This is a genomic window from Ferdinandcohnia sp. SAFN-114, from assembly GCF_059415045.1.
Genome location: NZ_JBPFDQ010000009.1, coordinates 1 through 57,671 on the forward strand (window position 1 = coordinate 1; position 57,671 = coordinate 57,671).

A 57,671-nucleotide genomic window follows, 5' to 3' on the forward strand; every position below is an offset into this window, starting at 1 on the left:
TTTTTAATCTATTGTACATAAAAAGACCCTGTGCAGCAGACTTTTTTTAATGTGTCTACTACACAGGGTACAGTTTACTATCTGGGACCGTTTTTTTTATAGTACTTTTTGTGTATTTGAACATGTCTTTACATATTAATCAGAACAGAGCATAGGTTTTAATGAATAAAAAAAGAAAAGAAAGACACTCAATATGGCAAAAGTCAGTGTGACTTCCATCGTGTTGCTCTGAAAAATGAGTCTTTTGCCCTATTTATTAAAAGAGGGTTTTTACCAATTTTCTAGAAAAAGTTATTATAAGAGTTTAGACAGTCAACAAATCAGAAACGAAAAGGTCTAGGAACTCACGCTATAGGTACGGAGCGTACACTTTAAATACGTGAAGAACGGAGAGACCAGATGATGACAGGATTCAAAGTTTTTCATTTGATGGCTTTTTGAATTGCCTCTATAACCAGTCAATGAGAGGGTATGAAAGATGGAGATAGGAAGCAGAATACGTTTCTTTAGAATTCAAAACAATATGACACAAGAAGAATTGGCACATGAGATTATCTCAATTTCTTATCTTTCAAAAATTGAAAATAACCAAACCTCTGCAAGCATAGAGGTACTTGAATTATTATGTGATCGATTAGGAATCAAGCTAATTGAAAGTGAAGAATATGCCCAGCTAAAGGAGCTTTATGATTGGTACCACCTAATGGTTTCTCGAAAAAGGGAGCAGGCGGTTTCATTTTATGATGCTTATGAATGTAAGAATACAAATGATTCACGGGTTGCCATTTTCTTTGTTCTTTTTGAACTAAGGTATCTAATATTTACAAACCAATTAGAAAAAGCTGAACAACATATCAAGAAAATTGAATTATATAAAGATATTTTTGAAATTCGAATGAATTACTTCTACGAAAAATTTGTTGGTCAGTTTTATTATTTGAAAAGCCAGTTTTCCGTTGCAATGGATCACTTTAAGGTAGCAGAGGAGATTTTAACGAGCAGTGTACACTTTGAGAGCTGGGAAACGGCTGATTTATATTATTATAAAGGTCTAAATAATAACCGGATGGGGAAATTAGCCTTAAGTATCGTGTATATACAGAAGGCATTGGCAATCTATCAATCTCTTTACGATTTAAAAAGGAGTGCTGAGTGTCAAATATTATTGGGAATTTGTTATGAAAAAATAAACGAATTCGAAATGGCTGAAGAGAATTACTTGCTTGCAACAAAGGTAGCAGAAGGGATAAAAGACCCGTCATTACTAGGTTTAATTTATCATAATCAAGGTGTCCTCTATTCAAAATTAGGTGAATCCAATAAAGCCATTAAGCAATTTGTAAATAGCCTTGAACATAAAGAAGAACACATGGTAATTGGGCGTTTACGGTCGATTCACGGTTTAATTGAAGAAAATTATAAAATAGGAGACCATGAAGGATGCAAAAAATGGCTTGAGGAAGGGTTTACCATAGTTGAGAATCACCAGGGGTATCCTGAATTCAAGATTCATTTTATCTATTATGATTATTTGTTGAATAAGTCTGATAACTTGATGAGATTTATTGAAAAGGATGCATTGCCATATTTTGAAGGCATTGAACATCACCTTTACGTAGCCTATTATGCAGAGGAACTTGGAAAAATCTATCAAGAAAATCATAAATATAAGCTAGCAAGCTATTATTTTTCAAAGGTAATCTCATCTTTGAAAAAACATAGTCATATAAATCAATAAAGGAGATGATCGTAAAATGAAAAAACTAATGCTACTATTCGTGCTTGGGCTTGTGACAATTGCTGGTTATCAATTAAATGAAGGAGTTGCATGGGTGGACAATGACTATCCAGATTCACACGAAGTACAGGTATAATGTAGAAAGCAGCCTGATTGAGGGCTGCTTTCTTTGATTCTATAGAAAATTATGATAATCTGTTTGGTTATTTTTTACTTCATCGATTTGATTTTGAATGCTGCGGGAGTCGGTAGAACGTTTCTTTTTGGAAATAAGGTCTACTACAAAACCAACAAAGAGTAACCCTCCAAAGAAGACTAACATCCAGCCCCATAATGGCATTTTCTCACCCCCATATAGTAACGTATGAAATCGTATTAAATTGATGAGGGATACAGACGAATCGTAATCTGTTTTTAACATAAAAAGAGCAACGTTCATAAACGTTACTCTTTTGGAACAAATGTAAAGATTTCATGTGATTCAAAGCTATCTACTAACCGGTTAAGCCAAAAATAATATTCTAACGCATTGTTTAACTTTGCAATATCATTTTCTGCTTCTACTTTAACCTCTTCGCTAATTTGTTCGTCCTCTATGAGTTCCTTAAGATCAGCTAATGATTTCTGAATGGCACTTACATTCATAGAAATGCCACTCCTCCATTTTATCGTAAAAAAGTCAATAAAAGTTTGATACCAGTCTTCTTCAACCTCATAAAGGTCTTTTCGAATCCCTTTCTTCCATACCTTATCAACCATTTTTAATTCCACCAAGTTACGAACGGAAGTACTCATACTTGTTTTACTCATGCCTAATTCTTGTTTCATATCATCCAGCGTCATCGGCTCATCATGAAAATACATGAGACCCCAAAGTCTTCCAACTGAAGGTGTTACTCCATATAAATTCATATTTTGAGCAATCGCATCAATCACACGTTCTCGGGCTTTTTCTAGCTTGTCTATGCCTTGCAAATAGATTCACATCCTACATCAAAGGTTTGATATATATAGACTACTCATTTGTACAATGAATGTAAAGGGGAGGTGCTGGAAGGATTATGGAGGATACTGAAGGAATTCTATGCATTTAAGATGTAAAGTATGTACAGTTTTTACTTTACAAACTTTACGGTTGCATATCACGTTATATCAACTTTGAGTATTTTGGAAATCATTACTACAATTAAAAGGTCAATGTGACTATTGCTTTCTACATAGGATACAGTAGTTTGTTTGAAAATCATAAAGGGTAGTTTGTATTAGGCAAGTTTTCAGCAAGAAAAAATTGAGGTGACAGAATGGAAAGTGAGAAACAAGCAAAAATAAAGGTTTCTAGTGTAACGAAAATTTTTGGACGATCGTCTAAAAAAGCTATTCAACTTTTAAAAGAAGGAAAAACAAAGCAAGAAATTTTAAAAAGCACTGGATCAACCGTTGGTGTAAATCAAGCAAGCTTTGAGGTATATCCCGGAGAAATCTTTGTCATTATGGGGTTATCCGGAAGTGGGAAATCTACCTTAGTTCGACTTTTAAATAGATTAATAGAACCAACTTCTGGTCAAATTTTTATTGATGGAAAAGACGTCGTATCCATGAATAAAGAAGAAATTCGAGAAGTACGTAGGAAAAAAATGAGCATGGTGTTTCAACGCTTCGCATTATTCCCACATAAAACGGTTCTTCAGAATACGGAATACGGACTAGAAATTCAAGGTGTAGCAAAGCATGAACGTTCACAAAAGGCGTTCGAGGCTCTTAAATTAGTCGGTCTTGAAGGCTATGAAAATCAATATCCTGACCAACTTAGTGGTGGGATGCAGCAGCGAGTTGGGCTTGCAAGAGCGCTCGCAAATGACCCGGATATATTATTAATGGACGAAGCATTTAGTGCTCTAGATCCATTAATTCGTAAGGATATGCAGGATGAATTGATTGAGTTACAAGGCTCTATGGAAAAAACGATCGTCTTTATTACACATGATCTCGACGAAGCGTTACGAATCGGTGACCGTATCGCTTTAATGAAGGACGGAAACATCGTACAAATCGGAACCCCTGAAGAAATACTAATGAATCCATCTAATGAGTATGTAGAAAGATTTGTAGAGGATGTTGATTTATCAAAGGTACTGACTGCAGGCCATATCGTCAAACGAGCGGAAACCGTTCAGGTTGATAAAGGAGCCAGACTTGCTCTTAAAATCATGAAAGATAATGGTTTATCGACTGTCTATGTTGTTGACAAGCAGAATAGACTTGTTGGTGCGGTGAGTGCTGTAGAAGCTTCGAAAGCGGTCGAGCAAAAATTACCATTAGCTGAAGTCATGGAAACAAATCTTAAAACGGTTGATACAAGTACATTACTTGTTGATTTATTCGATGATGTTTCACAAGCTACTATTCCAGTAGCTGTAGTTGATGAACAAAATCGACTTAAGGGAATTGTCATACGAGGTGCCGTGATCGGTGCACTTGCTGGTAATGACACATATATAAATGACTTTGGGGCTGAACAACTCCCTCCAAGTGATGAAAGGGAGGCTTTATAATGGAAGGTTTATTACCAAAGCTGCCAATAGCCGATTGGATCGATACATTTGTAGACTGGTTAGTCTCAAATTTCGAATTTTTATTTGAAGGAATTGCAGTAGGACTTGAAGGATTTGTAGAAGGGATTGTAGCAGGATTAGGATTTATTCCTTCTATTCTACTAACACTTATCTTGGGTGCTGTGGCCTGGAAAATTTGTAATTGGAAAATTGCACTTTTTACATTGATTGGTTTATTTTTAATCGATAACCTTGGTTACTGGGGCAATATGCTTGAAACAATTGCACTTGTGCTAACCTCTGTGGGAATATCGGTTATTCTTGGAATACCGCTAGGAATATGGGCCTCACAAAGTAAAACTGTGGGAAGTATCGTGATTCCAATTCTAGACTTCATGCAAACAATGCCTGCATTTGTTTATTTATTACCGGCAATCTTTTTCTTTAATATCGGAGTTGTACCTGGTGTTGTGGCGTCAGTTATATTTGCAATGCCACCAACAATTCGATTAACGATACTTGGAATTACCCAAGTGCCACAAGATTTAATAGAGGCAACTGAAGCCTTTGGATCTACAACAAAACAAAGATTAGTAAAAGTTCAAATTCCATTGGCTATGCCTACAATTATGGCCGGTATTAACCAAAGCATCATGCTTGCATTATCTATGGTGGTAATTGCCTCCATGGTAGGAGCACCAGGGTTAGGAGCAGATGTATACCGAGCTGTTACACAACTGCAAACAGGAACTGGTTTTGAAGCTGGTCTAGCGATTGTTATTGTTGCAATCATCTTAGATCGGATTACTCAAAATATAGGAAAAACTAAACAAGGGGGAACTGCTTAATGTTAAAAAAAGTAGTCAAAGCATCATTAGCAATTGGATTTACTCTAGGATTAGCTGCATGTGGTGGCAATTCTGATGAGGCAGGAACTACATCTACATCTTCAGCATCTGTAGGAGAAAGTGTAGATTATGAGATTGTTGGAATTGATCCAGGGGCAGGAATCATGAAGGCAACTGCTTCAGCAATTGAAGAATATGGTCTTGAGGATTGGACTGTAGTTGAAGGTTCTGGTGCAGCTATGACAGCAGCACTTAAGAAGGCCTATGATAAAGAAGAACCAATTATCATCACTGGTTGGACACCTCACTGGAAATTCTCAGCTTTCGATCTTAAATATCTTGAAGATCCTAAGGGAGTATATGGTGGGGAAGAAAACATCCATACTATTGCACGAAATGGTTTAGAAGAAGACATGCCAGGTGTTTATAAGTTCTTGGACCAATTCAATTGGACATCAGATGATATGGGAAGTGTAATGGTAGATATTAATGAAGGAACAAAACCGGAAGAGGCCGCTGCGAATTGGATTGAAGAAAATCCAGATAAAGTTGCAGAGTGGACTGATGGTGTAGAGGAAGGAAATGGCGAAGAAGTAAAATTAGCCTACGTTGCATGGGATAGTGAAATCGCAAGTACCAATATTGTAGGTAAGGTTTTAACAGATTTAGGATATAAAGTAAAAATGAGCCAAGTAGAAGCCGGCCCAATGTGGACTGGTGTAGCTGATGGTTCTGTTGATGCACACGTTGCTGGCTGGTTACCTGTAACTCATGCTGATTATGTAGAAAAGTATGATGGTCAGTTTGAAGATTTAGGTTCAAACCTTGAAGGCACAAAAATCGGCTTAGTTGTACCAGCTTACATGGATATTGACTCAATCGAAGACTTAAAAGAATAAGAGTCAATCATGTAAGGATAGGTTAAAAAGAAACTGTACATTCTCTAGAGGGTGTACAGTTTTTTTCTATTTAATGGGTATAATGTCAATGATACTGTACTTTTTGCGAAATGAGGTACTTTTTTTATGAACATAAGCAACTTTTCAATAAAACGACCAATATTTACGTTGGTGACAATGTTTTTAGTGATAATTCTAGGATTCGTTTCCTTAATGAATATCCCGCTTAAATTAATCCCAGAAATCAATCCACCTGTAGGTGTAGTTGTTGCAAATTATTTTGGCGCTAGTCCTAATGAAGTTTCTGAAAAAGTGACAAAACCTCTTGAACAAAGTTTATCAACATTGCCCGGCTTAAAAACAATGTCCTCCACTTCTCAGGAGGGTGCATCACTAATCTTATTACAGTTCTCATGGACAACATCGATTGATGATATTGAAAATGACATTTTAAGTCGGACTAATCAAACACAAATTACCGATGATGCAGAGGCGCCTCGGTTTCTAAAATTTGATCCATCTCAGTTTCCGATTATTCAATTGTCCCTTAGCATGGAAGGGGATGAAAAGGGTCTCCAAGAGCTTGCAGAAAGTCTAACAACTGAACTCAATAAAGTTGAGGGTGTTGCGAACGTTAATCTGTCAGGTATTGTTACAAAAGAAATAAAAGTCGAACTTAATCAAGACCAATTAGAAGAATACGCCTTGACCCAGGCTGATATTGTAAACATTCTCCGTGCAAATTCCGTCTCATTACCTGGAAATACAATTGAATCTGAAGGCAGAGAACTTACTACAAGAGTAATTAGTACATTGGGGTCGGTCCAGGACTTAGAGGAGCTTTCGATAACAATTGACCCACTACTTGGTGAAAAAGTAGTTCTAGGTGACCTTGCTGAAGTTAAAATTGTGCCCGAATTAAAGAAAACCATCACTCGAGCAAATAAGGAACCTGCGATGTTAGTCAGCGTCCTCCAAGAATCAGACGCAAATACAGCGCAAGTATCAAAAGCCTTCCAAACAGAACTAGAAAAGAAGCTCTCTCAGGACAAATATAAAAACGTTCAAGCTGAAGTACTGTTTGATCAAGGGGATTATGTCAAAATCGCCATTGGAAATATTACAAGTACATTGCTGTTAGGCGGACTGTTTGCGATGATTGTACTCTTTTTCTTCCTTAGAAGTGTTAAGAGTCCACTCATTATCGGAATTGCTATTCCCTATTCCGTCATTGTTACCTTTGTGCTCATGTATTTTTCGGATTTCTCGTTAAATATACTTACGTTAGGTGGACTAGCACTTGGTATTGGGATGCTTGTTGATAATTCAATCGTCGTCATCGAAAATATTTATCGTCATTTATCAATGGGGAAAGAACCAAAACAAGCTGCTGCAGATGGGACAAAGGAAATTGGAACGGCGATTATAGCATCTACTTTAACTACGGTAGCGGTCTTTTTGCCAGTTGTGTTTATTTCCGGTCTTATCGGGGAAATGTTTACTGAATTTGCTGTTACGATCGCGTTTAGTTTATTCGCATCCCTTGTTGTGGCACTAACAGTTGTTCCAATGCTAGCCAGTCGATTTTTAAAGAAACCGAATGGAAATCTTGAGAATAAGCGCCAGTCTTCATGGGGCATGCGATTCTTAGAAAATGCCACGAGATGGTCACTTCGACATCGCCTCATGGTCCTTTTGCTCACGATTGTGTTCTTTGCGGCCAGTATATTCATGTTGTTTAGAGTCGGAACGGAATTCATTCCAAGAAGTGATAAAGGATTCTTTACAATCAATTTAAAACTTGAAAATGGAACGCCACTTGATGCAACACAAAAAATAGTGGGAGTAATTGAAGATAAATTAGAAAAAGAGGCTGAAGTAGATGTATTTGTAAGCCTGATAGGCTCTACTCAAGAGAATAGTTTCAGGGGTGGAGGAAGTTCAAATGAAGCAGAAATTTATGTGAAAATGGTTGGTTTCGAGGAACGTGAGCGCTCAACATTTGAGTTTGTTGACGAGACGAAATCGAAAATTGAGTCTCCAGTTCTCGAACTTCATCCAGAGGCAAAAGTAAGATTTAATTTACAATCCTCATCAGGCTCAACTCCAAACACTTTGCAATTTCACGTAAAAGATACAGATAAAAACAGGCTGAATGAGGCTGTTCAAAGGCTTTCAGAAGCGCTGGTTGATTTGAAAGATGTTACTGAGGTTTCTACAGATGTTTCAAAAACAATTGAGGAGCTTCAAATTACGATTGATCAAGAAAAAGCGTTTGAGGAAGGGCTTATGCCTGTACAAATCGCAACAACGGTAAACGATGTTACAAGAGGAACAAGAGCGTTGCAGCTAACTGATGAAGACAATCAAATTTATCCGGTTACTGTAGGCTATGATCGAGACTTTACAAACAATATCGAAGGTCTAGGGAACCTTCTTATTAAAACTCAATCAACAACTTTTGTGCCTTTAAACGAAGTGGCAGAAATTGAAATAGGCGAGGGGCCGCAAACTTTACGAAGAATTGACCAGCAGAATGCCGTACAATTTACAGTCAAATACGTAACGACAACAAATCTTGGTGCAATTTCGAAAAAGGTGGATGAAGTAGTAGCAGACCTTAAACTTTCTGATGAAACAGACATCGTCTACAGTGGTGATAAAGAACTGTTAGAATCCTCAATTGATCAATTGGGTCTTGCCTTTGTGCTTGCACTAACATTGATTTATACCGTAATGGCAGCACAGTTTGAATCATTAAAATATCCGTTTGTTATTATGTTTACGGTTCCGTTAATGGTCATCGGGGTTGCAATTGGCCTTAGTCTCACAAACACTCCAATCGGAATCACAGCTATCATCGGAATTATCGTGCTAGCGGGAATTGTGGTAAACAATGCGATTGTGATTGTTGATTATATTAATAAGAAGAAAGAGGACGGTATGGCTTCTCATGAAGCAATCGTTGTCGCGGTTAAAGATCGAACACGACCAGTGATGATGACGGCCAGCACAACCATTTTAGGGCTATTGCCTCTAGCATTCGGTATCGGTGAAGGCTCCGAAATTAACCAACCGATGGGAATTACCGTCATTGGTGGTTTGATTAGCAGTACCTTGTTAACTTTGTTTATCATTCCAATTGTGTATAGCTTGTTTGATAAGGAGACGAGGAGGAGAGCTAGAGCGGAATAAGGATAGTTGTTGGGAATATTGGAAATGGTGCAGGGAGCTATAGTTGATATCGAAGGGTTTTTTGGTGGCTTTTGAGTGATGGGATCAATCAATGGTAGATAAGGTGTGGGGTTTGGGTAATCTCTGGAAAAGGTGGTTGGATAAGTGTTAGATATGGTAGGGGTATAGGGTAATGGTGGAAAAGGCGGTTGGATAAGTCTTAGATATGGCAGTGTTATTGGGTAATGGTGGAAAAAGTCATAGCATAAGTGCTTGATATGGTAAGAGTATTGGGTGATATTGGAAAAAGTAGCAGCATAAATAGTAGGTATGAATGGCGTTTTGGGTAATGTTGGAAAAGCTGATGGGATAAGTGTTTGATATGGCAAGGGTATTGGGGGATATTGGAAAAAGTAGCAGCATAATGGTAGATATGAATGGATTTTTGGGCAATGTTGGAAAAGGTGATCAGAAAAATGGTTGATATGACAAGACTATTGGATAGTTCTGGGAATTGTCATGGCAAAAGTGGTATTTAAGATAGGGGTTTTGGATAATTAAGGAAAAACAAACGTTAAATAAGCTTGGTGAAGTACATTTTAAGCCAAATTCAGAGCGAAAATGTACTTCATAAGCCCGATGAAGAACATTAAGAGCGAAAATTAGAGCACAAATGTACTTCATAATCCCGATGAAGAACATTTCAAGCCAAAATCAGAGTACAAGTGTACTTCATAATCCCGATGAAGAACATTACGATCGAAAATTAGAGCACAAATGTACTTCATAATCCCGATGAAGAACATCTCAAGCCAAAATCAGAGTACAAGTGTACTTCATAATCCCGATGAAGAACATTTCAAGCCAAAATCAGCGCACAAATGTACTTCATAGGCCCGATGAAGAACATTACGAGCGAAAATCAGCGCACAAAAGTACTTCATAAGCCCGATGAAGAACATTAAGAGCGAAAATTAGAGCACAAATGTACTTCATAATCCCGATGAAGAACATTTCAAGCCAAAATTAGAGCCGAAGTGTTCTTCATCACCAAGTAACCCACATGTACTCTAAATACATCAAGCCCAAAACTCACTTTCCTCAATTCCAACCAATGACCCACGCTCCTAGCTTTGTCTCAAAAACTTCAGCACAGGTTCAAATGGCTGTTTCTCTTTCGCATCAAAATAATGCGTAAAGGGGCAGCCTTTTTCGTTAATTCTATTAATGATTGTTTCCAACGGAAAATCTTCAATTGACAAATCATCCGTTATTTCGTCCCAATATAGTGGGGTGGCAACATAGGCTCCCTCATTCCCGCGAACAGAGTAGGGTGCTACAATGGTTTTACCCTCAGCATGCTGTACGTAATCTACGTACATGCGGTCTCCCCGATTTTTTTTCAATCTTTCAATCGTAAACAGGTCAGGTTCCATGGTTATTAAATAATTGGCGATAAACTCAGTAAATTGTCTCGTATCCTCATACGTAAACTTGTTTTCCGGAAGAGGTATATAAATCTGTAAACCTTTATTTCCCGAAGTCTTTACAAATGATATCAGTTTCAGTCCATCAAATACTTCTTTCAGTATGGATGCGGCTTTTTTAGCAAGTGGAAAAGCCGCGCGCGACGGTGGATCCAAATCAAACACAATCTCAGATGGTCCTTTGGAATGAATCGTTTGAAATGGGATGTGAAACTCGAAACTTAGTTGATTTCCTAACCAAGAAAGGGTTTTTAAATCATTGCACACAATATATTCAATCCCATCAGACATAGAGGTCTGGATAAAGTCAGGTGCATACTCCGGGCAGTTTTTTTGATAAAAGGACTCACCATACATCCCATGTGGATAACGAATCACGGTCAATAAACGCTCTTTTAAAAAAGGAAGCATATAAGGTGAAACTTCAACCAAATATTGAATATAATCGAGTTTTGTTATCGATTTATCCTTCCAAAGTGGCTTGTCAGGATGAGTAATCTCAATTTCTTTAGGTAGAAGTGGGGCATTTTTAATGAGCTTATCCCATGTGCACTCCCGCCATTCCACATCAAACCGAAATTTTGAGAAGCTAGGCTGTCGTAATTGCTCTTTATACAACTCTAGATATAAAAGTTCAACACAGATGCCAGGGTCGACTTTAATAAAACTAGCTGTTTCTTCTGTGGAGTTTGTTTGTATAACACGAAGGAGTGCTTGTCTTTCATCAGGAGAAAGACCGTGAGAAAATAAGCCTGCTTCATAGATTTGTTTATTTCTTATAACCCCGACATGAAAAAAGGCATTCTTTTTATCGTAGCCTAGAATAAAAAAGACACCAACTTGCCAATTTTTTATTTTATACCAGTTAGTGGTGCGCTTTCCTTCCTCCCAAGTGCTATCAATTTTTTTTGCAATAATCCCTTCAGCAATATGTTCTGTAGCATTCTTCCAAATCGCGTCGAGGTCTATTTCGTATTTAATTAATTGGATGAGTTTGTCACTACTTGGATTAATGATGTGAGAGAGATCGGCTTTACTAAAAAGATCATAAAGTTCATCTTTTCTTACCTGAAGTGATTCAGCCTTGAGATTCTGACCACTTAACTCTAACACATCAAACACCAAATAATGAGCAGGTGTTGAAGCAGATGCTTGTTTAATTTTATCGGTGCTCCTTAATCGGCCTCTTTGCTGAATTTTTTCAAAACTAGCTTTATAAGGAGATTCTAAAATACATAGTTCTCCATCTAAAATGAGTGGCAAGTAGGGAATCATTTCATCCAAAAGATCTTCACATTGCTTTATAATCTCTGGAAACTGTTCATTTAAGAGGTTTCCGTTCCTACTGATTAGCTGGATTCGATCTTTTTCCCAATGTAGCATCGCGCGGAAACCATCATATTTAATTTCATATACCCAGTTTTCGCCAGTAGGGGCTTCGAAAATAAGAGTTGGAAGCATAGGCTTCAGCATCATACCACTCCTTTAATTAAGGGGAGAGCTCCTTATTAGGAGCTCTTTTCAGGTACCGACTTTTTTACGGGTAGTTCTCGTTTTTGGTTTGACAGATGTTGTTTTATCTGTTCCTGTTGGCGCTTCAGCTTTTGCTTTTGGTTTTGCAGCTGTTGCCTTTGCTGTACCTTTTGTAGTTGCTGCCTTTTTGGGTGCTGCTGTTTCCTTCGATTTTGTTCGTTCGATACTAGCCTGCAAGGCACTCATTAAATCCACAACATTTGTCCTTGGAGCTTCTTGAGAGGTTGTTCCTTCATTATTATTAATTTTAGATTCGATCAGCTCCATGAGAGCAGTGCGGTATTCATCCTTATACTTATCAGGATTAAATTCTGTTGTTAATTGGTCTATCAGCATGATGGCGGTATCAAGTTCTTTTTCATTAATATCCACATTTTCTGGGACACCTGGGACCTCACCTACATTCCGAACTTCGTCAGGATAGTGAATCGTTTCCATTACTAGGCTGTTTTTATAAACTCGGATAATGGCCATTTGTTGTTTGGAACGGATTGTAATTTCAGCTATCCCGATTTTACCTGATTTTTGAAGAGCCTCACGAAGGAGTGCATAGGCTTTGCTTCCATTTTCACCAGGCCCCATAAAGTAAGAACGGCTAAAATAGATTGGATCAATTTCTTCAAGTTTTACGAAATCAATGATTTCTACACTTTTATCCTCGTGCTCGTCCTTTAGTTCTTTCAGTTCTTCATCGTTTAAAATGACGAATTTCCCTTTTACATATTCGTAGCCTTTAACAATGTCATCATTTCCAATGTCCTTTTCACAATTCGGGCAGATTTTTTCATATTGAATAGGGGTATTGCATTCTTTATGAAGATTTCGAAGCTTGACATCCTTGTCTTCAGTTGCTGAGAAAAGCTTTATTGGAATATTGACAAGACCAAAGCTAATTGAGCCCTTCCACATCGTATGCATATGTTTTCCTACTTTCTTTTTGTGATCTAAGTCTAACTCCAGCGCCTCGCCCTTCATTGTCCCAAAGCGAACTTTCTAAAAGGATAAAATCCTTTCCACCATCTTTTCCTTATGGATGAGCAAGGCGCTTGCGCTTTTATTTTCTATTGTTTCCTTTAAATGGGGAAGGAATGTTGGTAATAATAACCTCAAAATAATTCGTAAAAATATATTTGATAAAAAAGTATTATTTACCCCCTCAAAAATAATACCGAAGACGTAACCTTTAAATGAGTCAAACATTACAAAAATAGAAGCGGATGTAACGGAAAAGAAATATATGTTACAGAGCTTGTCACCATTTCTATATAAGAATAGTCTTTCGTATTAGTTCTTTTGTAATATTTTCAGCTAGAGCATTCCAATGTGAAAAATTGTTATTGAATCTCGCTTCAGACTCTTGCTACTATTAACAGATAGTAAAGAGAATTGAGGTGAAACAGGTGCTTAGCCTTTTATTTAAAATTGGAAAACGAAAAAGCACTCTGGAAGAAACCGTTATAGAGATTCAAAATGGAAATCAACAACTACAAAATAAACTAATTGATGACTATAAGCCCTTTATTGCGAAAAATGTTTCTGCTGTTTGTAAACGATATATAAATGAATCAGACGATGAATTTAGTATCGGCCTTATTGCATTTAATGAGGCAATTGAAAAATACTCGAAGGAAAAAGGGAGCTCCTTTTTATCGTTTAGTGAACTTCTCATTAAACGACGAGTGATTGACTACATTCGTAAAGAAGCACGAGTACGCAATATAAATTTTATCTCTAATGGTGAAACAGATGAGGAAGGAGCTCAATCAAAGCTCGAGGCTCATCTATCTGTTGACGATTATCAAAGGAAAGTGGAGCAAGAACAGAGAAAAGAGGAAATTCTCCATTTTCATCAGGTATTGCAGGAATTTGGTTTGTCATTTCAAGAACTTCTTGAAATTTCGCCAAAACATGCAGATGCTAGACAAAATGCTATTATGGTATCAAAGGCCGTTGTAGAAAATGAAGAGCTGATGGAGACGCTGTTTGAAAAGAAACACCTTCCAATTAAGCAGCTAGAATCAAAGGTTTCAGTTAGTCGTAAAACGATAGAGAGAAATCGAAAATACATTATTGCAATGGCAATCATTTTATCTAGCGACTATGTCTATTTAAAAGATTATCTAAAAGGGGTGCTCGAGAGTTGAAAAAGGGGATCGTTATGGATGTGAACGATGATTATGTTACGATGCTAACCCCTGATGGTGAGTTCGTAAAAGCCAAACATACTAAAAAGAGCTATGAAATTGGCGAAGAAATAGCCTGTTTTCCAATCGACGTGCGGGTAAGGAATGCTTCAAAGCCGCAGTTTTTTCAGGTAAGGAAATGGCGTTATGCGTTAGTAAGTTCTTTAGTTGCAATTTTATTTTTATCTTTATTTATTCCTTTTTCAACGCGTAATGAAGTGTATGCATACATGTCCATCGATATTAATCCAAGCTTTGAAGTTGGATTAGACGAAAACCTACAAGTCATAAGCTTAGAAGCTTTAAATGACGAGGCGAAAAAACTGCTTGAATCCATTCCAGATTGGAAAAATAGCACGTTAGACTCAATCACAGAAGAAATCATTGAACATAGTAAAAATAGTGGCTATCTCAAGGACGGTAAGCAAGTTTTAATTACCACAGTTGTGACGGACTCGCATGATACAAAAATAGACCGTGAACTTGAGCAAGGTATTGAAGAAATAAAAAAAGAATATAAAAAGGAACAAATTGCAGTTACCTCAATAACAAGTACGGTTGAAACAAGGAAAGCTGCACAAGAAAAGGGGATCTCGACGGGGAAACTGCTAATTGAAAAAGATAAAGTTCCTAAACCAGTACAAGAAAAGAAAGTACAGCCTGTTCGCCAAGAGAAAAAGAATCAACAGAAAAAGGCATATGAGCAGAAAGAGATAAACAAATTTAAAAACAATCAAAAACAACAGGCTGAAGAAGTTAAGGAAGAACTAAAAGAGAAAAAAGAACAGATAAAAGAAAAAGTCAAAAACAATATTGAAAACTCCAATATGCCAGCCCACTTAAAAGAAAAAAAATTAGAGAAAATTGAAGAGAAGTGGGAAAAGAAGAAGCAAAAACAAGAAGAAAATTGGGAAAAAAAGTCACGTAAGAAGGAAGAAAAAAAACGGGATAAAGAAGATAGATGGGATAAAAAAGAAAATAACAATCGTGGCAAAGACAGAAAGCATGACGATGATGACGATTAAAAGCCGAGGCAAATTTGCCTCGGCTTCGTCCATTTTATGAAGTTATTATTCTCCGCCTCTTAATTGGTGTTGTGCTTGGGAAACGAGGCGTTTTGTAATTTCGCCGCCTACAGAACCATTTGATCGTGATGCTGTATCTGAACCAAGCTTAACACCGAATTCTTGGGCTATTTCAAACTTTATTTGATCTAAAGCCTGTTCAATTCCAGGAACAAGCAATTTATTACTACTTCTAGCCATTTAACTCACTCCTTTTTAGATATAAACAACGTTTAATTCGTTGTATGTTTAGTATGAGAATATAATTAATTTCAATACTGGAAATGCATACTAATCATCATATCGGAAAAGTATCAAGACAAAAGTCTTTTTAATTGACCGTTCGTTTACACAAAAAAGACTTTTAAAATGGTAAGTAATTCTTTAATATAAAGGAATAGATTTCGCAATTAGGTTAGGGTGACAGAAAAATGTGGAAAAAATTAAATTTGTATTTCAACGATCTCTCTCCAGCTCAATTAATTTTTGCATTCTATCTATTGGCTGTTACGATTTCCGTTATATTACTTAGTCTTCCTTTTGCTATTAAGGAAGGGGTGAAGGTCGACTTCATTGATACGTTGTTCACAGCTGCAAGTGCAGTAAGTGTAACAGGATTAAGTGTAATTTCAGTCAAAGATACATATACCGTTTCTGGTATTTTTATTTTGATTTTCGTTTTACAGGTTGGCGGGATTGGAATTATGACAATGGGTACTTTTATTTGGTTATTATTTCGTCGGAAAATTGGTCTTCGTGAAAGACGATTAATTATGGTTGATCAGAATCAATCACAGTTATCAGGTTTAGTAAATCTTCTTAAACAAATTATTATTATTATGGTTATTATTGAGTTGTTTGGAAGCTTGATTTTAGGTCTTTATTTTATGCAGTTTTTTGATACTTGGCAGGAAGCTTTTATTCAGGGTATTTTTGCCGCAGTTAGTGCGACCACGAATGCAGGGTTTGATATTACAGGGACCTCTTTAGTGCCTTATGCAAACGATTATTTCGTCCAATTTATTACAATTATACTAATCATTTTAGGCGCAATTGGTTTCCCAGTCTTAGTCGAAATCAAGGATTTTCTTTTTCAAAAACAAGGAAGATATCGGTTCTCACTTTTCACGAAGCTTACGACTGTTACATTTTTATCCTTAGTTGTTTTTGGTACGATAATGATTCTACTATTGGAATTTAATCATTTCTTTAAAGGAATGAACTGGCATGAAACCTTCTTCTATGCCTTATTTCAATCGACAACAACTAGAAGTGCTGGTCTTGCAACAATGGATGTAAATCAATTTTCGGAGCCTACATTACTGTTTCTGGGTGCCATGATGTTTATTGGAGCTTCGCCCAGCTCTGTTGGTGGAGGAATTCGTACCACGACATTTGCAATTAATATATTGTTTTTATATCACTTTGCAAGGGGAAACAAGAATATTAAAATCTTCAAACGTGAAATTCATGAAGACGATATTAGAAAATCACTTATAGTCACGATCTTTGCTTTTTTTACTTGCTTTATTTCTGTATTTTTATTAAGTATTACTGAGGACTTTACCTTTACGGAAATATTCTTTGAGGTAGCATCTGCTTTTGGTACATGTGGTTTATCAATGGGGGTTACGCCAGATTTAAGTAATTTCGGAAAAATACTGATTATGTTATTAATGTTTATCGGACGGGTAGGTATCTTAAACTTTATCTTCATTATCGGAAAGAAAGGAAAGGATGTAAATTACCACTACCCGAAAGAGAGACTAATAATTGGATAATAAAAAAGAGCACCGATTTGAACTGCCCCGTAAATGTTAGACACTCTAATCTAACGTTTACGGGGTGTTTTTATGGCTAAATTTACAATAGAAAAGAAATTAGAAGTTGTCCAAAGGTACTTAAATAATGAGGGTGGATATGGGTATCTTAGTAAAATGTTTGGAATATCTAAAAGCACAATAAAAAAATGGGTTTTACAGTATCAATATCATGGTGGAAAAGGGCTAATAAAAAGCTATACAAACTATACTGTTCAGTTTAAACTAGACGTACTACAATATATGAACGAACAAGGGACATCTCTATATGAAACAGCTGCTATTTTCAATATTCCATCTCCCAGTACCATAATTACTTGGAAAGTGAAGCTTGAAACCAAAGGATTGGATGCCCTTAAAGTGAAGAAAAAGGGGCGTCCATCTATGGAAAAAGAATCAAAGAAGCTAGCACCAGTTGAAGGATCAGTTGAAGCACTACAAGCGAAAATTGAACGTTTAGAAATGGAGAACGCCTATTTAAAAAAGTTGAATGCTTTAGTTCAAATGCAAGAAAAGTTACAAACAAAATCAAAGCGCAAGTAATTTTTGAACTAAAGCATAAGTATGAAGTTGTGGATCTTGTTGAAGTCGCTGACATTAAACGTAGTACGTATTATTATTGGGAGAAAAGATTAAACCAACCTGATAAGTATGCGAACGTTAAAGAAAGTATTAAAGAGATATTTCATGAACATAAGGGTCGTTATGGACACCGTCGGATCACGATAGAACTAGAGAAACGAGGGTTTAAACACGATAAAAAAACCATCAATGGTTTAATGAATGATATGGGCTTACTATGCTTAGTCCGAATGAAAAAGTACCGTTCTTATAAAGGAAATGTGGGAAAAGTTGCTCCTAACATCCTAAATCGCGATTTTTCGGCAGAGAAAGTGAATCAAAAATGGGTAACTGATGTGACGGAATTCCACCTATTCGGTGAAAAGCGTTACCTCTCTCCAGTACTTGATTTGTGTAATGGTGAAATCATTGCTTATAATGTCATGAAACGTCCTGTTTATAAATTAGTGGGTGAAATGTTAGACCAAGCAATAGAACGTATTCAACCAGGAGATCAAGTGATTCTTCATTCAGATCAAGGCTGGCAATATCAAATGAGACAATATCAAGTGACATTAGAACAGCACCAAATTACGCAGAGTATGTCCCGAAAGGGAAATTGTTTGGACAATGCGGTCATGGAAAACTTCTTTGGCTTATTAAAGTCCGAACTCCTTTATCTACAGGAATTTGACAGTATAGAACATTTTGAAAAGGAATTAGATGATTATATTCACTATTACAATCACAAACGAATAAAGGCAAAATTAAAAGACTTGAGTCCTGTAGAAAATCGAACTCAAATCTTAAAAGTTGCGTAAAATATGTGTCTAACTTATTTGGGGCAGTTCAATTCGGGTGCTCTTTTTTGGATAGCTTTTTCTATTTAGTCGTTTCCATAGCTAGTGTCTTTTGATGGATGCATGAATGGAACTCCTTTAGGTTGTTTTTTACTTTCAAGTAATTCACGATTCTCGGTTGTATTCCAGCCGATATCGTTTGTTGGATGTACCCACTGGTCTCCGGCCATAATTTCTGGATCCACTTCATCGCTCCAATTATTCAATGGTGAATGGGGGGAGTCATAAAGACTATCGCCTATGACCACTCCATGTTCGTTAACAAATGGTTCCTCCATTTTGATTCCAGTACCTTTAAAGGATGGAGCTGAAATTTGATGGGGCATCGTTTCGTCTAAAATTGGTGATTCAATCTCTTCTGATTGTTTTTTCTTTTTTGTCAATCTTATACACCTCACCTATCTATTTTCTATAGTGTTTGCAACAACCAGAAATTTATAAAATGTAAGGTTTAGAAAGAGGTGTATTTTACCACCTATGTAGATGACATTCACGGTAAAAACTACAGATGAAAAGGGGGTAAAAACGATGAAACGTAAAGTGAAGTTTGATGCAGCAAGAAAGAGTAATTTTACACCAAAAGAAAGTATGCCTGATACAGAATTTTCAGCAGAAGCAGATTATGAAAATCCAATGAAGGGTGCAAATCGTAATTCCAAAAAAGGAAACAGCACTGGCGAGTAGTCCTCAAAAAAGGAAAAAAGAGTCAGCCAGGCTGACTCTTTCTTATGAAACTTTTCGAGAATACACTTTTGCTTGTCTTTCAATCGGATCAAAATAAACGAGTAAATACGTATCTTGTAATTTGATCTCACCTGTTTGTTTATAAGTCTCAAGGTCAAATGGTATTTTTTCAACAACTGTATGCTTGTATAAATCTTTTTCTTGAAGTTCTAGTCTGCTGAATTCCTCACCTAGAGCAGTCGGTTCCTCCACAATCTCCTGATAGAAGTTTGCACGATCTTGCTTACTTACAAGGTCTTCCCACCAAGGTTTACGTGGCTTGTATTTTTGATTTCTTAAATAATCATATTTCATGATAGCTTCTATAACCGGGAGCTGATATTGGTTTGTCGCTTGTAAAAATTCATAGAGCCGCTTGAATAAATCCTCTAACTGGTGACCAATTCGAGACCATCCACGCTCATCCCAATACGTACCAAAGTCTTGGAAGAAATCAAATGGTGTCTCAAAACTATGAGTAACCAAAAACTCCACCGTCTCGTTCATTCGATGGTCATTCCAATATTTTTCAAGTACATCCTCTACCTGCTTAATTCTTGTTATATCCTCAAAACTCAAAACATTATTTCCTAGAATCTCATAAGGTGAGTGATCCATATAGATATAATCGTGCTGTGCTGCAGTGATTCGTACTCCTGTACCACGAAGCATTTTTAAAAAGCCAAGCTGAAGCTCCTCGGGACGCATTTCAAACACATCATTAAATGTTTTTCGGAAGGATTGATAATCTTCCTCAGGTAGACCGGCAATCAAATCTAAATGCTGATCGATTTTTCCGCCTTCTTTGACCATCATTACAGTCCGCTGCAGCTTTGTAAAGTTTTGCTTGCGTTTAACCAATTCATTTGTTAAATCATTTGTTGATTGAACCCCGATTTCAAATCGGAACAGCCCAGCAGGTGCATTCTTATTTAAAAAGTCAATGACTTCAGGTCTCATAATGTCTGCTGTAATTTCAAATTGAAAAACAGTACCTGGACGGTGTTCATCAATTAAAAACTGAAACATTTCCATCGCATAGCTTCTGCTAATATTGAAGGTGCGGTCAACGAATTTTATTGTTTTAGCACCATGGTCCATTAAGAAACGAATGTCATCTTTAATTTTTTCACGATCAAAATAGCGGACACCAACTTCAATGGAGGAAAGGCAAAATTGGCAATTAAATGGACATCCACGACTTGTCTCAATGTAAGTCACTCGTTTTGATAAATGTTCGAGGTCTTCTTCAAACCGAAAAGGTGATGGTAATTCTTTAAGATTGAGCTTATTTCGTTGTGGATTGATTTTCAAACGATCTTCTTTACGGAAAGCGACACCACTGATGTCATCTTTACTTTCATTATCACGAATCGCAGTCAGTAGATCTTTAAAAGTTTCCTCTCCTTCACCCATGACAATGTAATCAACCTCGGGTATGCGCTCAAGCCATTCATGAACATCATAAGTCACCTCAGGGCCGCCAAGGATAATGATTAGCTCCGGATTTATTTTTTTAAGCATTTTGATGACTTTAATCGTTTCTTCGATATTCCAAATGTAACAGCTAAAGCCGATAATATCCGGCTTTTTTCGATACAAGTCAGTAACGATGTTCATTGCAGGGTCCTTAATTGTATATTCCGCGAGTGTAACATCAAATTCAGGTGCTGCAAAAGCCTTTAAATATCGAATCGACAGACTTGTATGGATATACTTTGCATTTAACGTACTTACAACAATATTCATTTTTTTACTCCTTATTTTAAAAACACTATGATTAACTAATATATTCTACCACATGAGGCTACTTGCACCAAATACAAGTGAATATTCCTTAGTTTAATTCTCAGAATTCATTCCAAAGTCCGATAATTTCTACTATAATAAAGAATAGCGAAACAGAGATTTTGTCGAAATATCTAAAATAGAGAAAAGAAGTAAACAAGGGGGTAGGCTCTTGAAGGGGTCAATAAGGGAGAAACGGGAAAAGAACGAACATAGAAAGTTACCAACAAAACTAGCAGCATGGTGGCATAATTTGAAGATTGGTAATAAATATGGAGTGGCATTTACGATTACCATTCTTTTATTTTGTTTATCGGCATTAGTCATTTTTGTACAGCTGCATCAAGTAAATAATGAAATGAAAGAAGTGAAAAAAAGCGGCGAGCAATCCATAATGATTACTGAAATTGCTAGTGTTTTCAACCAGCTAGGAAGCGAGATTAGTATTTACATACAAGATAGTAATGGAAAACACGTTACAGCATTTCAAGATTTAAGTAAACGATATGACAAATTATCTGATGAACTTAAGCCTTCTCTAACAACTATAGAGCTTCAGCATTATAACAAGGTTGGAGAAAATAAGCAAAAGCTCACCACTTTATTTGATGAGAAAGTTTTTCCAGCGGTTGTCTCGGCAAATAAGCTTAGTTCAATAGAAGCTAGTAAGGAAGCTGAACAAATAATTAAAGATACTGTCAGACAATTGGATCAGATGAGAGCGAACATGAAAGTAAAAAGTGAACGTGCCATTACAGTAGCAAATTCGAATGTAACTGGAACGGCTATTGTTTTACTTGTTTCAATAGTCATATCGACGATAATTGCTATTTTAAGCCTAGTGATAATCGGTAGAAATATTGGAAAGCAGCTTAAAAAATTGATTGGAATTTCGAATCGAATTGCAGAGGGTAACCTAAATGTCGATGTCATTCAAGTGAAAGGACATGATGAAATAGGGTTGCTCAGCAAGTCATTGAACGTAATGAATGAAAGCCTTCGGTCGATGATTCGCGAAATTACAACGGTTTCCGAGCAAGTAACTACAAAGAGTTCCGAATTAATGATCTCGTCAAGTGAAGTGAAAGCAGCGAGCCAGCAAATTGCGTCTACCGTCCAAGAGTTATCAACAGGGGCTGAAGAGCAGGCTAACTCCTCTACACAATTAGCTAAAATGATGGATGATTATGCTGAGAAAATTAAGACAGCAAATCAAAGTGGAATCCAAATCAATGAGTCGTCACAAAACGTATTGGATATGACGAAAAAGGGCCATGAATATATGAGTGCCTCAACAGAGCAAATGAATAAAATAAACAACATCATGCAATTTTCCGTCGAAAAGGTAAAAGGACTAGACGAACAAACAAAACAAATATCTACCCTTGTTAAGGTCATCCGAGATATTGCAGATCAAACGAATCTGTTGGCACTTAATGCAGCAATTGAAGCAGCACGAGCAGGAGAACATGGAAGAGGATTTGCAGTTGTTGCAGATGAGGTCCGGAAATTAGCTGAACAAGTATCTCATTCAGTTAAAGACATTACTGAAATTGTAAATAGCATTCAAAAGGAATCAAATTCAGTTGCTCAGGGTTTATTAAATGGATACAGTCAGGTAGATGAAGGGTCCAAACAAATTCAAATAACTGGTCAAACGTTCCAAGATATTTATGATGCTGTTACAGACATGGTTAAGCGTATCCAAACGATCTCAGAAAATCTTGATACAATTACAAGTAATACGGTGGAAATGAATGTATCGATTGATAATATTGCTGCAGTTTCAGAGCAGTCAGCAGCTGGAGTTGAACAAACGTCTGCCTCCGTTCAACAGACCACGAGTACGATGGAAACAATTTCTGACCATTCAGAGCTGTTATCTCATTTAGCAAATAGACTAAACACCATGATTACTAAATTCAAACTATAAGGCGGATAAGCCAGTGCACTAATCAAAGCACTGGCTTTCTATTTAGAAAATATAGGATTTCCAAAATGTTTCAGGGTTTTGTAAAATAAAAGTAGAGAAGGGAGTACTGCGCGATGTATAAATATAGTGAAATGAAAACCGATATATTTGGAACCATTTATATCCTTGCCTATGAAATGGAATTAGTGGACATCTCACTTTCTGAAGAGGACTGGGAGGTGGCTAATAAAAAGTACGATGCTTCCTATGCTCCGGATGATGCTACTATCGTTAAAATTAAAAATCAGCTTGAGGAATATTTTAGCGGGGAACGAAAGATATTCAGCCTCCCAATTAAATTTCGTGGTACAGTGTTTCAAGAACAGGTGTGGAATGAACTTTTAAATATTCCATACGGTGAAACTCGCTGTTACGCGGATATTGCGGATGCCATTGATAATCCAAAAGCCGTTCGTGCGGTTGGACAAGCCAACAGGAAAAATCCAATTCCGATTGTAATTCCATGCCACCGTGTAATTGGAAAAGACAAGTCATTGACGGGATACTCTGGTACACGAACAGATTTAAAAGAAAAATTGTTGGAATTGGAAGGCGTGTTTTAAAGATCTTTCAAATCAAAAATCCAGTGTGCCTTCACACTGGATTTTCTTATAATCTATTATCTTTCAAACACCTGCTGGATTTCCGTTCTTAGCTCACCTTGTAAAATTCCTTTTTCCGTAATAATGGCTGTAATAAGTTCATTTGGTGTAACATCAAACGCTGGATTGTATACTTTTACTTCTTCTGGTGCGACGCGAACACCACCCAAATGAGTCACTTCTTCTGGATTTCGTTCCTCAATCGGAATTTCTTTTCCACTTTCCAATGTCACGTCAAACGTAGAAAGAGGTGCCGCGACATAAAAAGGAATACCAAATGTTTTTGCTAAAACCCCCAAATTGAATGTTCCGATTTTATTGGCAGTATCCCCATTTGCTGTAATTCGATCAGCACCTACAATGATCGCATCAATGCCTTTTTCCAAAATTGTATGGGCGGCCATATTGTCCGTAATGAGTGTTACATCCACTCCTGACTGAAGTAGTTCCCAAGTTGTTAACCGAGCTCCTTGTAATACTGGCCTTGTCTCAGATGCATAGACTGATAGATTAATGCCTTGTTGTGCAGCAAGATGGAATGGTGCTAGTGCAGTTCCATAACGAGCTGTTGCGATTGAACCCGCATTACATATTGTCAACACCTTGAATCCATCTTTGAATAGAGAAAGTGCATATTCACCAATTTGGCGGCAAACCCCTTCATCTTCTGCTTGAATTCGAATCGCCTCATGGACAAGTGTTGTTTTTGCTTCATTCACTGACTTTAAAGCTTCGATACTTGCAACTAGACGGTTTAATGCCCAAATTAGATTTACAGCGGTAGGGCGTGAGCTTGCTAAGTATTCTTTATCTTTTTGGAGTCTTTCCTTGAATTCTTGTATGGATGTTACATCATAGCCTTGAGCAGACAATGCTAAACCAAACGCAGCAGTAATTCCTATTGCTGGAGCTCCACGGACTTTTAATGTGGTAATACTGTCCCAAACATCCTCAATTGAAAAAAGGTCGATAAATACAGTTTCCAACGGAAGCTTTGTTTGATCTAATAGTTTGATATGTGTTTCATTCCACTGAACAGATTGAGGAACTTTTTTTGTGTATGTCATGTTGTCACTCCTTAGCTGTTTTTTCTACATAGTTTCGTAGAGTTCCAAGTTCCTTGATTGACTTGCGTTCTTTTATTAATTCTTTTCCTAAACGTAGTGCATGCTGTTTAGTTGCGATTTTTTGTTCAATGCTTTCAATGCCATCTAAGTCAGCAACATGTGCAAGGCCGATTGTTCGACGTATCACTTCACAGCCAGCAAAACCAATTGCATCTTCAAAAGTTTGCTCAAGAACATATTCCAAATAACCTTCCGTATCACGATAAAGTTCAACCGCTTCATTTTTCCAAAGGTCTGAGAAAGTCCAGGAAAACACTTCCCATGTTCTTTTGATATGTTCGTATAATGGCTCACGGTACTCAGAATCTCTTGAAATTGCATTTAATAATAGATTTGCAATAAATTGCCCGATATCAAAACCGAGTGGGCCAAAATAGGCAAATTCAGGATCAATAACTTTCGTCTCAGTTTCACTAGCGAATATACTTCCTGTGTGTAAATCGCCATGTAATAGAGCATCTGCTTGAGTTAAGAACTTCTGCTTTAACTTTGCAATTTCAAGCTTCAGCGGTTGGTCAGCCCAAATTTGTTCAACATCATTCTGTAATTCCTCTTCGAAACTATTTGTATCGATATCGAAAAATGGATCTGTAAAAACAAGATCCTCCGTAATTTTACAAAGGTCAGGATTTATAAATTTTTGAACCAATATTTTTTTCTTCGATGGCTCTAGTCCAAAGTCTGAAGTGTAAAATAATGTTTTAGCTAAAAATGTTCCAATATGCTCAGATAAAAGCGGGAAGTTTTTACCTTCAATGAGACCTGCTCTTGAGATTTGCAAGTGGGAGAGGTCTTCCATCACAGTAATAGCTAGAATCTCATCAGAATAATAAACCTTTGGTACAAGAGTTGGCACATAATCAGCTGCTGCTAATAATGCATTTGCTTCAATTGTTGCTCGCTTTAAAGATAATGGCCAGCTTTCACCAACCACCTTTGCATATGGTAAAGCTTGCTTAATAATAATGCCATTTCCTTCTTCTTCGGTGATATGGAAAACTAGATTTAAATTTCCATCCCCAATTTCTCTGCATTTTAAAAATGTTCCTTCTTCAAACAAACCTAAACGAATGGCCAATGCCACCGCAGTGCTTTCTGTTAATGGTTCGTAAATCGATTGATATGAAATTGACATATTTATATTCCTCCAGAAGTATTATTTAATAGTGTGGAGGCTTTTCTAAAAACGGAAAAGCCTCTTTCATTGAAAGAGGCTTGAAGACACGGCTTCGCACCTCTTATCTGCCAAGAAGATCAAATGAGCCTTCAGCGAATTTGCGCACAGATTTTTTCGAGCTTGCTCGAAAATTTACCTTTGAAAATCTGTTGCATCCGCCGGAGGCTATAACTTTATTCAGTCTGGTTTTAAGCATGACTGAATAAAGTTATTCACTTCCTGCTGGAATTAGCACCGTGCCTTGTGGGTTTCCCCAGCGCTAAAAAATAGCGCCCCACCTTGCGATGGATTTACGGTCGGTTGCTGGGCTTCATCGGGCCAAGTCCCTCTGCCTACTCTTGATAAGAGATCAAATTAATTGATATTCTATTATATGTTGATACTGAAGAGAATGATATCAACGAATGTACATAATTGTCAATATATTTTTATTTCTATGAATGATAAAAATTAGGACGACGATCCTGGAAGATAGGAATTTGTTTTCTCACCTCTTTTACCTTGCTAAGGTCGATTTCTCCAACTAGAGTTGTGCTTTCAGTACCTGCTTCAGCAATAATGTTTCCCCAAGGGTCGATAACCATCGAATGACCTCCGAATTCATTATTAGGATTACTTCCAACACAATTACATGCAACAACATAGCACTGATTTTCAATCGCTCGACTAAGGAGTAATGTTCGCCAATGCTCAAGGCGAGGAAGTGGCCATTCTGCTACCACGAATAAAACTTCTGCGCCACTTGTTGTATGTGCACGAATCCATTCTGGGAAGCGAATGTCGTAACAAATCACACCAGCTGCTGGTACATTTTCAATTATGAAATCGCCTTTTGCTTCACCGGCCTTTAAATACAAATGTTCATCCATTAGCTTGAATAAATGTAGTTTGCTGTATTCACTTAGCAATTCTCCGTCTCGATTAAAGACAAACATCGTATTTGTCACACCTTGCTCCGTCTTTTTGGCTACAGAGCCTGCTACAATATTTACAGAGTATTGTTTTGCTAAGGTTTTTATAAACGTTTTTGTTTCATCGCCATTTTCATCTGCAATTTCATCTAATCTTGTTAAATCATATCCAGTCGTCCAAAGCTCTGGAAGGATGATAATATCAGGTTTGTCCTGATTCATTGTCTTTTCGATTTCTTTAGAAATTTGGGCAAAATTCTCTTGCGGTTTACCGAATTGAATATCATACTGTATACAAGCAATTTTAAGATTCATTTGGTATCCTCCCAGTGAAAATAATACTTTACAAGTTAACTCTAACAATATATTATTTTTGGTTAGTATTTCAAGTATTTTGAAGAAGGTGTAGATATGAAAAATTTCCAACAATCTGAAACCCTGCAAAAATTACCGAAACAGTTTTTTGCTTCTCTTGTAGCTAAGGTGAACAATGTAGTTGCCCAAGGGCATGATGTAATAAATTTAGGTCAGGGGAATCCTGACCAACCAACACCTCAACATATTGTTGAAGCTCTTAAAAAGGCTGCCGATCAGCCTAAATTTCATAAGTATTCTCCATTTCGTGGCCATACATTCTTAAAGAAGGCAGCGGCAGAATTTTACCAACGTGAATATGGTGTTGAACTTGACCCTGAAACAGAAATCGCGATTTTATTTGGTGGAAAGGCTGGATTGGTAGAGATTCCACAATGTCTATTAAATCCTGGGGATGTTGCATTAGTACCTGACCCTGGTTATCCAGACTATTGGTCAGGTGTTGAGCTTGCAAGAGCTGAAATGGCCTATATGCCTCTGAAAGAAGAGAATTACTTTCTACCAGATTACACAGAAATTGATTCAGAAAAGCTTGAAAAAGCAAAGGTAATGTTCTTAAATTACCCGAATAACCCAACAGGGGCTATTGCAACGAAAGAATTTTTTGAAGATACAATTTCTTTTTCGAAAGAACATAATATTTGTGTGGTACATGATTTTGCATATGGTGCGATTGGATATGAGGGGAAAAAGCCGATCAGCTTTTTGGAAGTTGAAGGTGCCAAAGATATCGGTATTGAAATGTACACACTTTCAAAAACCTATAATATGGCAGGCTGGAGAGTGGGCTTTGCGGTTGGAAACCCAAGTGTAATTGAAGCAATAAATCTAATTCAAGACCATATGTACGTGAGTTTGTTCAGTCCCGTTCAAGTAGCAGCTGCAGCCGCACTGACCGAGTCACAGGACTGTGTAAAAGAATTAGTAGACAAATATGAATCAAGACGGAATGCATTCATTGGTGCCTTAAAAGACATCGGATGGGATGTGAACGCACCTGAAGGCTCATTTTTCGCATGGTTACCTGTACCTAAAGGTTACACATCAGTTAGTTTTGCAGACCTATTACTAGAAAAAGCTCATGTTGCTGTAGCACCAGGAATCGGCTTTGGTGAATATGGCGATCGATATGTACGTGTTGGTCTTTTAACTGACGAAAATAGACTTGTTGAAGCTGCAAATCGAATTAAAAAACTAAACTTGTTTAAATAACCATTAAAATTTAAAAGTTAAAAAATGTTTGACAAGAAAAATAATTCCTGTCATAATCCTAATTAAATTCAATTTCGTAAAAATTAAATTTAGATTGAGCTTACTTAAAACATGGCTCAATATAATAATAGAATCTATTTTCTTATTAAGAGCAGGTGGAGGGACTAGCCCAGTGAAGCCCGGCAACCGACTTACAAATTGTAAGCACGGTGCTAATTCTTGCAGCATTAAGCTGAGAGATAAGAAGATGTTAGTTTGCTAACCTCTTCTTATGAAGAGGTTTTTTTCGTCTTATGGAACATTTTGAAATGAGGGTTGAAAAATGAGTGAAGTGATTGCTACGTATTTGGTGCATGACACCGGGGACAACTTAGTGAAAAAAGCTGAAGGTATCGCACTCGGCTTAACAATCGGCTCTTGGACAAATTTACCAAAAATAGAACAAAACCAACTTAAAAAGCATAAAGGTATAGTAATAAGTGTCGAGCATTTAGATTCAGACAACAGAGCAAGTCAATATTTAGGAAAGCAAGTAAAAAAGGGAATTATTAGAATAGCATACCCAAGCGCTAATTTTAGTGCAGACCTACCGGCTGTTTTAACAACTACCTTTGGTAAGCTTTCCTTGGATGGGGAAGTTAAACTATTAGATTTGGAGTTTTCTAGTGAATTAAAATCCACATTCCCTGGTCCGAAATTTGGAATTGAAGGCATTCGTGCAAAACTTGGAGTATATAATAGACCGCTGGTAATGAGTATTTTTAAAGGGGTCATTGGAAGAGACATAGCCTATCTCAAGGATCAGCTTCGTGAGCAGGCACTCGGTAGTGTGAATATCATCAAGGATGATGAAATACTCTTTGAGAACACGTTAACACCTTTGGAAACAAGAATCACTGAAGGGAAAAAGGTACTTGAAGATGTGTTCAAAGAAACCGGACAACGGGCACTTTACGCTGTAAACTTAACCGGAAGAACATTCGAATTAAGGGAAAAAGCTAGGAAGGCAGTAGAGTTAGGTGCTGACCTACTATTGTTTAATGTTTTTGCTTACGGAATTGATGTACTTCAAAGTTTAGCAGAAGACCCGCAAATTTCAATACCAATTATGGCCCATCCAGCTGTAAGTGGGACACTCACTCCTTCTGAGTTTTACGGATTTTCTAATAAGCTATTACTAGGAAAATTACTTAGATATGCTGGGGCAGATCTTGTCTTGTTCCCTTCACCATATGGTAGTGTTGCGCTTGAAAGAGAACAGACACTAGCAATTGCAGAAGAGTTAACAAAAAATGATGAGGTATTTAAACCAACATTTCCTGTTCCTTCAGCCGGAATCCATCCAGGCCTAGTGCCACTACTAATCAATGATTTTGGAAAAGATAGTGTCATCAATGCCGGTGGCGGTGTTCACGGACATCCTGATGGTGCAATTGGGGGCGGAATGGCCTTTAATGCTGCAGTTGATGCAGTACTAGGTGGAAAGACACTTATTGAATTTGCAAAAAATAGCCCTGAGCTTAAAAAGGCAATTGAATTATGGGGATATAAAGAGGTATAAAAATGAATAAACCAATTATCTTCTGTGATTTTGATGGTACAATCACGAATACTGATAACATTATTGCCATCATGAAAAGATTTGCTCCCCCTGCATGGGAGGAGATCAAGGACCAAGTTCTCTTACAAACAATCCCGATACAGTTGGGAGTGAGTAGAATGTTTGCGCTTTTACCATCAGCATCGCGTAAGGAAATTACAGACTATATACTCAACCATGCAGAAATACGAGAAGGATTTAAGGAATTTGTTGCGTTTACAAAAGAAGAGGAAATTCCCTTATACATTGTCAGCGGTGGGATTGATTTTTTTGTAGAGCCATTGCTTGACGGACTCGTTCCAAAAGAGCAAATTTACTGTAACAGATCCGATTTTACAAATGAAAAAATAAAGATTGTATGGCCATACACTTGTGATGATGAGTGCACAAACGAGTGTGGCTGTTGCAAGCCAACGTTGATTCGTAAGTTTGCAAATCAGGACGATTTTAAGATCGTTATTGGTGATTCCATTACAGATCTTCAAGCGGCTAAACTTGGAGACAAGGTCATTGCTAGAGATTTTCTTGTCCAAAAATGTGAAGAACTTGGAATTAATCATTCTTCATTCCATTCCTTTTTTGATGTAATAGAGATTCTAAAAAAGGAGGTTCTAACAAATGCTTCGAATTAAGCAATGGACAGAGCTTGCAGATATAAAAGATGAACTTGCAGCGCGTGATTGGTTTATGGGGACAAGTGGAAATCTTTCCATAAAAGTATCCGACAATCCTATCACATTTCTTGTTACAGCAAGTGGCAAAGATAAAAAGAAAAGAACTGATGAGGACTTTTTATTAGTGGATGAAGCAGGTTATCCAGTTACTCCTACTCACTTGAAGCCTTCGGCAGAAACACTTCTGCATGTTGAAATCTATAACAAAACAAATGCAGGTTGTAGTCTTCATGTTCATACAGTTGATAATAATGTCATTTCTGAACTATATGCTGACAAAGGAGAAGTTGTATTCAAGGGGCAGGAAATTATTAAAGCGCTTGGTTTATGGGATGTGGATTCAGAAATTAGAATACCAATCATCCAAAATGATGCTGATATCCCTACACTTGCAAGAAATTTTGGCAAGTATGTCACTAGCGACTTTGGCGCCGTACTGATCCGAAACCATGGAATCACTGTCTGGGCTAACAATGCATTTGATGCAAAAAAACATTTAGAAGCATATGAGTTTCTTTTTAGCTATCATTTAAAACTATTAGCATTAGCCCCTTTAAGGGTATAAAAAATTCACGAGGTGAGAAAAATGGCAAATATTAAATTACGTAATACAGGTGAGAGACTAGAGGAACAAGAAGAGGTAGCAGCATTTTTAGAAGAACAAGGTGTCCTTTATGAACATTGGGATACTAACAAAATACCAGAGGAATTAAGAGGAAATTGTAGAATTACGGATGAGCAAAAAGATCAAATCCTATCGATTTACGAAGCAGAAATCAAATCACTTGGTGAGCGTAACGGATATCAAAAATGGGATGTCATCGCATTGTCCGATGCTACTCCTAATCTTGATGAGCTTTTAAAGAAATTTGAACAAGTACATGTTCATACAGAAGATGAAGTACGTGCAATCGTAGCAGGACATGGAATTTTCATTATTAAAGGAAGTGGCGATACTGGCTACTTTGATGTTGAATTAGAGGCAGGGGATGTTATTTCTGTTCCTGTTGACACACCACACTTTTTCACACTAATGGATGATCGTGAGGTCGTAGCAGTTCGATTATTTATTGATCCAACTGGTTGGGTAGCTCATCCATTCCAAGACCCAGAGTTTACAGGTACAAAATAGGAATAGAAGGAGCTTTATGGTATTTTCCATAAAGCTTTTTTATATCAAAATGTTTAGAATATTCTTTACACATTAGTGTAAATATGTTACATTTTTGTTCATTGGAAAAAGAAATATTCTGATGCATATACTATAGGTAGTTGGGAATTCTTTCTACTGTAAGAGGAGTGGAGACTATGAAAATTCGCTATAATTTTGTTGAAAAATCAGATGTAAAATATTGTAACGACGATTTTACCGTCCAACAAGCACTTCAATTTTTAAATGAAACAGGATATCGGTCTGTGCCGGTATTGTCAAAAAATGGTACAACATTTGAAGGTTTAATTTATAAAGTTGACATTTTAGAGTACCTCTATGAAAAGAATGGAGATGCAAATGGAAGTATTCTTACCCTTGTCGAAAGTAAGGATGCATTTGTTTACGATGAGGATTCCTTCTTTAAAACATTTTTAACAATTCGTCGTTTGCCGTTTATTGCGGTGCTTAACTCCGAGAAAGAATTTCTTGGAATTATTACACATTCTAATGTTATGGATGTCCTTGAGGATTCATTTGGTATGCGGACAGGTGGATATACTCTAACAATTGCTACGATTGAACATAAAGGTGCGATAAAAGATCTTGTATCTCTAATCCGTGACGTTAACATAGATGGAATGTTAACTCTGGATAATGGTGAAAAATACCTCCGTCGCATTATCCTAAATCTACCGGGAACTCTTGGAGAGGATAAGATTCAAGCTATCAAAAGGAAGCTCGAAACGAAAGAATTCCGTGTTACACATATCGATCGAATTAAATAAGAAAAATTTTAACCTATGGGTGAATTCCTGTAGGTTTTTCTATTGAAGTTTATGTCGGTTCCTGTATTATTTCGATTGTCGAAAAAGGTTGAATGGCAGCTTGGAAGCGATTTCGTACACAAATTTGTAAATTTTTTTAAGAAAAAAATGTCTATTTTTGCGAATCTATTTACATAAATAGTAGATTTTGTAATAATTCATAGAGTAGCAACTCAGCATGCACCAAAGGTAGTATTGGTTGGCATACGATAGTTGTATGCGGCGTTAGAATTTTCTAACGTGTGAATAAAGGAGTGGAAGTTTTGGAAACTAGACGTATAGATTACAAACAGATACTATTAGAGGATATTAATAGAAAAAGAGAAGAAATGATTGCTATCGCTAATAGTACGGGGTTTACAAGTAATGAAACAATTGAATGTAGTCAAGAACTTGATGAACTTATAAATATCTATCAACGAGCAGAAACAGCAGAACGAAACCATTCACTTTTTCGTCAGTTTTTAAAGAGAGTCATGTTATTTTTCTTACTTCAAAAAGTCAGCTATAAATCACAATCATAAAAAATATAACCTACCAAACAATTCATGAAAATGGATTGTTTATTTTTTTGCGAAGGGAAGAGGAATTTGCAAGGTTATGCCAAGACTCAATAAAAAAGGACGCATACGCGTCCTGAAAATTGTGTTATCCTGCATTATTCCACTCATTAAGCTTATGATCAGTAGGTAATAGGAAGGCCAATAATCCTAACAATGGAAGGAAGCCCATCATAATGATGGTTGGTGTTAACCCGATTGCGTCGATGATAGCACCAATCCCAACGCCGCCTATAGCCCCCATACCGAAGGCGAGGCCAACAATTAATCCTGACATCATTCCGATTTTTCCTGGAACTAATTCTTGAGCATAGACAACAGTAACAGAGAAGCTTGATAGTAGCATAAACCCAATAACTGTAACGAGCACGATTGCCACATGAGGACCAACAAACGGGAGAATCAGTGCTAATGGTGCTGTACCTAATAGAGAAACAATGATGACATTTCGTTTACCGAATTTATCAGCCAATGGTCCCCCAAAGAATGTTCCTAAGGCCCCTGTGGCTAAGAATAAGAAAATAAATATTTGTGCTTGTGAAATGCTGTAACCATATTTTTCAATTACATAAAATGAGTAAAAATTTGTGATGCTTGACATGTACCATGTTCGAGCAAATACAAATAGCACGAGAACAACTAATGCGAATTTGACAGCTTTCATGTTTCGCGGAGCAGCTGAAATGGCCTTTTTTACTTTCTTTTGAAGCTCAACTGTTTTTAGTGTTTTAGAATACCATTTAGCAATATATATAAGTAGTCCGACTGCAAGCGCAGCAACTAATGAAAACCAAATGGCCCCAAATTGTCCTAGTGGTACAAGGATTAAAGCAGTAATGACAGGTGCCAGAGCTTGACCTGAATTCCCCCCAACTTGATAAATCGATTGTGCCAATCCACGTCTGTTACCTGCACTCATGTAGGCAACACGGGACCCTTCGGGGTGGAAAATAGCTGAACCTATTCCAATAAATAGAACTGAAAGAATGATCGTTAAAAAGTTAGGTGCAAATGCGAGGCCAATGACTCCAAAAAAAGTAGAGGTTAATCCAATTGGCAAGGCAAATGGCATTGGTTTTTTGTCTGTATACCAACCGACAACAGGTTGAGCAACTGAAGATACAATTTGTAACGCAAAGGATATTAATCCGAGCTGCGTAAACGTTAATCCCATTGATTGTTCTAAAATTGGGAACATCGCTGGAATAATCGCTTGTATGGAGTCATTGAGCATGTGGACAAATCCAATGATAAATAAAATCCCATAAAGTGTTTTATTCGCGTCATTTTCAGTACTTGTAGCTTGTGTTTTTGCTGCGAGCATTTTATTTATTTCCCCTTTGTTACTTACCGATGAAGTAATTTTAATCAATATAATCCTTTACTCTATAAAAAACCTTTTTTTCAATTTTGTAAAGCGAAAATTCAAAATAAATTTAAGTAAATCAAGACAAAAATCAGCATTTTCTTCATTGAACAATTGCTTTACCTTGTTTGAAATTTCTGATAAATTTAATAGTAAGATAATATTCGCTTGAAGGAGGAGGCATGACATGAAATACAGAAGATTAGGACGTTCTGGTCTTAAAGTTAGTGAAATTAGTTTGGGTAGTTGGCTAACTTTTGGGAAAACAGTTGATGAATCAATGGCAACGAAAACCGTTCATAAAGCATATGAACTTGGAATAAATTTTTTTGATTCGGCAAATGTGTATGAGCGAGGGGAAGCAGAGCGAATCGTAGCAAGTGCATTAAAAGAATATCCGCGAGAGTCATATGTTATCGCAACTAAGGCATATGGTCCGATGGGTGATGGTCCAAACGATAGAGGCTTATCAAGGAAACACGTGATTGAACAGGTGAATGCAAGTTTAAAACGCATGGAACTAGATTATGTGGATGTGTTTTACTGTCACCGCTATGACGAAGATACTCCTCTGGATGAGACACTACGAGCAATTGACGATTTAATTAGGCAAGGAAAAATTCTTTATGTTGGTGTAAGCGAATGGAGTGCAGCTCAAATCCAGGAAGCTGTAGCCATTGCAGATAAGTATTTATTAGATCGAATTATTGTGAATCAGCCTCAATACAATATGCTCCATCGTGACATCGAGGATGAGATAATACCAGTTTGTGAGAAAAATGGAATTTCTCAGGTGGTATATTCACCGCTTGCCCAAGGGGTATTAACCGGTAAGTATAGAGGTGGTACGATTCCAACTGGTAGTAGGGGAGCAAACTCACAGGTAAATACGTGGGTGAAAAATATCATTAATGGAATTGTTTCAACTAAATTAGATCGTCTTGAAGAATTTGCAACAGAACTAGGTGTCACCTTACCGGAATTAGCTCTGTCATGGATATTAAGACAGCACAATATCGCGAGTACACTTGTCGGAGCGACAAATCCGGAACAAATTGAAGCAAATGCCAAGGCCACTGACCTAGTACTTGGATTTGAAGAGATTAAGAGAATCGAATCTATTTTGACTGTCTAGTCCCATAAGCATCAACAAACCCACTTTCGAGAAAGTGGGTTTGTTATTAATTAATCTTCGTGTAAAGGCAAGTGTACTTGAACTATAGTACCTTTACCTTCCACACTATCAATATTAATTGTTCCGTTATACATATTGACAATTCTTTTACAAATCACAAGACCGAGGCCAGTTCCAGTATCCTTATTTGTAAAAAATGGGGTATACACCTTTGAAAGAATATGTTTTGGAATACCGACACCTGTATCAGTGATTGATAATATACAAGATTTTCCCTCTTTTTGAATTGAAATTGACAGTTTGCCACCATCTGCTTGCATCGATTCTATTGCATTTTTGGATAGATTTAAAACAACCTGTTTAATATTATCATTTGAGCACATGATGTACATTGGCTTTTCCGAAAGATGTAAATCAAATTCCACATTATAGAGGTTTGTTTCAGATTGAATAATGGGTTGGACTTCTTTCACAATGTCATTCATATCATAACTTTTACGTTTGTCTGCGGTAGGTTTGCCAAGGATTAAGAACTCATTGACAATATCATTAATCCTTGTAATTTCTTGCTGAATGACCGAAAAATAAAATTGATCGTTCGGATCCTTATGTTTTTCACTTAATAATTGAATGAGTCCTTTAACCCCAGTTAAAGGGTTTTTTATTTCATGTGCGCTACTTGCTGCTAGTGTTCCGACTAATTCTAATTTCTGTAACTCATTTTCCTCTCGCTCACGAATAGTTTGGCGTTTGAGAAGAAGATATTTTCCAAGAAGAAAAAGAATATGAGTAAGGATCAATAAAATACCACTAAAAATCACTGAGTTTAAAATAAATATCTTTTTATTCGATAATGTTGTTCGTGGCCATGCTTCAACTGTCCAATTCACATTAGCTAGCTCCGTACTAATGATATCGCTATCAATCGAATGTGAATCTAAATTAGTGGTAATTAATTCCTGGCCAATCGGGTCGATGACTCTTAAAATTTCATCTGGTGCAAGAACCTTCAGTACGTTTTCTAAATAATCTAGGCGTAAGCTAAAGAGTACAACTCCTTTAACTTTATTCGATTTAATAACGGGTGTGGCGATTGTAACTATAAATCTTCCAGTTATTACTCCTTTATGCCCTGATGAGATGACTGTCCGTTTTGTTTGAAGCGCCTGTTGGAAATATTCGCGATAGGAAATGTTCACTTTATTATCTAAGTCGAGAGTAGACACAAGGATATCACCGTTTGGATTTGCCCAATATAGTCCAGAAAAGCGATCATCCTTTTTATGAATTGAATGTAGCATGTTCTTAATCTCTTCATTACTATTTTTGTTTTCAAAGACAATCCCAAGAGTTTCGGTGCTAGCTAAAGTTTCTCCAATAAACCGATCAATATAGCTAGATTGAAAGTTTACCATCTCTTTTGTTTTGGCTGTTTGGTTAATAATAGCCGTATTATAATGATAATTCGCAAATAAAATACTACCAATTGTGGTAGGTAAAATTACAATAATTAGATATACAAGACTATTTTTTAGAACTTTAGATTCTATTTTCAAACACATTCTCCTTGCCATTTTTCTGTAAAATTATTATATCAAAATGGCAAAGAGAAACATATTAAATTTGACAAAAGTAGTCAATTTCTGTCTAATGGTACATTAATTAGGGGTGAATGGAGAAAGTTTAATGTTAAAAGATTATTATTCTTAACCCCGAAAATTGGTAAAATTATGTATACTAAAATTGACCCTATACAAAAGAGGTAAAAAAATGAAATCGATATCAATTACCATTCTTGAAACGAGTGATGTACACGGCAATATTTTTCCAATTAACTATGGGAACAATGAGCCTGTTGGTCTTGGACTTACAAAGATTGCAACTGTGATTAAAGAAGAGAGAAGTCGTAATAGGAATACTATCGTTATTGATAATGGAGATTTAATTCAAGGAACACCTTTAACTTATTATTATGTAAGATCAGGTCGTCATAAACAAAATCCAATGATTAAAATATTGAATGATTTAAAATATGATGCAGTTGTTGTTGGAAATCATGAATTCAATTATGGGATCGATGTTTTACAGCAGGCGATTAAAGATTCAACTTTTCCATGGCTTTCTGCAAATATAGTAAATGAAGAAGGGGAGCCATTTATTGGAAGGCCATATATCATGGTTGAGCTTGAGGAAGGAATAAAGGTTGCGATTCTGGGTGTAACCACTCATTACATCCCGAATTGGGAGAATCCGGAACATATTAAAGGTTTAACATTTAATGATGCATTTGAAACAACAAAATATTGGGTGGGGAAAATCCGTAATGATGAAAATCCGGATTTGATGATTGTTTCCTACCACGGTGGATTTGAAGCAGATTTGGAAACCGGTGAGCCAACCGAAAAGATAACAGGAGAAAATCAGGGGTACCGAATTTGTAAAGAGATTGAGGGGGTTGACCTTTTATTAACTGGCCATCAGCATCGTTCCCTTGCCGGGAAAGTAAACGGCATCCCGATTGTTCAGCCAAGCTTTAATGGTCAGGCAATTGGTAAAATTACCCTAATCCTTACGAAAAATGAGAAAAAGTGGACCATTTCTGAATCTAGGCCTGAACTTATTTTCGTAAAAGATAAAAAAGCAGACGAAGGCTCAATTGAACTAGTAAATGAATATGAGGTTGCGACACAAGAATGGTTGGACAAACCAATTGGTCAAGTTATCGGAAATATGACAATTGATGATCCTTTAAAAGCACGCTTAAGGGATAATGCGCTTGTTGAATTTATTAACAAGGTGCAGATGGATGTCGCCAAGGTATCGATTTCAAATACAGCACTTTTTAATAATATAACGAAAGGTTTTCCTTCAAATATTACGATGAGAGACGTGGTCTCCAATTATATTTATCCGAACACGTTAACGGTCATTCGGATAACAGGGGATGACGTAAGAGCGGCACTAGAAAGAAGTGCAAGTTATTTTATTCTTGATAATGGAAAGGCAGCAGTCAACCCTTCATTCGCAACACCAAAGCCACAACATTACAATTATGATATGTGGGAGGGTATTGAATATATAATTGATATTTCAAAGCCTATGGGGGAGAGAGTAGTAAAGTTAAGTTTTAAGGGTGAACCCATTCAACCAGAAGGTGAGTATGATGTTGTCATGAACAACTATCGTGCAGGTGGTGGTGGTGAATATGTCATGTTCAAGGATAAGCCAGTTATTAAAGATATTCCACTTGATATGTCCGAGTTAATTGCAAACTATATCCTTAAAAGAGGAACAATTGAAGCCACTGTTGATGATAATTGGATGGTAATATGGTAATGAAAAACCCACGGATATGGTCCGGGGGTTTTCTTATGGTAATCCAGCTCAAACACCTAGCCCTTAGTGGTCACTTTACTCTACCTGCTGCAGAAGAAATGTACGAGAATAATCCACGGAGAACATATGTTCAGCTTAGTTTTGAGCCCTCATCAGGGTCCCACCTTGTCAGGGCTGTTTAAGGCACTTGCGCATTTATTCTTGTTCTACACCATTTGGCAGGATTAATATTTCTACACGACGATTTAGACTACGACCTTCTGGTGTGTCATTTGTCGCAACGGGCTCATATTCACCAAGGCCGCGAGCACTGAAACGGCTTGGATCAAGTTTTTCATTCTCTAATAAAATACTCATAAAATTAACGGAGCGCATGACGCTTAAATGCCAGTTGCTTTTAAACTCATGATTATTAATAGGGATAGTATCTGTATGTCCACTTACTATGATATTGCGAGGGGAATCCATAACTAACAACTCAGAAATTTCCCTTGCAATTTTAATATCCTCTGCACGAACCTTTGCACTTGCTGGATTAAAGAAGGCACCATCCTGAATGGTAACTAGCAAACCTTCTTCTGTTAAGCGCGTTTTAAGACTTAAATCTAAACCACTCTCGGTGATATAACCGTTAATTTTCTTTTGCAATTCTTTCAATTCTTCTTGTTCTTGTTTTTCTCTTTCTTTTTCTTTATCATTTTGGATTGCAACTGTATCAATTTCAACTGGTGTCGGACTCTCATACTCCAAAACAGAAGTCCCTCCAATAAAAACATTGTTAAAGGAACTTCTGAGTGAATTAAATTTCTTCGCATCTACATTGCTTGCAGCAAAGAGGACGATAAACAACGCCAGCAACAATGTCAAAATATCCGCATAAGGTACCAGCCATGATTCATCCATGTGCTCATCGTGTTTTTTCTTTCTTCTTTTTCTAGCCATCTATCATTTCACCTTCAGTCAAAACCTTTTCGCGGTCTTTGTTTGATAGGTACATTGAAAGCTTTTGTTCGATTGCTCGAGGTGATTGACCTTCAAGGACGGACAAAACGCCTTCTATCATGACTTCTTTTATTTTTATTTCCTGCTTTGATTTCTGTTTTAACTTATTTGCGAAAGGATGCCATAGTACATAACCTGTGAAAATCCCTAATAAAGTTGCAACGAACGCAGCTGCAATAGCTTCCCCTAGTGCATTTGTATCGTCCATATGGCCCAATGCGGCAATCAGACCTACAACAGCCCCCAATACCCCAAGTGTTGGGGCATATGTTCCTGCTTGGGAGAAAATCGAAGCGCCAGATAAATGGCGGTCTTCCATAGCTTCTAATTCTTCTGTCATCACATCGCGAATAAATTCAGCACTTTGTCCATCAACCGCCATGCTTAAACCGTTTTTTAAGAAAGGGTCATCCACTTCAGCAACCTTTACTTCAAGCGCTAATAGCCCTTCTTTACGAGCAATCGTTGCCCAGTTTGAGAACATTGGAATTAATTCTTCGACACCTAACAGCTTTTTTTCTTTAAATAGGATCCCAAATAATTGTGGTACTCTTTTTAATTCGCTGGAAGGAAAAGCAATCGTTACTGCTGCAATCGTACCTAAAATAATAATTAAAAAGGCAGCGGGATTTATCAAAGCTGTCATTGGGACCCCTTTTAAAACCATACCTATAAAGACGGCAATCAAACCAAGTATTACACCTATTAATGACGATTTATCCAATTAATATCACCTTTACTTTCATACGCAACAACTCGAGTTGTTTATAATCGTGTATTCTAACATTCTACTATTTTTATCGACAAACTTACTAGATTATTTAGCGAAACTTATCATTTAATATCGAATATTTCGGAGTGGTAAATATATGTAGGAGTGGTTTACAATGTAAGAGTATACATATATACGAATCTCTTAAGCGAAAAGGGGAACCTTCTATGAATTTTAATGACTTTAAGTATGTCCGCCCGAACATGGACGATGTAGAGCAATCATTTAATGTAGCGCTTGAAAAATTTAAAAATGCGGCAAATCCTGCCCGACAAGATGAAGCGATGAAAGAAATCATTGCCATTCAACGAACAGTTGATACAGCTTTTAACATTTGCTATATCAGGCATACGGTTGATACAAATGATGAATTCTACAAAAATGAGCAAGATTATCTTGATGAAATACAGCCATTAGTTCAAGGTTTAACAACGAAATACTATGAAGCTCTTGTTAATTCTAAATTCCGTACCGAATTAGAAAACAAATGGGGTAAACAGCTATTTGATTTTGCAGAAACACAAATAAAAACATTCTCTCCAGAAGTTGTGGAGGATCTACAGTTAGAAAACAAGCTTTCTTCCGAGTATACGAAACTTGTAGCTTCAGCAAAAATTATGTTTGAGGGAGAAGAACGTACATTAGCACAGTTACAGCCATTTGCTGAATCTAAAGACAGAACTATGCGTAAAAAAGCGAATGAAGTGCGATTTTCATTTTACCAAGAGCACCAAGAGAAATTCGATGAGATATATGATCAGCTAGTAAAGGTACGCACACGAATTGCACAAAAGCTAGGATTTAATAACTTTGTAGAGTTAGCCTATGTGAGATTATCAAGAACAGATTACGATGCGGAAATGGTTGCTAACTTCAGAAAACAAGTGAAAGAACATATTGTTCCGCTAGCTGTTAAGCTTCGTGAGCGTCAAGCAGCGCGTATTGGAATTGACAGCTTAAAATATTATGACGAGTCATTCAGCTTTAAATCCGGAAATGCAGTTCCAAAGGGTGACCCTGAATGGATTATTGAAAATGGAAAGAAAATGTATGAGGAACTTTCTGAAGAAACAAAAGAATTCTTCAATTATATGATTGATACGAATTTAATGGACCTTGTTGCCAAGAAAGGGAAAGCTAGTGGCGGTTACTGTACGTACATTAGCGATTATCAAGCTCCGTATATTTTCTCAAACTTCAATGGAACATCAGGGGATATTGATGTACTTACACATGAGGCTGGACACGCGTTCCAGGTATACTCAAGTAGACATTACGAGGTTCCTGAATACAACTGGCCAACATATGAGGCTGCAGAAATTCATTCAATGAGCATGGAATTCTTCACATGGCCATGGATGGAATTATTCTTCAAAGAAGATACAGAAAAATACAAGTTTTCTCATTTAAGTGAGGCGTTATTATTCTTACCTTATGGTGTAGCAGTAGACGAATTCCAACATATTGTTTATGAAAATCCTGAATTAACACCTGCTGAACGCAATAATGCTTGGAGAGAAATTGAGAAAAAGTATATGCCACTACGTGATTATGATGGTAATCAATACTTAGAAGAAGGTGGCTTTTGGCAGCGTCAAGGACATATTTACACAACTGCCTTTTATTATATTGATTATACATTAGCTCAAATTTGTGCATTCCAATTCTGGAAAAAATCTAGAGAAAATCATGAAGCAGCGTGGGCGGATTATCTTCACCTATGTAGACAAGGAGGAAGCAAGCCTTTCACTGAATTAGTCAAGGTTGCAAACCTACTTTCCCCATTCGAAGAGGGAACTGTAGAATCTGTTGTTGGTGAAATTGAAGCGTGGCTAAATAGTGTAGACGACAAAACATTATAAAAGACAGGGGGACTGTGGAAAATTCCACAGTCTTTTCTGTGCTATTTTTTCAAATTTTTCAAATTAAGTTGTATGTTATGCAAAAGGTATGAATTAAGGATATAATAAAAACATCAAACTGAAATTGAGGGTGTTTTCATGATTCATTTAAAGACAAAAAGAGAAATTGAATTAATGCGTGAAGCGGGCCAAATTCTAGCTGCTTGTCATAAGGAAATTGCTAAAATGATTCAGCCTGGAATCACAAGCCTTGAGATCGACAGCTTTGCTGAGGACTTTATTAAGAAAAATGGTGCCACGCCTGAACAAAAAGGCTACAAGGGCTACAAATATGCAACATGTGCATCAATTAACGATGAAATTTGTCATGGGTTTCCTAGAAAGAAACCATTGATGAATGGTGATATAGTTACAATTGATATGGTTGTTAACCTTGGGGGCGCACTCGCAGACTCTGCATGGTCTTATGGGGTTGGTGAAATTTCACCAAAGGCATCTAAGCTACTCGATGTTACTAAGACGGCAATGTACAAGGGAATTGAACAAGCGGTAATCGGCAACCGTCTTGGGGACATTGGTCACGCTATTCAGTCTTATACGGAAGGTGAAGGATTTTCAGTTGTTCGTGACTTTATCGGACATGGAATCGGACCAACGATGCATGAGGAGCCACAAGTGTTACACTATGGTCTTCCAAACAAAGGATTGCGCTTAAAAGAAGGAATGGTTTTTACAATAGAACCAATGGTAAACGTCGGAAAATGGCAAACAACCATGGATAAAAATGGATGGACGGCGCGTACAATTGATGGCAGTCTTTCCGCACAATACGAACATACACTTGCAATTACACAAGATGGTCCTCTAATCTTAACCGACCAAGATGCATAATCACAAAAAAGTGTCACATCCATTGTGGCACTTTTTTGTTAAAGAATTGTTTCGATTAATACTGGGAAGACGGAGTCCGCTACCCAATGAAAATAGAGCGGGAAAACAATAACAAGTAAGTTTCCATAGAAACAATATCTACAATAAAACCTCTTTGTCGAACCTGGTTCCTCAGCAATCGACGCAAATACAGCCCCCACTAGACAAGTAAAGATAAAAAAGCCATTCCCAAATAAAGTATTAAACCTCTCATTATACAAAATAAATCCTAATGCTGAACCATTAATAAATAATAAGAAAAAGGACATGATTAAGAAAATTCTTGGAATAATGGACATGTTTTCCACCTCATTAATGTATATGAATTAGTAAAGAGGTAGATGACACACTTCCAAAAATTACTTGTAGCCTAAGCAAAAATATGGTTAAATAAATCGACTAAATTACTTTTTAAGGAAGAGGCGAAAAAATCATGATCACAATAAAGCGCTTGTCCCAATGTACACTTGAGGATGCAGTAGTTGCATGGAATAAAGGATTTGAAGGATACTATTTTGATATGACGACAACAGTCGATTTTTTTACAAGACGATTAATTTTGGAAGGGCTTTCTCCAAGACTATCTGTGATTGCATATGATGATGAGCGACCAGTAGGAATTATATTAAACGGCATTCGCCTTATTAACGGTAAGAAGGTTTCTTGGAATGGTGGAACAGGTGTTGACCCTGAATACAGAGGTAAGGGCGTCGGCAAAAAGCTGATTGAGGCTGTGCTAGCAATCTATGAAGTGGAAGGTGTAGAAGTTGCTACGCTCGAGGCTGTGAAAGAAAATGTGAAAGCTATCTCTTTATACGAGGCTGTTTTCGTATAGATTGTTGCTTTCTTGACCATATTAATAAAAGGTTGATATAATACGGTTTCAGGAGGCGTTCTACTATGTGGTTAGACATCTATGAAGACTTCAGCGAACTATCAAAAGAGGAACAATTAAAATTGTATAATGCTATGAAACAAGATTTATTTCCTAATGAACCTGATAAAATCACAGGGCTATTGAAATCTATTAGAGAAGCACGTTTTGCATCTGGTTTAGGCTGTGTCCATTGTGGAAGTACATCAGTTAAACGTAATGGCAAATATCGTTCAAGACAACGCTATCTATGTAATGATTGTGGGAAGTCGTTCAACGATATGACCAATACACCATTCTCAGGCTCACGCTACCCTAGAAAATGGGTGGAATATATTGAAATGATGGTTGAAGGATATACCTTACCAAAAATCGCTGAACGATTAGAAATTCATATTTCTACTGCATTTTATTGGAGACATAAAATATTGAAAGCAATAGGCAGTCTTGGGTTTGACCAGCTCAAAGGAATTGTTGAGAGTGATGAAACATTCTTTAAAGAGTCTATGAAAGGAAAACGTAAAATCACACATAGAGAACCAAAAGAACGTGGCGGTAAAGACCCAAAACCAGGAATTTCAAACCTCAAAATTGCAGTAGTTGTAGCCCAAGACCGTAACGGAAATGTAGTGGCAAGAAAAGCTGGAACAGGGCGGGTTAAGGCTGAAGAAATAGACCTGGTGATTGGCGATTATATCGAACCGTCAGCTTTGTTATGCACAGATACTGCTACGAATTACAAGAGGTTTGCCAAAATTAAAGGCTTACAACACGAAACAATAAACGAAAGACGAAAACAACGTGTAAAGAAGGGGATATTTCATATACAACACGTTAATAACTTCCACCATCGTTTAAAAGATTGGATGGACCGCTTTCAAGGAGTGGCAACTAAATATTTGGATAACTACCTTTACTGGTTCCGTTGGCTTCAATTAGGCAAGAATTTAACATTTGAAAAACAAGTAGAGAAAATGCTTATTTCAGCTTGCCAAAAATCCAATAAAATAACTGTTGATTTCTTGAGAGCAATATAAAAAACAAACCGTTTTGGGTGGTTTGTCTTTTAAGTGATTTCTAATTGTCATACAGCCCCTGCCCCTGCCGCCAATACTCCATACATTAGAGCAAATAGGAAAATAAACGTAAATACTGCACCTAAAATAGTTTGGTTGTGAGTGCTTGTGCCACTTTTTAAATTCTTTAAAAATGAAATGAAAGTTATAAACAATAAAACGCCTAATAATGGTATTACAAATAACAAGAAAAACAACATAAAATTGACCACCCCATTACTATTTTCTGTATATTATTCTATATTTTAGTATAACACAAGTTTTTTAGTTCTAAAAACAACAAAGTTTACGAAAACAGCCTTATACGAAAAGGTCGGTTATAAAATTGTAGATGAGTTAGTTCACCTCCAACATACAGGTGAATTGTCAAAGGATGCATTTTTATCAGATAATCACTGTTCCACTTATAAAAAAGGGATTCCAATTGACGCCATACAAGCGCCGTTTTATAAAGCACTTGTGCCGTGGCAGACGCAGTGGAACAATGCACGTGATGGAGAATCAATACTAGCCTTAGATGAGAACAAGAATGTCGTCGGTTATGCAATCTTTAAAAGGCTATTTAATGAGGAAGGTAGACTTCAATCTATCATTCTATTTCAATGTGAGGCCGAGCCTTCGCATCTATTGAAAGAGGACATTATTAGAAATCTACTATGTATGGTTTACAAAATAACTAGTCAACCTGTGGTAAGAACTGCAGCCAATATTTCAATGTCGAATAATATTTTACGGGAATTATTAGAAAAAGAAGGATTTAATGTGAAAGCAGAGCAAGTCTTTATGATAAAATGAACTATTAGAATATTCGCATCAATTGAGTGTCAAACCAATTGTAAAGTGGGGGAGGGTAATTGAAAAAAATCATTTTACGTGATGTCACGATGGAAAATTTACTGGATGTCATTCAATTGAAATCTGAGGATAAAGAGTTTGCTTTATTTGAAAAATGGGTTGCTTCAAATGTATTTTCACTTGCCCAGGCAAAAGTCCAACCAGATTGGGTAACAAAGGCAATTTATGAAGGGACACAATTAATTGGATTTACGATGTTCGGATTAGATAATGAACGAAATCGGTTTGAACTATGTAGGATAATGATTGATTATAAATTTCAAGGAAAAGGCTATGGTACAGCGGCAGTAAAGGAAATTATTGCGGAGATGATAAGGACATTGCCCTATTGTGATGAGATTTACTTGTCAGTTATTCCAACTAACAAAGCTGCAATCCATATTTATACAGAAGCCGGATTTACGAAAACAGGTGAAATCATAAAGGGGTTTGTGGACGAAGATGTTTATTGTTTTAAGGTGTAGGAAGGAGTAAATGAATGAAAGCAATACTCATTGGAATTGTTTCATCACTATTTTTTGCAGTTACTTTTATTCTAAATCGATCGATGGAACTTTCAGGTGGTAGTTGGCTGTGGGGCACTTCATTGCGCTATTTTTTTATGGTGCCATTTTTAATTGGGATTGTGCTCATTAGAGGAAATTTGAAGGAACTACTACATGAGCTAAAAACAAATCCTGTTACATGGATATTATGGAGCACGATTGGGTTTGGATTGTTTTATGCACCCCTTACATTTGCAGCTGCATCAGGTCCAGGTTGGTTGGTTGCAGGAACTTGGCAATTTGTGATTATTGCTGGATTACTCGTTGTGCCGTTTTTCTATAAAACAATAGAAACAAAGAATGGGAAGCAAAGGGTTCGTGAAAAAATCCCTGTTAAAGGCCTTATTTTTTCTAGTTTCATTTTTATTGGGATTATCTTGATCCAGCTTCAGGCAGCTGTCGAAGGCATTGGGATAGAGATGTTTCTCGTGGGTATTCTTCCAGTTGTGGTGGCAGCTTTTGCGTATCCATTAGGTAACAGAAAAATGATGGAGCATTGTAAAAATAACTTTGATACGTTTCAACGCGTGCTTGGAATGACACTGGCATCGACCCCATTTTGGCTTGTCATTGCTGGAATCGGGGGTGCTACAGTTGGACTTCCAAGTAAGGACCAGGTGTTTCAGTCCTTTATTGTAGGGATTTCCTCTGGGATTATCGCAACAGTGCTTTTCTTTTTTGCGACAGAGCTTGTTAAACATGATCAAAGTAAACTTGCTGCTGTAGAAGCAACCCAAGCTACTCAGATTATTTTTGTCATATTTGGTGAGGTCCTTTTATTAAGTGCACCAATGCCAACGATGTATTCCTTTGTTGGTCTCCTCATGATTGCTGGAGGAATGGTGCTGCACAGTCTGTTCTCAAATCGAAAGACACCTGTTAAAGTCACCGACTTGGAGACAAAATCGATATAAAAAATGCAGAGCTTTTTGGGCTCTGCATTTTTTATGGGAAATTATTTTACAACAATTTTATTTTTTTCAACTGTTACATTCAAGCTTGTTTGCTCCTCATTTTCTAACAGAATATCAGTAATTTGGTCTTCAAGCTGTTCTTGGATAACACGGCGTAATGGACGTGCACCAAATGCTGGGTGGTAACCAAGCTCAGCTAATTTTTGTTTCGCTTCGTCGTCAACAGACATAGTTACTTCTTGTTCTTTAAGAGTTGCTTCAAGATCATGTAACATTAAGTCGACAATTTTTAACAGATGCTCTTTTTCAAGCTGTTTGAATTCGATGATTGCATCAAATCTGTTTAAGAACTCAGGCTTGAAGAAGGAACCAAGTGACTCAAGGATTGATGATTCCTTGTAGGCATCTGTTTCAGCCTTTTCAAAGCCGACCGTAATTTTCTTAGGAGCGCCAACTCCGGCATTACTTGTCATGATAATGACTGTCTCTTTGAAACTTACAGTACGGCCTTGGCTATCTGTTAAACGACCATCCTCTAATATTTGTAGGAACATATGTTGAACATCTGGATGTGCCTTTTCAATTTCGTCTAAAAGGATGATGCTATAAGGATTACGACGTACTTTTTCGGTTAGTTGTCCAGCTTCCTCATGGCCGACATATCCAGGAGGTGAACCGATGATTTTAGACACTGAGTGTTTCTCCATATACTCACTCATATCGAGTCTAATCATCGCATCCTTTGAGCCGAAGAGCTCCTCAGCAAGTGTCTTCGTTAATTCTGTTTTACCTACCCCCGTTGGTCCAACGAAGAGGAAGGAACCAATAGGGCGATTTTTAGCCTTCAAACCAGCACGACTGCGACGTACTGCTTTCGCAACCTTTGATACTGCTTCATTTTGACCAATTACTTTTTTGGCAAGATTCTCTGCAAGTTGCTTCATCTTTTGTTGTTCATTTTCTTGTAGCTTACCAACAGGAATACCGGTTTTCTTTTCAATAATTTGTTGAATGTTTTCGACATCAATTACATGCTTTTCATTGTTTTCTGGATTATTTAATTGTTTTTCAAGCAGAATTTCTTGATGTCTTAGTTTTGCTGCTAATTCATAATTTTCTTCTCCAGCAGCTTTTTCTTTTTCCGCTGCAATTTTTGAAAGCTCTTCTTCAATATTTTTTGGATTTGTTCCACCTGATACAAGGTTCATTTTTGACCCTGCTTCATCAAGTAAGTCAATAGCTTTGTCTGGTAAAAATCGATCCTGAATATAGCGGTGTGATAATGTCACACATGCAAGGATTGCTTCGTCTGAATATTTTACACCATGGAAATCTTCATACTTCCCTTTTATTCCTTCAAGAATCTGAATTGCTTCATCAATCGATGGTTCCTCCACAGTAACAGGTTGGAAGCGGCGCTCGAGTGCAGCGTCTTTTTCAATTTCTCGATATTCTTTTAGAGTTGTGGCACCGACCACTTGAAGCTCACCACGTGCAAGAGCTGGTTTTAAAATATTTCCTGCATCCATTGATCCTTCTGCAGATCCTGCACCAACTAAAAGGTGAATCTCATCAATAAATAGAATAATATTTTTACGTTTTTGAAGCTCCGCAATTAATTGCTTCATTCGTTCTTCAAATTGACCACGGATTCCCGTGTTGGCAACTAATGAAGCGACATCTAGTAAGTAAACCTGTTTATTTGAAAGCTTGTTAGGTGCTTTTCCTTCAGCAATAAGTAGGGCTAATCCTTCTGCAATAGCAGTTTTACCTACACCCGGCTCCCCAATTAGAACGGGGTTGTTTTTATTACGACGGTTTAGAATTTCAATGACACGTTGGATTTCCTCATCACGGCCAATTACTGGGTCAATTAGTCCAGCTTTCGCCATTTGAGTAAGGTTCCGTCCAAATTGATCGAGAAGACCTCCGCCATTTCCACCGTGTTTTGTTTGTGTTTGTTGTTGGTTGATTCCATTTTGTTGACCGAAGGCATTGCCTTTAAATAGGTCATCAAATGTGAAATTAGGGAAACCGTTCAATCCTGAAGGTATTTTCATGTTGTTCTTCTCCTTCGCATAACACTCACTGCAAAGTTGAATTTGTCTCTTTTCGTGGTTAAGTTGTAGATGTAATTGAACAGTAGCTTCATTTTGATTACATGCTTGACAAATCATAAACAAATACCTCCTTGAATTTTTGACTATCTTTGACTAATAGGATAAATGAAATCGGTCATGCATGATGATTCGTAGTGTTTGACCATCTTTGACCTTCTGTCTACATTATACTTTGACCATTTTTGACTTTCAAGTGAAAAGGCCTAGCAATTTTTTCCGCTTGTTCCAAAATAATAGCTCGTCTTATTTATAGAACTTGTACATATATATCAAGTAATACAGATAAAACAATGAGGTGGCTATTTGTGCGAGGGAATTGGGGAGCAGCATTCCAGATTGGTGCTGTATATGTAGGAACAATCGTAGGAGCAGGCTTTGCAACAGGTAGAGAAATTGTCGAATTTTTTACCCAGCACGGTGTATATGGCTTGGTTGGAATCTGCATCAGCGGCTTCTTATTTATATGGTTAGGAACACGAATAATGATTATCGCAAACCGAATTCAAGCAAATTCATATAAGGAATTTAATGAATATTTATTTGGAAAAAAAATTGGGTTAATGGTGAATGCACTTATGCTTCTTGTCCTAATAGGAGTAACTTCCGTTATGCTTTCTGGTGCAGGAGCGGTTTTTCATGAACAATTGGGAATATCTTATCAGCTTGGAATCCTGTTAACGGGTGGGCTTTCAATCTTTGTTTTGACTTATGGAGTTAAAGGGTTATTTGGTGTGAACATGTTTGTTGTTCCAATTATGATATTCTTTAGTCTTGTTTTAGCAATAGAGGTCATAGCAAATGATGCAACGGGTCTATTGAGTCGGCCAGAAATCGAGTCGCATAGCGCTAAATGGCTGATTTCTCCGTTTTTATATTCCGCTTTTAATTTGACTATGGCAATGCCGGTATTAGTTCCGCTTGCAAAAGAAATTAACCATGAACATACATTAAGATGGGGCGGTTTTATCGGTGGTGGTGCGTTATGTCTTATTTTATTTACGAGCCATATATCATTATCCGCACTACCAAATGTAGAAAGTTTTGAAATCCCGATGGCTGAAGTAATGAAAAACGTCATGGCTGCGTTTTATTGGTTGTACATCCTGGTGATTTATGGAGAAATCTTTACGTCTGTGATCGGAAACCTATTTGGTCTTGAGCGCCAATTGAAAAATGTCTTGAAGCTTTCATCAATTTCAATTGTGTTTGGGATTCTATCAATAGCCTATTTGATAAGTCAATTAGGTTATGGCTCCTTGATTTCTTTCTTATATCCATTGTTTGGGTACATGAGTTTGATTTTATTAGTACTGTTGGCAAGACCGATGAAGCGCTAACCGAGGGAATAATCAAAACCTGGATAAATGAAACTATATAAGAGGAAAAATAAAGAGGTATAATCAACCTCTTTATTTACTTTTTTAGAGTGATTAACGGTAACTACTTAAATAACTAATGTACATCCTTAGAATAAGCGAATGTTTCTTTAAGGTGACAGGCCAGCTGTATTTCAAGAAATTCTTTAGGGTCATTAAAACTCAAATTCAGCATGTCTTCAATTTTTTTAAGACGCTGGTATAGTGTATTAATATGAACGTGAAGTTTTTTCGAAGTTTCATTCATAGACTTATTTAACTTTACATATGTTAACAATGTTTGTTCTAAATCATTTTTCTTTGATTTTGCTGTATTTAAAGGCTGGAAAAAGGTATTTATGAATTCCTGAATCTCATTGGTATCCTGATTAATAAACAAGCGATTAACCCCAATGCTTTCATATGCGATCATACCAGATTCTTTTTTATTAACTAGATAGGCAACTGCCTTCTTTGCTTCCTCATAACTCTTTCCTATGTGATATACTCCCTGATTTTCAGAACCAATACCCACACACAAAAACGAATCATTAATAGTTTTCCAGTTAGTAATAATTGTTTTTAATCCCTTTATCGTGTCGTCAGATCCTGAATTGTGTGCAACTGAAACAAGTAAAATGATTTTATTATGAAATCCGTAGATGAGTTGCACGTCTTGGATATTCTTTTTTATCAATGAGATAATACTATGAATATCAGCACCAAGCTTATATAAATCTTTATAATTAACAAGTTCAATTAAGACCACATAAAACAAATGAGAAGGATTTATGTTAAACTCTTTTCTTTTCTCAAGTAAGACTTCTGGCTCCTTGCTTTGAATCAATTCATTAAAAAATTCATGGAATTTCTTATAATAGATTTCTTCTAGTGTGTGTTTCTTTACAAGTTCAAGTGCGAGTAAAGAGCCACCCTGTTCGATAATAATTCGATCAATGATTGATAATGTATTAGAGTAGGGGTAAATAAAGCATCCAAGAAAAATAGTACCATTTAGAATCGGGTAAAGATAAAATTTTCCCTCTTCAGGCTTACGCAATTCCACGAAAACAGCATTTCTTCTATTTTTAAAAATAGTAGTAATTTCATCCACGCTAAAATAAATTTTTTCTTTCTCTTGATTATGGTACCAATCGTTTTCTAAATAGTCGTAGAAGGAAAACGGACCATTTATCATTTTTCCTAGTTCTCTAATAATGGACTTTAAACCTTTGTTTTGTATAGAAATCTTAATAAGTCTGTCGTGGACTTCGTTTCTTTTTGCGAGCTCATTTAATTGTTGCTTTACCTCTGTATAAAGACGTGCATTTTGAATTGCGATTGCAGCCTGGGATGCAAAGCCTTGTAAAAGTCGCACGTCATCATCAGTAAATTTTCCTACCTTATTAAATTGGTGAATCGTCATGACTCCAATACGCTTTTCCCCAATAGATATAGGTACACTAACAATTGCTTGAATTTCTTTTTCTTTATACGAAGACTTGATTATATGTAGATTTCTCTCTGAAATAGAATTCTCACTCATTACTTTATAAATCTGTTCTTTAGAATGATAAATTAACGGTTTTCCTTCCTTAAAAACTACACCCGTAATCGATTCTCCGACCTCCATTTTAAGCTTTCTGATGATCGGTTCAAATCCAACACTTGTCTTTGTGATAATTTTTTCTTGATCATAGTCATAGAGTTGTAGATAACCTGCATTTGCAACTGGTATTACTGATAATGCATTTTTTGTAATCCTCTCTAATAGGTCATCAAGGACAAGAGAAGAAGAAACAGAACGTATTCCCTCTATTAACATCTCTAGTTCTGCACCTTTAGCTTGGACTTGGCTTTTAGCATCTAGCAGTTCGAAGCATACATATAAATATTCCAAATCTCTTTCATCAAAGGGACAAGTTTTACTATTAGAGCGAAGAAGCACTTGATGCTTGTTCACGTAAGAAAATAAAACATATAAGTACCCTTTATTTATCATGATTTTGTATTTGCATTCTCCATTACTTGTTTGTGGATTAATATTCTCTTTTTTTAGATTCCCTTTTTTATATATAAGGTTGAACGAAGTATCGTGTGCTTTTTGTATCAAGATTTCATAGGAAGCTCCATTAAAAATTTTATCAAGATAAGATGAAATTTGTTGAATTGTTGTCATTACTAACCTCCTAGAATAAGAAAATGTAGAAAGTTCCATATCTGCCGGTTTATTAATGTAATTTATTACATTGTAATCTGTATTTTAATAAATTACTATAAGAATTAGAAAATATAGAATTTTCAACCATTAAATATTGAATGCGCTTTCTTTAGAGGTTAAAGGTTGTAATTAAAAGTAATTCGAAAAAGGAGGAAGATTATTTTGGAAAAAGTGTTACAAACGGCAAATAGCTTACCACTTTGGATTTTGGCTACACTGGTAGTTGGTATCGTAATCTTTCAAGCTATCATCTTTATTCGGCTTGCATCAAAAACAAGCCAATCCGTTGGTATGACACCTACAGATGTTAAGTCTGCAATAAGGGCTGGCGCGATTAGTTCCCTTGGACCATCATTAGCAATCATCGTTGTCGCTATTTCAATGATTTCTTTAATTGGAAGCCCCGTTACATTGATGCGAATCTCTATTATTGGATCGGCAGCAATAGAAACAGTTGGTGCAAGTATAGGGTCTAAAGCAGCTGGGGTTGATTTAGGTTCTCAAGGTTATACGTTACAAGCCTTTACAAATGCAGTATGGGTGATGTGTCTTGGTGGTATGGGCTGGTTATTATTCGTTGCTCTATTTACTAAATCTCTAGGGAAAATACAGAAAAAAGCAGAAGCTAATCCTAAAAATGTAACGATGTTAAGCACAGTATCAGTTGCTGCAATGATTGGGGCTTTTAGCTACCTTGGTGGGGGAGAAATGGTAAAAGGTATTAGTGAATTCGTCGTATTTATTGTTGCCTTTATTGTTATGCCCATCATTATTTGGATCGGAGATAAAACCCAGTTGAGGTGGATAAAAGAATGGTCATTAGGTCTGGTTATTATTGTGGGTATGTTTGCTGGTTACTTGATATCTTAAAAAAGAAAGTAGGAGAGCTATATGCCAGTTACTAGAGAGGAAAATAATCTATCTATAAACGAAGCAGTGCCAGTGTCTGCATCATCAATTGACTTTGAAACCTTTCAATTAAAGTCTCATTTTTGGGGACGCTTAACAATTTGGGGAATCATTGCATTAACATTAATTGTGCCTCTATATCTATCATATGTTCTTGGTTACCATCCAGGCTGGTCAACTATCATTTCAGGTTTTACTGCTTATGCAGCTATTATCATGTTTGTTTGGGTGCTGGAGCCGATTAGCTATTATCCTGTTTTGGGGGTTTCTGGTACATATCTTGCCTTTCTTACAGGTAATATCGGAAACATGTGTCTTCCATGTGCTTCGGTTGCTCAACGTGTTGTTGATGCAGAACCAGGAACTAAAAAGGGAGAAATTACTGCCTCATTGGCAATTGCGACTGCTTCAATCGTGAATGCTATCATTCTTATTTTAGCAATACTAAGTGGTTCATACATTTTAACAATCTTGCCTGAATCAGTCTTAAATAGCCTAAACTTTGTCCTTCCGGCTATTTTTGGAGGAGTCATTGCTCAGTTTGCTATAAAGAAGCCATTATTTGGTGTAGTTGGGATTGCATTTGGTTTATTTGTTAATTTAGGTCCTGTTCCCCGTGCCTTCCAAACATTTGTCTGCATACTCGGAACTGTTGTAGTTTGTTTACTTTTAGAGAAGTTAAAAAAACAAGAGAAAAATAATTAAAGCCTTGTTGTCGACCTTGTATTGAATTTTTGAGAAGGGGTGAAAAATCCATTTAGTAAATGGACTAAAAAATGAGTAAACAGAATATTTTACAGTGGATTAAAAACAACCAATCAGATTTTACTGAAATGGCAAAAAAAATATGGGAACATCCGCAAATTGCATATGAGGAAAACTATGCAAGTGATCTACAAGTGTCTAAATTAAAAGAAGAAGGATTTCGAATTCATTCCCCGATAGGAGGAATTTCTTCTGCATTTGTTGCGGAATATGGCTCAGGTAAACCAATAATAGGGATATTAGGGGAATACGACGCTTTGCCTGGTCTTTCTCAAACAGTTAATACAGTTCAGGAACCAGTTATATTAGATGGACCAGGTCACGGCTGCGGTCACAATTTACTCGGAACAGCAGGGGTTGAAGCAGTAATTGCATTAAAAGAAGTTATGGATAAGTATGATATCAATGGGACTATTCGTTATTATGGCTGTCCAGCTGAAGAAGTATTGTCTGGAAAAACGTTCATGGCGAGAGAGGGCGTCTTTGACGATTTAGATTGTGCGTTAACCTGGCATCCATGGACATCTAACATGACATTAAATATGAGTATGCAAGCAATTGTATCCATTAAGTTTCATTTTAAAGGCATCCCAGCCCATGCGGCCGCCTCACCCCATGCTGGAAGAAGTGCACTAGATGCTGTTGAATTGATGAATGTCGGCACTAACTTTTTAAGAGAGCATGTGTTGGACGGTTCACGAATACATTATGTCATTACAAACGGGGGACTTGCTCCTAATATTGTTCCTGAACATGCTAGTGTTTGGTATTATTTACGGGCATCTACAAAAGAACAAGTTGAAGATATCCTTAGAAGGGTAGAGAAAATTGCTCAAGGAGCAGCACTTATGACAGAAACAGAGGTTTGTTCAGAAATCGATGCTTTTGCTTATGACACACTTCCAAATGAAGCTTTAAATGACCTCATGTTTGAAAATATGAAACTAGCAGAACCCTTGGCATATACTGTTGAAGAAGCGAAATTTGCTCAGGAATTGCTAAAGACAGTAGATTCTAACATCATAAAAATGACGCATAATTCTACAAATGAGTCCCTAGCGTCAGACTTACAAAATGATAAATCGACAAAGGGCAAAGTTTTAACTGGTTCAACAGATGTCGGTGATGTTAGTTGGATTACACCAGTGGGTTCAATTATGGCAACTTGTGCTCCTATCGGTATACAGTTACATACTTGGCAGGCCACAGCCTCATTTGGTTCATTCATTGGATTCAAGGGAATGCACTTTGCCGCGCAAACGATGGCATTATCAGCATATGATTTATTACTAAATAAAGATCATATACTTGAAAGAGCAAAAGAGGAGTTTAATCTAACCACAATAGATAAACCATATGTTGCAGGAATTCCTGAAAATGTTAAACCGAGAACGATAAATTTGGCCTAATTAAAGAAATCAAATATATTCCTAAAGAGACCTCTAATTAGGTAAAAAATGATTCGAAATGGAAAAATAATAATCTCAGGCAATGCGAATAAAATATCACCTAGGAGATCGGAGAAGGTATACTTACCATCCTTCGCTCTCCTTTTTCTGCGTTTCTTCATGTAATCATGCCCCCTTATTTAAAATAGTGGGAAAAGCACAAGTAAAAATAAATTGAAGACTAGATGGGAAAGGATTGTTAGAAAAATATTTCGTTTCCACATATATAATGTTCCCCAAACAACCCCACCTACAAATGTCGCAAGCAAGAAAAGTGGATTAAAGGTATAAACATTGGCAGACGTATAAAGAAGAGAGGAGATGATGATTGCGACTAGCTTGCTGTCGAACTTTGCCTCGATATTCTTCTGTATATAGCCTCTCCAAAAGATTTCTTCACCAGGAATAATGATGAGAAAGAGTACAACAAAATGCCAGGAAAGCTCTGGCTGAATCTTCATATATAAATCAGCTACCTCATCTAGCATGTTTGGAAAGAGGAATGCGGATCCCATTTTTCCAATCGAGAAAAGGCCATACATCATAATGCCTGAAAAGATAGCGATAGCTAGGTTGGATGCTGATATAGATTTATTATCAAAATTGGCGAAACGGATTGCTGCTGCTGATAAAAGGAAAAAGGATATGGTGAAAATCACCCAAAAAGGGATGGTGGACAAGAAACTCGTCGCCAATAAAATATGTACCAATAGTAATAAAAGATAAAAGTTTCTATGCATATTGTCGTTCCTCTTTACTTAGATTATGT

52 protein-coding genes and 2 riboswitches are annotated in these 57,671 nt (G+C 36.8%); of the genes, 32 read left to right on the forward strand and 20 right to left on the reverse strand.

The window, feature by feature from the left end:
• The first annotated feature begins 478 nt into the window (after positions 1-478).
• The gene (locus tag ACR65M_RS04405) at positions 479-1,738 is read left to right on the forward strand and encodes a tetratricopeptide repeat protein (protein ID WP_341332275.1); all 1,260 of its coding nucleotides are present in this window, start codon (positions 479-481) and stop codon (positions 1,736-1,738) included.
• 175 nt (positions 1,739-1,913) lie between these two features.
• Here the strand turns inward: ACR65M_RS04405 and ACR65M_RS04410 are convergent, their stop codons facing one another.
• On the reverse strand, positions 1,914-2,177 hold the full coding sequence (locus tag ACR65M_RS04410; protein ID WP_341332274.1) for a hypothetical protein: 264 nt from the start codon (positions 2,175-2,177) through the stop codon (positions 1,914-1,916).
• A 5-nt stretch (positions 2,178-2,182) separates the two neighbouring features.
• Complete coding sequence (gene cudC, locus ACR65M_RS04415) at positions 2,183-2,713, reverse strand: choline uptake/conversion transcriptional regulator CudC (protein WP_341332273.1); 531 nt, start codon at positions 2,711-2,713, stop codon at positions 2,183-2,185.
• Between the two features lie 326 nt (positions 2,714-3,039).
• Between cudC and proV the strand changes: the two genes are divergently transcribed.
• The 4 genes from proV (at position 3,040) to ACR65M_RS04435 (ending at position 9,232) form a co-directional block, all read left to right on the forward strand.
• Positions 3,040-4,290: a glycine betaine/L-proline ABC transporter ATP-binding protein ProV gene (proV, locus tag ACR65M_RS04420; protein WP_341332272.1), complete on the forward strand. Its 1,251-nt coding sequence runs from the start codon at positions 3,040-3,042 to the stop codon at positions 4,288-4,290.
• A complete protein-coding gene (locus tag ACR65M_RS04425; protein WP_341332271.1) occupies positions 4,290-5,138 on the forward strand; it encodes an ABC transporter permease in 849 nt (282 codons plus the stop codon). Before proV ends, ACR65M_RS04425 begins: the two co-directional genes overlap by 1 nt.
• Positions 5,138-6,037: a glycine betaine ABC transporter substrate-binding protein gene (locus ACR65M_RS04430; RefSeq protein ID WP_440272663.1), complete on the forward strand. Its 900-nt coding sequence runs from the start codon at positions 5,138-5,140 to the stop codon at positions 6,035-6,037. The genes ACR65M_RS04425 and ACR65M_RS04430 overlap by 1 nt, the downstream gene beginning before the upstream one ends.
• Before the next feature lie 126 nt (positions 6,038-6,163).
• Positions 6,164-9,232 (forward strand): efflux RND transporter permease subunit, encoded by a 3,069-nt coding sequence (locus tag ACR65M_RS04435; RefSeq protein ID WP_440272664.1) that lies wholly within the window; start codon positions 6,164-6,166, stop codon positions 9,230-9,232.
• Positions 9,233-10,338: 1,106 nt separating this feature from the next.
• Here ACR65M_RS04435 and ACR65M_RS04440 read toward each other — a convergent pair.
• Positions 10,339-12,171 carry a DNA ligase D gene (locus ACR65M_RS04440; RefSeq protein WP_440272665.1) on the reverse strand — a complete coding sequence of 611 codons (1,833 nt, stop codon included), beginning with the start codon at positions 12,169-12,171 and terminating at the stop codon, positions 10,339-10,341.
• A 48-nt stretch (positions 12,172-12,219) separates the two neighbouring features.
• Positions 12,220-13,149 (reverse strand): non-homologous end joining protein Ku, encoded by a 930-nt coding sequence (gene ku / locus ACR65M_RS04445; RefSeq protein WP_341332245.1) that lies wholly within the window; start codon positions 13,147-13,149, stop codon positions 12,220-12,222.
• A gap of 473 nt (positions 13,150-13,622) precedes the next feature.
• Here ku and sigI point away from each other — a divergent pair, with 473 nt between their 5' ends.
• Entirely contained in the window at positions 13,623-14,375 is a 753-nt protein-coding gene (sigI, locus tag ACR65M_RS04450) for an RNA polymerase sigma factor SigI (protein ID WP_440272666.1), read from the forward strand.
• Positions 14,372-15,439 (forward strand): anti-sigma factor domain-containing protein, encoded by a 1,068-nt coding sequence (locus ACR65M_RS04455; protein WP_440272667.1) that lies wholly within the window; start codon positions 14,372-14,374, stop codon positions 15,437-15,439. The genes sigI and ACR65M_RS04455 overlap by 4 nt, the downstream gene beginning before the upstream one ends.
• A gap of 45 nt (positions 15,440-15,484) precedes the next feature.
• Here ACR65M_RS04455 and ACR65M_RS04460 read toward each other — a convergent pair whose 3' ends face one another.
• On the reverse strand, positions 15,485-15,679 hold the full coding sequence (locus ACR65M_RS04460; protein ID WP_099354122.1) for an alpha/beta-type small acid-soluble spore protein: 195 nt from the start codon (positions 15,677-15,679) through the stop codon (positions 15,485-15,487).
• A 230-nt stretch (positions 15,680-15,909) separates the two neighbouring features.
• Between ACR65M_RS04460 and ACR65M_RS04465 the strand changes: the two genes are divergently transcribed.
• Complete coding sequence (locus ACR65M_RS04465) at positions 15,910-17,259, forward strand: TrkH family potassium uptake protein (RefSeq protein ID WP_440272668.1); 1,350 nt, start codon at positions 15,910-15,912, stop codon at positions 17,257-17,259.
• A 72-nt stretch (positions 17,260-17,331) separates the two neighbouring features.
• Positions 17,332-18,680 (forward strand): IS3 family transposase gene (locus ACR65M_RS04470; RefSeq protein ID WP_440272669.1). Its coding sequence is split into 2 segments (ribosomal slippage): positions 17,332-17,776 and positions 17,776-18,680, totalling 1,350 coding nucleotides; the frame shifts between segments, so codons are not numbered across the junction.
• Positions 18,681-18,745: 65 nt separating this feature from the next.
• Here the strand turns inward: ACR65M_RS04470 and ACR65M_RS04475 are convergent.
• Positions 18,746-19,102 (reverse strand): DUF3905 domain-containing protein, encoded by a 357-nt coding sequence (locus ACR65M_RS04475; protein WP_341332241.1) that lies wholly within the window; start codon positions 19,100-19,102, stop codon positions 18,746-18,748.
• A 145-nt stretch (positions 19,103-19,247) separates the two neighbouring features.
• Between ACR65M_RS04475 and ykzP the strand changes: the two genes are divergently transcribed.
• Positions 19,248-19,403, forward strand: a complete 156-nt coding sequence (ykzP, locus tag ACR65M_RS04480; protein ID WP_099354306.1) for a protein YkzP — start codon at positions 19,248-19,250, stop codon at positions 19,401-19,403.
• A gap of 42 nt (positions 19,404-19,445) precedes the next feature.
• On the opposite strand, the gene ACR65M_RS04485 is transcribed toward ykzP, so the two are convergent.
• A complete protein-coding gene (locus ACR65M_RS04485) occupies positions 19,446-21,191 on the reverse strand; it encodes a B12-binding domain-containing radical SAM protein (RefSeq protein ID WP_341332240.1) in 1,746 nt (581 codons plus the stop codon).
• A gap of 211 nt (positions 21,192-21,402) precedes the next feature.
• Between ACR65M_RS04485 and ACR65M_RS04490 the strand changes: the two genes are divergently transcribed.
• A complete protein-coding gene (locus ACR65M_RS04490; RefSeq protein ID WP_440272670.1) occupies positions 21,403-23,163 on the forward strand; it encodes a methyl-accepting chemotaxis protein in 1,761 nt (586 codons plus the stop codon).
• Between the two features lie 113 nt (positions 23,164-23,276).
• The gene (locus ACR65M_RS04495; RefSeq protein WP_440272671.1) at positions 23,277-23,765 is read left to right on the forward strand and encodes a methylated-DNA--[protein]-cysteine S-methyltransferase; all 489 of its coding nucleotides are present in this window, start codon (positions 23,277-23,279) and stop codon (positions 23,763-23,765) included.
• Positions 23,766-23,821: 56 nt separating this feature from the next.
• Here the strand turns inward: ACR65M_RS04495 and mtnA are convergent, their stop codons facing one another.
• The 3 genes from mtnA to ACR65M_RS04510 all read right to left on the reverse strand — a co-directional run bounded on the left by mtnA (position 23,822) and on the right by ACR65M_RS04510 (position 27,334).
• Complete coding sequence (gene mtnA, locus ACR65M_RS04500; RefSeq protein ID WP_440272672.1) at positions 23,822-24,871, reverse strand: S-methyl-5-thioribose-1-phosphate isomerase; 1,050 nt, start codon at positions 24,869-24,871, stop codon at positions 23,822-23,824.
• A 4-nt stretch (positions 24,872-24,875) separates the two neighbouring features.
• Positions 24,876-26,066 (reverse strand): S-methyl-5-thioribose kinase, encoded by a 1,191-nt coding sequence (gene mtnK / locus ACR65M_RS04505; protein ID WP_341332236.1) that lies wholly within the window; start codon positions 26,064-26,066, stop codon positions 24,876-24,878.
• 255 nt (positions 26,067-26,321) lie between these two features.
• Positions 26,322-26,456, reverse strand: a riboswitch (SAM riboswitch).
• A gap of 86 nt (positions 26,457-26,542) precedes the next feature.
• Positions 26,543-27,334 (reverse strand): carbon-nitrogen family hydrolase, encoded by a 792-nt coding sequence (locus tag ACR65M_RS04510; protein ID WP_121445307.1) that lies wholly within the window; start codon positions 27,332-27,334, stop codon positions 26,543-26,545.
• Between the two features lie 96 nt (positions 27,335-27,430).
• Between ACR65M_RS04510 and ACR65M_RS04515 the strand changes: the two genes are divergently transcribed.
• From ACR65M_RS04515 to ACR65M_RS04545, 7 genes are all read left to right on the forward strand, one after another.
• Positions 27,431-28,606, forward strand: coding sequence for a pyridoxal phosphate-dependent aminotransferase (locus ACR65M_RS04515; protein ID WP_440272673.1), 1,176 nt, complete (start codon positions 27,431-27,433; stop codon positions 28,604-28,606).
• Positions 28,607-28,745: 139 nt separating this feature from the next.
• A riboswitch (SAM riboswitch) is annotated at positions 28,746-28,852 on the forward strand.
• Between the two features lie 76 nt (positions 28,853-28,928).
• Positions 28,929-30,167 carry a 2,3-diketo-5-methylthiopentyl-1-phosphate enolase gene (gene mtnW / locus ACR65M_RS04520; protein WP_440272674.1) on the forward strand — a complete coding sequence of 413 codons (1,239 nt, stop codon included), beginning with the start codon at positions 28,929-28,931 and terminating at the stop codon, positions 30,165-30,167.
• 2 nt (positions 30,168-30,169) lie between these two features.
• Entirely contained in the window at positions 30,170-30,838 is a 669-nt protein-coding gene (locus ACR65M_RS04525; protein ID WP_121445304.1) for a 2-hydroxy-3-keto-5-methylthiopentenyl-1-phosphate phosphatase, read from the forward strand.
• On the forward strand, positions 30,825-31,445 hold the full coding sequence (locus tag ACR65M_RS04530) for a methylthioribulose 1-phosphate dehydratase (protein WP_121445303.1): 621 nt from the start codon (positions 30,825-30,827) through the stop codon (positions 31,443-31,445). Before ACR65M_RS04525 ends, ACR65M_RS04530 begins: the two co-directional genes overlap by 14 nt.
• Before the next feature lie 21 nt (positions 31,446-31,466).
• A complete protein-coding gene (gene mtnD / locus ACR65M_RS04535) occupies positions 31,467-32,012 on the forward strand; it encodes an acireductone dioxygenase (protein WP_440272675.1) in 546 nt (181 codons plus the stop codon).
• Between the two features lie 176 nt (positions 32,013-32,188).
• Complete coding sequence (cbpA, locus tag ACR65M_RS04540; RefSeq protein WP_121445301.1) at positions 32,189-32,818, forward strand: cyclic di-AMP binding protein CbpA; 630 nt, start codon at positions 32,189-32,191, stop codon at positions 32,816-32,818.
• A 302-nt stretch (positions 32,819-33,120) separates the two neighbouring features.
• Complete coding sequence (locus tag ACR65M_RS04545; protein WP_121445300.1) at positions 33,121-33,381, forward strand: Spo0E family sporulation regulatory protein-aspartic acid phosphatase; 261 nt, start codon at positions 33,121-33,123, stop codon at positions 33,379-33,381.
• A gap of 124 nt (positions 33,382-33,505) precedes the next feature.
• On the opposite strand, the gene ACR65M_RS04550 is transcribed toward ACR65M_RS04545, so the two are convergent.
• Positions 33,506-34,741 carry an MFS transporter gene (locus ACR65M_RS04550; protein WP_121445299.1) on the reverse strand — a complete coding sequence of 412 codons (1,236 nt, stop codon included), beginning with the start codon at positions 34,739-34,741 and terminating at the stop codon, positions 33,506-33,508.
• A gap of 229 nt (positions 34,742-34,970) precedes the next feature.
• Between ACR65M_RS04550 and ACR65M_RS04555 the strand changes: the two genes are divergently transcribed.
• A complete protein-coding gene (locus ACR65M_RS04555; RefSeq protein ID WP_121445298.1) occupies positions 34,971-35,918 on the forward strand; it encodes an aldo/keto reductase in 948 nt (315 codons plus the stop codon).
• A 50-nt stretch (positions 35,919-35,968) separates the two neighbouring features.
• Here ACR65M_RS04555 and ACR65M_RS04560 read toward each other — a convergent pair whose 3' ends face one another.
• On the reverse strand, positions 35,969-37,474 hold the full coding sequence (locus ACR65M_RS04560) for an ATP-binding protein (protein WP_341332233.1): 1,506 nt from the start codon (positions 37,472-37,474) through the stop codon (positions 35,969-35,971).
• Positions 37,475-37,688: 214 nt separating this feature from the next.
• On the opposite strand from ACR65M_RS04560, the gene ACR65M_RS04565 reads away from it, so the two are divergent.
• Entirely contained in the window at positions 37,689-39,254 is a 1,566-nt protein-coding gene (locus tag ACR65M_RS04565) for a bifunctional metallophosphatase/5'-nucleotidase (RefSeq protein ID WP_440272676.1), read from the forward strand.
• 195 nt (positions 39,255-39,449) lie between these two features.
• Here ACR65M_RS04565 and motB read toward each other — a convergent pair whose 3' ends face one another.
• Complete coding sequence (gene motB, locus ACR65M_RS04570; protein ID WP_341332231.1) at positions 39,450-40,196, reverse strand: flagellar motor protein MotB; 747 nt, start codon at positions 40,194-40,196, stop codon at positions 39,450-39,452.
• Complete coding sequence (gene motA, locus ACR65M_RS04575) at positions 40,189-40,980, reverse strand: flagellar motor stator protein MotA (RefSeq protein WP_121445294.1); 792 nt, start codon at positions 40,978-40,980, stop codon at positions 40,189-40,191. Before motA ends, motB begins: the two co-directional genes overlap by 8 nt.
• Positions 40,981-41,195: 215 nt before the next feature.
• Here motA and ACR65M_RS04580 point away from each other — a divergent pair, with 215 nt between their 5' ends.
• Together ACR65M_RS04580 and map are read left to right on the forward strand one after the other, a co-directional pair.
• Positions 41,196-42,890: a M3 family oligoendopeptidase gene (locus tag ACR65M_RS04580; protein ID WP_440272677.1), complete on the forward strand. Its 1,695-nt coding sequence runs from the start codon at positions 41,196-41,198 to the stop codon at positions 42,888-42,890.
• A 138-nt stretch (positions 42,891-43,028) separates the two neighbouring features.
• Entirely contained in the window at positions 43,029-43,781 is a 753-nt protein-coding gene (gene map / locus ACR65M_RS04585) for a type I methionyl aminopeptidase (RefSeq protein ID WP_341332228.1), read from the forward strand.
• A 38-nt stretch (positions 43,782-43,819) separates the two neighbouring features.
• Here map and ACR65M_RS04590 read toward each other — a convergent pair whose 3' ends face one another.
• Positions 43,820-44,119, reverse strand: a complete 300-nt coding sequence (locus tag ACR65M_RS04590) for a hypothetical protein (protein WP_341332227.1) — start codon at positions 44,117-44,119, stop codon at positions 43,820-43,822.
• A gap of 134 nt (positions 44,120-44,253) precedes the next feature.
• Between ACR65M_RS04590 and ACR65M_RS04595 the strand changes: the two genes are divergently transcribed.
• Positions 44,254-44,655 carry a GNAT family N-acetyltransferase gene (locus tag ACR65M_RS04595; RefSeq protein ID WP_440272678.1) on the forward strand — a complete coding sequence of 134 codons (402 nt, stop codon included), beginning with the start codon at positions 44,254-44,256 and terminating at the stop codon, positions 44,653-44,655.
• Between the two features lie 65 nt (positions 44,656-44,720).
• Positions 44,721-45,731, forward strand: a complete 1,011-nt coding sequence (locus tag ACR65M_RS04600; protein WP_421515043.1) for an IS1595 family transposase — start codon at positions 44,721-44,723, stop codon at positions 45,729-45,731.
• A 47-nt stretch (positions 45,732-45,778) separates the two neighbouring features.
• On the opposite strand, the gene ACR65M_RS04605 is transcribed toward ACR65M_RS04600, so the two are convergent.
• Positions 45,779-45,970, reverse strand: coding sequence for a hypothetical protein (locus tag ACR65M_RS04605; RefSeq protein ID WP_421515044.1), 192 nt, complete (start codon positions 45,968-45,970; stop codon positions 45,779-45,781).
• 163 nt (positions 45,971-46,133) lie between these two features.
• Here ACR65M_RS04605 and ACR65M_RS04610 point away from each other — a divergent pair, with 163 nt between their 5' ends.
• The 3 genes from ACR65M_RS04610 to ACR65M_RS04620 are packed head-to-tail and all read left to right on the forward strand — an operon-like array spanning position 46,134 to position 48,084.
• Positions 46,134-46,565 carry a hypothetical protein gene (locus ACR65M_RS04610; RefSeq protein ID WP_440272679.1) on the forward strand — a complete coding sequence of 144 codons (432 nt, stop codon included), beginning with the start codon at positions 46,134-46,136 and terminating at the stop codon, positions 46,563-46,565.
• Between the two features lie 59 nt (positions 46,566-46,624).
• Positions 46,625-47,089 (forward strand): GNAT family N-acetyltransferase, encoded by a 465-nt coding sequence (locus ACR65M_RS04615; RefSeq protein ID WP_121445289.1) that lies wholly within the window; start codon positions 46,625-46,627, stop codon positions 47,087-47,089.
• Positions 47,090-47,103: 14 nt separating this feature from the next.
• The gene (locus ACR65M_RS04620; RefSeq protein WP_440272680.1) at positions 47,104-48,084 is read left to right on the forward strand and encodes a DMT family transporter; all 981 of its coding nucleotides are present in this window, start codon (positions 47,104-47,106) and stop codon (positions 48,082-48,084) included.
• A gap of 41 nt (positions 48,085-48,125) precedes the next feature.
• Here ACR65M_RS04620 and ACR65M_RS04625 read toward each other — a convergent pair whose 3' ends face one another.
• On the reverse strand, positions 48,126-50,261 hold the full coding sequence (locus tag ACR65M_RS04625; RefSeq protein WP_440272681.1) for an ATP-dependent Clp protease ATP-binding subunit: 2,136 nt from the start codon (positions 50,259-50,261) through the stop codon (positions 48,126-48,128).
• A 248-nt stretch (positions 50,262-50,509) separates the two neighbouring features.
• Here ACR65M_RS04625 and ACR65M_RS04630 point away from each other — a divergent pair, with 248 nt between their 5' ends.
• The gene (locus tag ACR65M_RS04630; protein ID WP_440272682.1) at positions 50,510-51,541 is read left to right on the forward strand and encodes a YkvI family membrane protein; all 1,032 of its coding nucleotides are present in this window, start codon (positions 50,510-50,512) and stop codon (positions 51,539-51,541) included.
• A gap of 115 nt (positions 51,542-51,656) precedes the next feature.
• On the opposite strand, the gene ACR65M_RS04635 is transcribed toward ACR65M_RS04630, so the two are convergent.
• Positions 51,657-53,738, reverse strand: coding sequence for a helix-turn-helix domain-containing protein (locus tag ACR65M_RS04635; RefSeq protein ID WP_440272683.1), 2,082 nt, complete (start codon positions 53,736-53,738; stop codon positions 51,657-51,659).
• Between the two features lie 213 nt (positions 53,739-53,951).
• Here ACR65M_RS04635 and ACR65M_RS04640 point away from each other — a divergent pair, with 213 nt between their 5' ends.
• The 3 genes from ACR65M_RS04640 to ACR65M_RS04650 all read left to right on the forward strand — a co-directional run bounded on the left by ACR65M_RS04640 (position 53,952) and on the right by ACR65M_RS04650 (position 56,863).
• The gene (locus ACR65M_RS04640) at positions 53,952-54,650 is read left to right on the forward strand and encodes a DUF5058 family protein (RefSeq protein WP_341333557.1); all 699 of its coding nucleotides are present in this window, start codon (positions 53,952-53,954) and stop codon (positions 54,648-54,650) included.
• 21 nt (positions 54,651-54,671) lie between these two features.
• On the forward strand, positions 54,672-55,394 hold the full coding sequence (locus ACR65M_RS04645) for a small-conductance mechanosensitive channel (RefSeq protein WP_121445283.1): 723 nt from the start codon (positions 54,672-54,674) through the stop codon (positions 55,392-55,394).
• Positions 55,395-55,465: 71 nt separating this feature from the next.
• Complete coding sequence (locus ACR65M_RS04650; protein WP_440272684.1) at positions 55,466-56,863, forward strand: amidohydrolase; 1,398 nt, start codon at positions 55,466-55,468, stop codon at positions 56,861-56,863.
• Here ACR65M_RS04650 and ACR65M_RS04655 read toward each other — a convergent pair.
• Complete coding sequence (locus tag ACR65M_RS04655; RefSeq protein ID WP_165918087.1) at positions 56,860-57,024, reverse strand: hypothetical protein; 165 nt, start codon at positions 57,022-57,024, stop codon at positions 56,860-56,862. The two genes, ACR65M_RS04650 and ACR65M_RS04655, sit on opposite strands and share 4 nt — an antisense overlap.
• Positions 57,025-57,042: 18 nt before the next feature.
• Positions 57,043-57,642: a CPBP family intramembrane glutamic endopeptidase gene (locus ACR65M_RS04660; RefSeq protein ID WP_121445281.1), complete on the reverse strand. Its 600-nt coding sequence runs from the start codon at positions 57,640-57,642 to the stop codon at positions 57,043-57,045.
• Between the last annotated feature and the right edge of the window lie 29 nt (positions 57,643-57,671).

Excerpts from the sequence above, each read along its gene's own strand:
- ACR65M_RS04405 (WP_341332275.1), top strand. The coding sequence starts at position 479 with ATGGAGATAGGAAGCAGAATACGTTTCTTTAGAATTCAAAACAATATG.
- ACR65M_RS04410 (WP_341332274.1), bottom strand. The coding sequence starts at position 2,177 with ATGAACGTTGCTCTTTTTATGTTAAAAACAGATTACGATTCGTCTGTA.
- proV (WP_341332272.1), top strand. The coding sequence starts at position 3,040 with ATGGAAAGTGAGAAACAAGCAAAAATAAAGGTTTCTAGTGTAACGAAA.
- ACR65M_RS04425 (WP_341332271.1), top strand. The coding sequence starts at position 4,290 with ATGGAAGGTTTATTACCAAAGCTGCCAATAGCCGATTGGATCGATACA.
- ACR65M_RS04430 (WP_440272663.1), top strand. The coding sequence starts at position 5,138 with ATGTTAAAAAAAGTAGTCAAAGCATCATTAGCAATTGGATTTACTCTA.
- ACR65M_RS04435 (WP_440272664.1), top strand. The coding sequence starts at position 6,164 with ATGAACATAAGCAACTTTTCAATAAAACGACCAATATTTACGTTGGTG.
- ACR65M_RS04440 (WP_440272665.1), bottom strand. The coding sequence starts at position 12,171 with ATGCTGAAGCCTATGCTTCCAACTCTTATTTTCGAAGCCCCTACTGGC.
- ku (WP_341332245.1), bottom strand. The coding sequence starts at position 13,149 with ATGCATACGATGTGGAAGGGCTCAATTAGCTTTGGTCTTGTCAATATT.
- ACR65M_RS04460 (WP_099354122.1), bottom strand. The coding sequence starts at position 15,679 with ATGGCTAGAAGTAGTAATAAATTGCTTGTTCCTGGAATTGAACAGGCT.
- ACR65M_RS04465 (WP_440272668.1), top strand. The coding sequence starts at position 15,910 with ATGTGGAAAAAATTAAATTTGTATTTCAACGATCTCTCTCCAGCTCAA.
- ykzP (WP_099354306.1), top strand. The coding sequence starts at position 19,248 with ATGAAACGTAAAGTGAAGTTTGATGCAGCAAGAAAGAGTAATTTTACA.
- ACR65M_RS04485 (WP_341332240.1), bottom strand. The coding sequence starts at position 21,191 with ATGAATATTGTTGTAAGTACGTTAAATGCAAAGTATATCCATACAAGT.
- ACR65M_RS04495 (WP_440272671.1), top strand. The coding sequence starts at position 23,277 with ATGTATAAATATAGTGAAATGAAAACCGATATATTTGGAACCATTTAT.
- mtnA (WP_440272672.1), bottom strand. The coding sequence starts at position 24,871 with ATGACATACACAAAAAAAGTTCCTCAATCTGTTCAGTGGAATGAAACA.
- mtnK (WP_341332236.1), bottom strand. The coding sequence starts at position 26,066 with ATGTCAATTTCATATCAATCGATTTACGAACCATTAACAGAAAGCACT.
- ACR65M_RS04510 (WP_121445307.1), bottom strand. The coding sequence starts at position 27,334 with ATGAATCTTAAAATTGCTTGTATACAGTATGATATTCAATTCGGTAAA.
- ACR65M_RS04515 (WP_440272673.1), top strand. The coding sequence starts at position 27,431 with ATGAAAAATTTCCAACAATCTGAAACCCTGCAAAAATTACCGAAACAG.
- mtnW (WP_440272674.1), top strand. The coding sequence starts at position 28,929 with ATGAGTGAAGTGATTGCTACGTATTTGGTGCATGACACCGGGGACAAC.
- ACR65M_RS04525 (WP_121445304.1), top strand. The coding sequence starts at position 30,170 with ATGAATAAACCAATTATCTTCTGTGATTTTGATGGTACAATCACGAAT.
- ACR65M_RS04530 (WP_121445303.1), top strand. The coding sequence starts at position 30,825 with ATGCTTCGAATTAAGCAATGGACAGAGCTTGCAGATATAAAAGATGAA.
- mtnD (WP_440272675.1), top strand. The coding sequence starts at position 31,467 with ATGGCAAATATTAAATTACGTAATACAGGTGAGAGACTAGAGGAACAA.
- cbpA (WP_121445301.1), top strand. The coding sequence starts at position 32,189 with ATGAAAATTCGCTATAATTTTGTTGAAAAATCAGATGTAAAATATTGT.
- ACR65M_RS04550 (WP_121445299.1), bottom strand. The coding sequence starts at position 34,741 with ATGCTCGCAGCAAAAACACAAGCTACAAGTACTGAAAATGACGCGAAT.
- ACR65M_RS04555 (WP_121445298.1), top strand. The coding sequence starts at position 34,971 with ATGAAATACAGAAGATTAGGACGTTCTGGTCTTAAAGTTAGTGAAATT.
- ACR65M_RS04565 (WP_440272676.1), top strand. The coding sequence starts at position 37,689 with ATGAAATCGATATCAATTACCATTCTTGAAACGAGTGATGTACACGGC.
- motB (WP_341332231.1), bottom strand. The coding sequence starts at position 40,196 with ATGGCTAGAAAAAGAAGAAAGAAAAAACACGATGAGCACATGGATGAA.
- ACR65M_RS04580 (WP_440272677.1), top strand. The coding sequence starts at position 41,196 with ATGAATTTTAATGACTTTAAGTATGTCCGCCCGAACATGGACGATGTA.
- map (WP_341332228.1), top strand. The coding sequence starts at position 43,029 with ATGATTCATTTAAAGACAAAAAGAGAAATTGAATTAATGCGTGAAGCG.
- ACR65M_RS04590 (WP_341332227.1), bottom strand. The coding sequence starts at position 44,119 with ATGTCCATTATTCCAAGAATTTTCTTAATCATGTCCTTTTTCTTATTA.
- ACR65M_RS04595 (WP_440272678.1), top strand. The coding sequence starts at position 44,254 with ATGATCACAATAAAGCGCTTGTCCCAATGTACACTTGAGGATGCAGTA.
- ACR65M_RS04600 (WP_421515043.1), top strand. The coding sequence starts at position 44,721 with ATGTGGTTAGACATCTATGAAGACTTCAGCGAACTATCAAAAGAGGAA.
- ACR65M_RS04605 (WP_421515044.1), bottom strand. The coding sequence starts at position 45,970 with ATGTTGTTTTTCTTGTTATTTGTAATACCATTATTAGGCGTTTTATTG.
- ACR65M_RS04620 (WP_440272680.1), top strand. The coding sequence starts at position 47,104 with ATGAAAGCAATACTCATTGGAATTGTTTCATCACTATTTTTTGCAGTT.
- ACR65M_RS04625 (WP_440272681.1), bottom strand. The coding sequence starts at position 50,261 with ATGATTTGTCAAGCATGTAATCAAAATGAAGCTACTGTTCAATTACAT.
- ACR65M_RS04635 (WP_440272683.1), bottom strand. The coding sequence starts at position 53,738 with ATGACAACAATTCAACAAATTTCATCTTATCTTGATAAAATTTTTAAT.
- ACR65M_RS04645 (WP_121445283.1), top strand. The coding sequence starts at position 54,672 with ATGCCAGTTACTAGAGAGGAAAATAATCTATCTATAAACGAAGCAGTG.
- ACR65M_RS04650 (WP_440272684.1), top strand. The coding sequence starts at position 55,466 with ATGAGTAAACAGAATATTTTACAGTGGATTAAAAACAACCAATCAGAT.
- ACR65M_RS04655 (WP_165918087.1), bottom strand. The coding sequence starts at position 57,024 with ATGAAGAAACGCAGAAAAAGGAGAGCGAAGGATGGTAAGTATACCTTC.
- ACR65M_RS04660 (WP_121445281.1), bottom strand. The coding sequence starts at position 57,642 with ATGCATAGAAACTTTTATCTTTTATTACTATTGGTACATATTTTATTG.